We start from the raw sequence: 56226 nt of genomic DNA on the forward strand, positions 1-56226 counted from the left end.
GAGGATTTAGTCCGCTGCTTTATCTCATTATAATGTTTTAATTGTAACAATTGCTGCACTTCAGCCGGATCATCTTCATCGATGATCAGATCATACCCCACAGACCTAAGTGCATTTTGCAGATCATTGGTTGTAATAGTAGGTTCATATTCTACAAGTACTGAACTGCTGGCAAAATTTACACTTGCATTGGCAACACCTTCTGTTTGGTTAAGAATGGATTCCACACTGGAAGCACAAACGGCACAAGTCATACCTGTTACAGGAAAAGTATTTTTTACGGATTTGTCAGCCTTTTTTTTATTTGTCAGTACATCTGTAGAAATCATTGTGGATATTATTTTTTTAATCCTACAAAATTGGGCAATACTTCACTAATAAGTATTACAGTATTTTGACAAAGGGTTTCAAAGTTTTGTTCAGATCTTATCTAAAGATTTGTGTTGGGGATCCCTGTTTTTTTTGAAAGCGGTAGGTGTCATGCCTGTTTCTTTTTTGAACTGTGAGGATAGATAGGCCACACTACTATAATTCATTAGAAAGGAAATTTCAGATAAAGTCAGTTCATCATAAAACAAAAATCCCTTAACCCTTTCAATCTTTTGAAGGGTAATAAACCGTTCAATAGTGATGCCTTCCACAGAGGAGAACAATCGACTTAAGTGGCTATAATTATAGTGCAACCGTTCCGAAAGAAAAACAGAAAAATTAACAGCTAAAGGTTCTTTGCTATAATGTATCTGATCAATAATCAGTGTTTTAATTGTTGAAATAAGGATATCGGTAGCAGGCCCTAATAGCTCAAATCCTAAAGGTTCTATTTTTTCACTCAATGCCGTTCGTTGTTGGCTGTCAAGTGCCTGAGGTAAATATACTTTTCCTAGCTCCACTTTAATGAAAGGAATATCCAATCTGTTAAATACCTCTTTTATCGCCATGATACACCGGGGGCAGACCATATTTTTTATATGTACTTTGAATTGCTGCATGATTAATTTTTTTGATGGGTATTGTTGGTTTTAAAGGGTCTCATTATAATTCGGTTTCCTTTTTCAAAACTAAAATAACTTATAGCCCAGTTAATGCTCACCAATAATTTATTTCTGAAACCACTTATCGACATCAGATGTACAATGGACCATATCAGCCAGGCAAAATATCCTGCGAATTTGAATTTACCCAAATCCGCGACAGCCCTTCTTTTTCCAATGGTAGCAAGTGAGCCTTTATCTTTGTATTTAAACGGTTTCAATGCTTTTCCATGGATTAGGTTTATTAATGTTTCAGCAAGATGTGTGCCCTGCTGAATGGCTACTTGAGCAACTTGAGGATGCCCGTTAGCATTCCCTTGTGTAGCTACTGTTGAAACATCACCAATAACAAATACGTTTTCGTATCCTTCAATTTTGAGAAATTCATTTGTTTTTATTCGGTTTCCTTTCTCCACAAACATGTTATCTATCCCGGCTGGAAATTGCCCTTTTACTCCGGCGGTCCATATAAGGTTTTTTGCAATGATTTTTTTCTCATTTTTAGTTGTAACGGTCGTGCCGTCATAGTCAACTACTGTTTCGTTGAGTAATACTTCTACATTAAGATCCTTTAAATACTTCAGGGTCTTTGTCGAAGCATTTTCAGACATAGAAGACAATAATTTATCCGATGCTTCAATCAAATAAATATTCATAATAAAAGCAGGATATTCCGGATAATCCTTGGGTAAAATGTAGTGACAAAATTCAGCCAGGGCGCCTGCTGTTTCAATACCTGCAGGCCCCCCTCCCACTACGACAAAATTAGTCAGTGCATCTCTTTCTTCTTCATTACAAGTGATGGCAGCTTGTTCCAGGTTTTGCAACATTTTATGGCGAATGTTTAAGGAGTCCCGAATATCTTTGAGTCCTAAACTGTGATCTTCAACTTTTTTCATGCCGAAAAAGTTGGTTTCTGTCCCTGTTGCAATCACCAGGAAGTCATATGTCAAAAGCCCTTTATCAGTCAAAACAGAAGTGGTCGACGTTTGAATCTCAAGTACTTCTGCCAATCGAAAAATTACGTTTTTGTATCCTCTCAATTGTTTTCTAAAAGGAAAAACGATACTATCCGGTTCCAATGCACTGGTGGCTACCTGGTAAAAAAGAGGTTGAAATTGATGAAAATTGTTTCGATCTATTAATACAATTTGTAAATCCTGATTTTTTAGCTTTTCCACTAGAGCCAACCCAGCAAAACCTCCGCCAATAACCACTACCCTTGGAAATTCAGATTCTGGTAAACATATGGTTTCTTTCACCATACAAGAGGTCTCAATTTTTGATTTATTATACACTTATCGGTTATTTATAATGATTTTATTTTGTGGCAACCTATTCCTCAATTTGTGGACTTTATAAAAGCTCATGGTCGTACCTGTATAATTTTTAAATTGTTTACACAGATGTTGAACACTTCTATACCCCAGATGGTAGGCTATTTCTGAAAAATTCATTTCATCATATTCCACTAATTCTTTTACTTTTTCCATTCTTACTAATGCAAAGTATCGTTCAATTGTAACGGATTCCCGATGCGAAAATGTTTTGCTCAAATAGAAATAGCTTTTGTGGAATTTTCTACTCAAGAAATCAGATAGGTTACAGTCCATAATTAAAGGTAAATCATTAACCAACCCACGAATGGTTAATTTGATTTGGTCAACTAAAAAAACCTCTTTGTCTTTGATCAAATCAAAACCATCTTCCCTTAGCGCTTTTCTAAGGCTATCAAATTCAAATTGGTTTTGGTTTTGATAACATGAAATAACAGCTTTCCCAAGCGTAAGCTCAAGCACCAGATAACCAGAATCTTCCAAGGTTTGTCTGACAACCTTGATACATCTGGTACAGATCATATCTTTGATAAATAAAACCTTTTCTTGTTGTATACTCATAATGTTAAATTTGATATTAACTTTTGCTGATACTCTGAGATTAATTCTTTTTTAACACGAAATACATACTTTAAGGCATTGCCTTTGCGATAAATCACTTGTCCTTTTACAAATTGCTCCATATTGGGAAATTCCACTCTCTTTTTATGTTTTCTTCTCTTGGCAGCCTTGTAAGTATTTTCTTCCATATAACTCATGTAATAGCTTTTGAGTAGTCCAAATTAAAAGGCAGTTTTAATGTCTGATCACAACCTTTTTTGTTTTGAAGTGCTTTCCAATATTCAATGACAAATAATATAATCCCTCTGGCAGCCCCTCTGCAGGTATTGTAATTAGGTGGTGCCCTGAATCATACTTTTGGGGGTTAATAACATTGACCTCTTTTCCAAGCGCATTGAACAGGGTTCCAAAAATCATTAGAGGCTCCTCAATATTAAACTCCAGGTTTAATCGGCCAGAAACAGGATTAGGGTAGGTTTTATAATTTAAGTGCTCAGGAAAGTTATCTTCGATTGCCACAGGTGTATCTCCATTACCAATATAAAGATCATCGATATAAAGTTTATTCCCCCCATCTGTCACATTCACAATTTTGACTTCAACATAGGTTTCGGTTTTAAAATTGTTTAGAATGATGAATGCATCTTTCCATTGGGTAGAATCAGGAATAAAGGGAGTGGTTTGTGTCGGACCAGTAACCAAACCACTGCCTGATCTGTAAAAAACCTGGGAATAAGTATTCCCACAGTTCGAAGAAAGTAAAACAATTAATTCATCTGAATAACTTGGGTCAGACCTTGCGTATGCCCATTTAAAAGACATGAAAAGCAGGTTTCCTGTGTTTGAAGAAAAGTCTAATTTTGGCAACACCATTTCATCAACGGTTCCATAATTTGTATTTTCTAAATTATTGATACTCATTGAATAATTACTCGAAGTAAAAGCCAAAGAATCCAATTGCCAGGTAATTTCTCCATCAGGGTTATTTATGGAAATGCCGGCAGGAGGATAAAGACCGCTATCAAAATTTTCACTAAAAGGCAAATCAGCCCCCACTCCAGGAGCATTTACACTAATATAATTTTCCTTAATAAGGGTATCCGAAGTGTTGGCATTTGAAACAATAAGCATCACATCATAATTACCAATAGATTCGTAATTAACGACAGGGTTTTGTTCATTGGAAAAACCGGGGTTTCCGCCAGGGAATTCCCATTGCCAATTGGTCACATCATTTAATGAAATATCAGAAAATCTTACACTATTACCGATGCAAATATCTTTGGTAAGAGTTGCAAAGTCCGCTAGAACCGGGCATATAGCGGGTGAGATATAAATTGAATCATAACCTGTGTTAATTAGATTTTCATCGGTCCAAATTTCAGTTCGAATAGCATTTAAGGAGCTTTGCATTCTCATTTTTTGACCACTCGTAAACATGTTTTTACAACTCCCGGGTGTATAATCCATGTAATTTTCTTTCTGGTCATTTAAATCAGGGAGATCGTTGTCACAAGTATTTAGCGTAATGCAAGAGTAATTGGGTTCAAAGGTTGGAGGCGTATCACAAACATAATCACCATCAGTACATACATCCTGACCACATGAATTATTGAAGGTATGGTAAACACCAAGCCAATGACCTACTTCATGGGTAAGTGTCCTACCTGGAAAACCGTTTGCTGATCCTGTATTGCCAAAATAATTATGCTGCACAACAACGCCATCTTCATCTGGTGGCCCACCCGGAAAAGAAGCATAACCGGCTACGTTTCCATTTATACTTTTTACAATATAAACATTCAGATACCTCGTGTTATCCCAAAAACTCAGCTCCTTTAATAATGGGCGCTGATAGCTTTGGTGATTGGTTAATGAAGAATTAACCCTTACAATGCCGTTTGTACATTTTCCTTCCGGGTTTAAATTGGCCAGGAAAAACCGCACATTGGTATCCACTCCTTCTCCATCTCCATTGGTGCCTGCCATTTTGCCAAAGTCTTCGTTTAGAATTTGAATCTGGCTTTGAATTTGTAATTCTGAAATATTTTCGTTTCCACCATTATGAATGACGTGAACAACAACAGGGATGATTTTTATTGAATCTGTATTACGCTCGCCGGATTCAATTTGATTAATACCGTTTTGAATTTTATGTTTAATCTCTTCCAGGTTGTTCTGGTTAAAATATTGATCAAAGTAACAGGGTCTAATTTCCTGAGCAACCCCAAATTTTGCAGTCAAAAAAAGCAAAAGCAGCAATATTGTTTTTTTCATAATTCCGATTTGATTAAAGTTGCCTGGTTTTAATGAGTATGAGCTCCTGTTTCCAGAAAAGCTCCCTTAGCTCCTACACCTTCTATATGAATTAACTGGGCTCCGTAATGCCCGGCTTCGCTGACAAAATAGGCGGAAGAAATAAGCGCAATGGCCACAAAAATTTCAAGCCATAATTTTCGTTTCAAAAAAAAGTGACTAATAGACTTTAGAACAACCGCAAAAAAGGCACTCCAAAGCGTATAATCTGCAAACCATTCATGCTTGTCTAATACCCAGGCCGCAGTTTCAGATAATCCATTTGTATGTGGGTGTACATACCTTCCGGCTACATAAGCACCTAATAGTCCGGCAGTTGCCAAACCCAGGGTAACCCAACTAAGCTGTTCTTTAAAAACGAAAAAGCTGATTATTTGAAACAAAGCAGCAAACAACAATAACACAATGGGAAAATGTACAACCATAGGATGTAAAGTCGGAAAGCTTTCAAATGAAGCCTTTTCTTTAACTATTGCATCAGCATGATGAGTATCAGGTTCTCCATGAACGTGGCCAGCATCTTCTATGTGTACTTGTATAGAGGACGCTTCTCCCATAGAATCATTTTGAATTTGTTCCTGCGATTCATTGTCCTTTTTGTGTCCTTCCTCTCCGTGTGCATTTGCAGAAAAACTTAAAAGGAAAAGGCTTGCTGTGATTATCAGTACTTTTTGCATTTTTATGATTTTATTTGATAAAAGACCATAATCTGTTTCTAATTATTTGCTATTAAAAAAAGTGATTGATAAGACTCTGGTAAATGCCTCCAATAATTATTGAGCCTACCAGAAGAATTAAAAAGTAGTTGTACATTTTTTTCATCAATGAAGGAGGGTTATCTCCCGTTTGGCAACACTTTTTCATATTTAAATTTGATATTATCCAGGTTATCTTAATTTCAATTTCAACAACTGGGCATTAATGGCCACTATCACTGTACTTAAAGACATTAATACGGCTCCAATGGCAGGGGTTAAAACGAAAGCCGGGTATAAGACTCCTGCTGCCAGGGGAATTGCAATGACATTATATCCGGTAGCCCAAATCAGGTTTTGAACCATTTTCCAGTAAGTAGCTTTTCCAAATAATATCAGGTTGGAAATATCTTTTGGGTTGCTGTTGACCAATATAATATCAGCGGTTTCATTGGCTACATCCGTACCCGATCCTATTGCAATGCCTATATCTGCTTTGGCCAATGCAGGTGCATCATTTACACCATCTCCTGTCATGGCAACGATGTGTCCTTTGCTTTTTAAGTCGTCAATAATTTCTACCTTTTGATGGGGTAAAACTTCTGCAAAATAACCATCAAGTTTCAGTGACTCACTGACCGCTTTGGCCACTATCTTATTATCTCCGGTAGCCATGAAAACTTTAATATTATTCTTTTGTAAGGTTTTGACTGCTTGTTCAGATTCTGCTCTGATCTCATCGGCCAATCCAATAAATCCAGCCAGGACATCATCAATAATTATGAAGATGACGGTTTCGGCTGCATTCAAATAGGCATCGGACGGAAGGCTGATTTTGTTTTCTTCCAGAAATTTAGGACTAACCACTTTAACTTGCTTTCCTTTTATCGTGCCTTTAACCCCTCTTGCTGTAATAGATTCGAAATTGTCAACCTGAGGAATATCCAAAGCTTCATTTTTGGCGTATCTTACAATGCTTTGTGCAATGGGATGTTCTGAATTTTGTTCCAGGGCGGCGGCCATTTGAATTAGTTGAACTTTGTCGTGATCAGTTGATTTTGATTCGATTCTGGTTACACCAAACTCCCCTTTTGTCAATGTTCCGGTTTTGTCAAATACAATGGCTGATATTTTCCTGGAATCTTCGAAAGCCGTTCTGTTCCTGATCAGTAAACCATTTTTTGCCGAAATGGAAGTGGAGATGGCCACTACCAGCGGGATGGCTAATCCAAGGGCATGAGGACAGGCGATAATCAAAACCGTTACCATCCTTTCCAAGGCAAAAACAAATGGCTTGCCATCTAATAGCCAATAGGTAAGCGTTACCCCTCCGGCAATAATAGCAATATAGGTAAGCCACTTAGCAGCTTTATTAGCTAGGTTTTGGGTTTTGGATTTAGAAGCCTGTGCTTCTTTAACCATTTTAATCACGTTGCTCAAATAAGAATCTTCCCCTGTTTTTTCAACTCTTACGTTTAACGACGAACTTCCAATAATAGACCCTCCAATCAGGTAATCATTTTCCTTTTTCTCTATGGGTTTTGATTCCCCTGTGAGCATTGATTCATTGACATAAGTGGTACCCTTTACTACTTTCCCGTCGGCAGGGACTTTTTCATTGGCTTTTATGAGAATGATATCTCCTTTTTTTAAATTTTGAGTAGCCACATCTTCCATTTCACCATCCTCTCGAATAATATGTGCCACACTTGGCATTAGGTCTGCTAATTTTTCAAGTGCTTTGGAGGCCCCTAAAATAGATTTCATTTCTATCCAATGTCCCAATAACATGATCACGATTAGCGTCGCCAATTCCCAAAAAAATGTTTTACCCCCAAGTCCAAAAGTTACGGCTGCACTATAGGCATAGGCCGTAATGATAGCTAAGGAGATCAGGGTCATCATCCCTGGGGTTTTTCCTTTTACTTCATTAAAAAATCCTTTCAAAAAAGGAAAGCCTCCATAGAAAAAAACAATACTTGACAATAGAAAAACCACTAAATCCCGGCCTGTAAAATCAAATTGGTATCCTAACAATTCCTGGATCATGGGCGCCAGAATAACAATAGGAATGCACAAAATAAGTGATACCCAAAATCGTTTTTTAAAATCTTCAATCATCATTCTATGATGATCATGCCCTGAGGCACCCATGGATGGGTTACCATGACTTCCGTGATTATTCATCTTATGATGTTGGTGTTGTGAATGGTCCATTCTTATTTCAATTGTGGTTAATTAATATCCCAATGCTTAAAGCTGGAGAGGGGAGTTTCCTCCTCCTCTCCGCAATGGACGTAAGTTTATGCTTTGGCTCGATCATATTGGCAACAGCCAGGTAAATTGGTGTATACTTCCTCTTTCGCTTGAAATTTATCAGTATCGTGACCAACATCAGCTATTTTCTTTTTGATTTCGTCCAGGCTGATAACTTCATTATCGAATTGGACAGCCATCATTTTGGTATCTACATCCCAGTCAGCTGATTGAATCCCTTTTACATTTTTAAGTGCCCCTTCAATTCTGTTTTCACACATACCGCAATTTCCATAAACTTTGAAAGATGCTTTTTGTCCATTGAAACTAGATGTCATCGCTGCTCCTGTGATTTCATCAATTGAACTGGAAGCGTTATCTACCTTTGATGTTGATGACTCACAACTAGCTCCCTTTTTCGCCTTTGAACCACAACAACCTTGAGCGTTTACAGAAAAACCCATAAGTACGAGTGCCAATACACTCAGTGAAATTTTTAAATAATTCATTTTAAATTGTTTTTTAGTTAAATAATGTTTTTTAATAAATTGATTCCTAATGACTGTGACCATCATGATCATCTTTATCAATTAATTCTAAATCCATACCGCATTTCGAGCACTTGTCCCCTTCTTTCCCTTTAATATCAGGATGCATAGGACAAGCATGCGTCTCAGTCATATCGCCTTTCATTTCGGTGCCATCCTGGTGATCAGCATGTTCATGGTCGGCATCATTCATTTCCATTTTGTCGTGTGAATGGTCATCATGACCGTCGCTGGCATTACTTCCTCCACAAGAAGAAAGACTAATTGTAATTGCGATTAACGCAATAAAAAATGCACTGATTTTTAAAATCTTCATGATCTATTGTTTTTATATAATTAATGATTGTGAAATTTCATAGAATTTTGAGTGGTGGAAATAGTGGTTTCCATTTCCATCGGAAAAGTTCCTGTGACACTACCGCATTTCATCATTTTGTCTCCGAAATAAGGATTTTTTATCTGTTCCTCTTTACTTATCCAATCAGCCCCTTCGTTGTTCATTGCCATAGGACAATGTTGGATATATAGCTTATCTCCGTCATACCCAAAAGCTCCCAATGTTTGAATCATCAACTGAGATAGAAAGGCAAATTGGGTTCGTTGATCTTCAACTTCGTTATTCTTTTTGATTTGCTCAACATGGCCTGTCATCCCTTCCAATTGCTCCATCCAGTACATATGTGCCTCTCCTTTTAATAAGCTCATATCAACTTTTTCAAGCTGATTCAAAAAAGCTTGAGCTGCGGTTGCAGCAATCTTAGCATCTGTGGCCACAAATCCATCTTTTAATTCGAAATAGACTTGTACCAGGCTATTTAATTGTTCTTTGAAACCTAAAGGTGTTGTCGTTGTATAATCAGGAATAGAGGAAATTATTTGGGAGTCTCCTTTCGTCGTTACCACTTTATTCATCATACTCTGCTGGTTATTGAGCTGTGCCGCTGCATCAATTGCAAAGTTTCCATGAATTACTATTTCCTCCCCTGCGACCAGACCACTTTCAAGCATATAACTATCTCCTAGAGAAGTTCCAAGTTCTACCTCTTTATACTTAAAAGAAGGAATTTCCATATCTGGCAGTTTCACATAAACGACCGAACGCTTACCGGTCCATAAAATGGCCGATTTAGGAACCATCAATTTTTCATCAGATGAAAGACTTGCTTTTATTTCCCCCCTTACGAACATTTCTGGCTTTAGAATCCCTGAGTTATTATTAATTTCAGCCCGCAAGGCAGCAACCCTGGTTTTTGGGTTGATGATAGGATCAATGTATTCAATTCGTGTTTGAAATGTTTTATTCGGAAGTACAGGAGTAGTAAATTCTACCCTGTCCCCAATTCTGATATTGGCCAGATCTTCTTCATAACCATCAAATAAGACCCATAACTTATTCAGATTGATAATATCAAATAAAACTTGCCCTGTTTTAACATAATCTCCTACAGAAATTCTACGATTTGATACTACTCCATTCATTTCTGCATAAATGGTGAAAGTCTCCATGATTTCTCCATTTTTCTCAATAGTTTCAATGTCTTTTATCGGTATTTTCCAAAATTGAAGCTTCTTTCTTGCTGCCTCAACTAAGCTCGGATTAATACTTGTAAACTTTAAAGCTTCTAATAATTCTTGTTGAGCAGCCACCAATTCCGGAGAATATATTACAGCCAACTTTTGTCCTTTTGCCACTCGTTCACCCGTAAAAGTGATGAACAGCTGTTCGATTCGACCAGGAATATGTGCGGCCTGGCTTGACGAGCGCCTTTCATCTGCCTGTATCTTACCATTTAGCAAAATTGTTTTTTCAGGATTACTCGTCTCTCCAATAATCGTCGTTTGGATATTAGCCAATTTAATAGCTTCTGTTGTCATTTCAAGTACAAGAGGATCATTGGAAGAACTGCTATTATCTAATGGGATCAACTCCATCCCACAAATGGGGCAATCCCCTGGTTCAGGTTGTTGAATTTGAGGGTGCATAGAACAGGTCCAAATGGTTGCTTTTTCCTGCGCCTCTTTAGAATGGTCATGTTGATCATTAGTTGAACTATCCATATTGGCAGAATTGAAGGCTAGGTAACCAATGCCTATTCCCACTACCATAGCAAGTAAAATAAACAATATTGATTTTGAACTTTTCATAATATTATTTTGATTCCTACCTTTGAAAGTAGGGTAAGTTTTTAAGTTAATTATTGATTCTCGACTTGATTACAATATGTATCTTTCAACAGAAACCTTGGCGATATGACTTTTCATAACAGCTTTCAGAATTTTCAAATCGTAATTGACTAAATCATTTTCCAACTGAAGCAATTCGTCGAAACTACTTCCGGAATTACTGTAAGTTTCCTGCAAAATATTAATGGCCACTTTTGTCGTAGCAATTTGTTTTTGATAGAGTTCCAGTTTTAAAACAGCATCTTCATAGTCTGCATATGCTTTTTCAATACTGGATAAAAATCTCAACTGTACATCTTCTTTACGATTCTCAAGCGCTGCGATTTTTAATTTTTCTTCCTGAGCTTTGGCTGTGTATTTTTTACGATACAGAGGTATTTTGACTTTAACTTTAGGTATCAAAATATCCCTGCCATTATTTTCTGGAAAAGCATCACTGCGTTTCCCTACCATGATGTAATCCATACCTACTCCAAAAGATGGTTTTCCGTTCAAAACATTCAGTTCAATCTCATTTTGAGCACTTTCCTGTTGAATAGAAAACATCTTTACTATCGGATGATTTTGCCTGATATTATTAGCCAAACTGTCTTTATTGAATAACATTTCAGCTCTCGAAAATCCACCTACTATCCGAACATTTACATCTACTGGTCGGCCGAGTACCTGGTTAAGCTCTGCAAGTGCTTTTGTTTTTTGATTATCAATAATTTTCAATTGCTGATCCAACTCCTGGAGTTTTATTTGTACCCGAAGGACATCAGATAGATTACCCTTTCCGCTTTCAGTTTTTATAAGCGTAAGGGATTCCAAAGCTTTGAATATCTGAATATTGCTTCGAATTATCTCCTTGCTTTCTTCTAACTCATATAATTGGAAATACGCTAATTTGACCTGATAAAATAGATTTAGTTTTGCTGCTGCAATCCGCTGGTATTTCGCCTGAGCATTGCTAAGCGCAACAACCTCCCGGGCTTCTAGCGTCCCTTTCCACGGAAACATTTGTGAAACTCCCAAGGCAATCCTTTGTGGCCCTAAACGAGTTTCCGGTGGCAATAAAAATAGCCCTAAACTCGCCTCAGGATCAGGTAATTGACTGACTTGGGGTGCTTTTTCCAAAGCGGCTAAATATTCATCTTCAAGCGCTCTAAGCTCATAGTTGTTAAGCTCTGCCACCCCCAATAATTCCTGCAGGGATTGTGCACTCATTTTTAGAGGTATAAAAAGAGATATTAAGACAAACAGAAACATATAATATTTCATGAATTTTTACTTTTTCTTACAGTGGTAATAACATTATCCAGTTCTTTTTAAAATAACTATTACCTGTTTTAACCTTTCGAAAATATTTTCAATTTAATTTCCTCCATGGAGGAATACAATACCGGTACCACAAACATTGTAATCACGGCCAACACCATTCCTCCAAAAGAAGGAATCGCCATTGGAATCATAATATCTGATCCACGACCAGAGGAGGCCAAAACCGGTAATAAAGCTAAAATTGTTGTCGCTGAAGTCATCATAGCTGGACGCACGCGCCGTTTCCCTCCCTCAATTACAGCAGCTCTAATTCCTTCGACAGAATCAGGTTTGTTTCTTTTAAAACTATCGCGCAGAAAAGTAGCCACAAGCACTCCATCATCGGTAGCTATGCCAAAAAGAGCCAAAAAGCCTACCCAAACAGCAACGCTTAAGTTCAATGTATGAACCCCTAGTAAGTCTCTCATATTCGTCCCCAGAACTGAAAAATCAAGAAACCATGGCTGCCCGTAAAGCCAAATCATGATAAACCCTCCAGCAAAGGCTACAAATACGCCCGAAAATACCATGGAAGTGACCAGCACCGACTTAAATTCAAAATACAGAATCAAAAAGATAATGAGTAAGGCAATCGGCACCACAATACTAAGGCGCTTACTCGCCCTTTCCTGTTGCTCAAAGTTCCCGGCAAATTTGTAACTAATTCCTGGAGGCACTTCTAACGTACCTGATTGAATTATTGATGAGAAGTAATCCTGTACCTCATTAACAACTTCCACTTCTGAATATCCGGGTTCCTTATCGAAAAGTACATAACCTACCAAAAAGCCATCTTCACTTTTTATGGATTGTGGACCTTGAACGAAATGGGTCTTAACCAATTCTCCTAACTGTATTTGTCCACCTGATTTAGATGGTAACAAGACTTTATTTATTGCGTCAGGATCATCACGTAATTCCCGAGGATATCGAATTCGAACGGGATACCTTTCTCTACCCTCAACTGTTTCAGTCATCTTCATTCCCCCTACCGCTGCCTGGATATATTGCTGAACCTGGTTGACTGTTAAACCATGACGGCTGATAGCATTCCTATCTATTTCTAACTCTAAATATGGTTTCCCAACTATTCGGTCAGCAAAAACGGCAACATCTTTAACGCCATTTACATCCTTGAGATATTTCTCCAATTTGATACCAAAGTCTTCTATGGTTTTTAAATCTGAGCCATAGACCTTTATACCCATGGGGGCCCGCATGCCTGTCTGAAGCATCACCAGGCGGGTTTCGATGGGTTGCAATTTTGGAGCGGAAGTAACACCTGGTAGTCTTGTTACTTTTACTATCTCATTCCAAATATCATCAGGGTTTTTGATGTGATCCCTCCATTGCCTGAAATACTGTCCCCGGTCATCCTGGATTAATTCATTGTTTTCATCCCGAATGAACGCCCTGTTTTCGTCTACTTTGAATCGTATCCGGTGTCCATCTACATCGGTTTTGTATTCTGATTTGTACAGAATAACATTCTCATACATGGAGATGGGAGCTGGGTCGAGTGGACTTTCGACTCTTCCCAGTTTTCCAACAACTGATTCTACCTCGGGAATTGCAGTAACCGCCATATCCAAAAGCCGAACATTCTTTAGGTTTTCCTGCATACCTGAATGCGGCATGGCTGTTGGCATTAACAGAAAAGATCCCTCATCTAAAGACGGCATAAACTCTTGTCCCGTATTTTGCATAATTCTAACGCCCAAATAAACCAGGACAACGGGAATCAGTAAAAAGAGTAGTTTGATTCGCAGTAGAAAGCTTAAAATGCTTTCGTAGAAATATATGATTATGTAAAAAAATCCGATAAGTATTCCTGAAATCCCCGCAACAAAAATGAAGTTGGCGAAAACACTTTTATTTACGCCCAGTGGCATCCATTCATGAGCCAGTAAATAAGCTACCATACCTCCATAAAAGATGTTCTTAAGGATATTGAATGTTTCGACTGTTCTTTCGGATACTAATTTTTTTATTCCGATCGTGGCTAATTCCATTACGCCAATAAATATGGCCAATATTCCAAGATTCACATTGAAGGAAATAGATAACCATACACCGCCTCCAATCAATAAGAGGTTGGCAACATACCTTGTCCATTCCCTTTTGGATTTGATTGAAAAAACAGAGTGCGCCATCGCAGGCAGAATGGTTATGGCAACAATAATGGAAGCAGTTAAAGCAAATGTCTTTGTAAAGGCCAGTGGCCTAAACAATTTACCTTCGGCTGCCTCCATCGCAAATACGGGTATAAAACTCACAATCGTTGTAGCTACAGCCGTTAATACCGCTGAAGCTACCTCGATGGTTGCTTCATAAATTGAGGTCAATAAGCTTTCATCAGGGGGTGCTTCCTTCATTCGGATAAGCATACTCTCCGTAAGCACAATTCCCATGTCAACCATTGTTCCAATGGCAATGGCAATACCGGATAAGGCTACAATATTAGCATCAACACCAAAGTATCGCATAGCAATAAAAACCATTAAAACAGCAAGAGGTAACGTTCCTGAAACAAGTAAAGAAGATTTCAAATTTAGCAGCATCAAAATGACTACTATAATTGTAATAAGTATTTCAAGTGTGAGCGCTTCCTGAAGGGTGCCAAGCGTTTCATTGATTAATTGTGTCCTATCGTAAAAGGGAATAATTTTAACCTGAGACACCGTGCCATCAGCTAACGTTTTTTGTGGAAGCCCTGGTTCTATTTCTTTAATCTTTGCTTTTACATTATCGATAACCTGCATTGGGTTAGAACCATAACGGGCTACCACAACGCCTCCGGTGGCTTCCGCTCCTGATTTATCCAACGCCCCTCGTCTTGTTTCGGGCCCCAGGTGTACCCTGGCCACATCCTTAATTTTTATAGGAACATTATTATTTACGGCAACAACACTTTCTTCAATATCCTCCGTGTTTTTGATGTACCCCAAGCCTCTTACAAAATATTCCACCATATTGATCTCGAGGGTTTGTGCTCCAATGTCGAGATTACTATTTTTAACGGCAGCCATTATTTGTTCAAGATTGATATTATTAGCCTTCATGGCATCTGGATCCACATCAATCTGATACTCCCTAACATATCCTCCAATGGAGGCAACCTCTGCAACTCCATCGGCTGAAGAAAGTCCATATCTCACATAAAAATCCTGAATAGATCGCAGTTCCTGAAGATCCCAACCTCCCGTTGGGTTTCCTTCTGAATCTCTTCCTTCTAGGGTATACCAATATATCTGCCCTAAAGCAGTAGCATCAGGGCCTAATGTGGGTTGCACACCGGAAGGGAGCGTATTGGCGGGAAGGGAATTGAGTTTTTCTAAAATTCTACTTCGACTCCAATAAAAATCGACGTTGTCCTTAAAAATGACGTAAATACTGGAAAACCCGAACATGGAGTTACTTCGAATACTTTTTACTCCGGGAATTCCAAGTAACGCCGTTGTCATTGGGTAACTAATCTGATCCTCTACATCTTGTGGAGAACGTCCCATCCATTTGGTGAAAACAATTTGTTGATTTTCCCCAATATCAGGAATGGCATCTACGGCAACGGGATCACGGGGAAGCCAATTTACACCGAAATCAAAGGGTGCAGTAACTATACCCCAGCTGAGAAACATACCAAGCAGTAGCCAGGTTACAAGTTTATTCTCAAGAAAAAACCGGATAATTCTATTTAACATATAACAAATACTTTTCTAATCCATTTGACTATCCTATCAATTAAAGCTCTATCGATCAAAGTATGATCGTAAATATTTTATTATAGGTTGCCAGTTAAATTTTAATCACCACAGGTTTGTAAAGACGTGGTGACCATTTCTTGAATATCTTTCAGCAATGTTATCCTTGAAGAGGGATAATTTTAGTAAAAGATACCATAATGCGCACGGCATTAGACCCCCTCCTAAGATGTCAGGAAAGAACCACTAAAAAGTATATGTTATAAAAGGAAAGATTCGACAAGGATAGGAATATCCCTCGATATCAAAGGTGGTTTGTAGAAAGCCTGTGAAGGCGTTTCTTCTTCAAATGTGTAAGCATTATTTACAAAAAATATGCTTACATAAACAGCGACAAATTGCTGTAGCTGCGCATTCTGAATAAAATCTTGAGACTGAACCTGGTCATCAATGTCAGCTTCCACATGAAGGGTTTGGTTTTCGCAACAGTCCTTTTTTTCATTAGAACAGTCTTTCTTGTGTTCATGTTTGTGCTGATGAGTTGCATGATCCTTACTCGCATGCTCTGCTTCTTGTTGTACTTGGCAACTTTCAGCGATTCCAAACAAGGAAATGGATTGAAGTTCTCCATTACAGTAGTGCATATCAATAGAAAAACTCAATGTTGTTGCAAACATTAAGAGCGCCATGGATAAGGCTATTAAACGATATGTATTACTGATTTGATTCATTTATTTATAATACGTATTGCAAAGTTATAACTTTAGCTACAATGCAATTTACACAATTTTGTGAATAATTTATAAAATTTTGACATTACTAATTTCTAAACCCTTTGGGATTTATACTTTTTTACCTTATAATTCATGCCGATATTTACAATCTACCTTGTGAATATTCTTGTAAACTAAGGTGTCAAGTCTGGTATTCAAACAAGGGTAAGTGGAACTACTATAGTTCATTTGGAATACAATTTTAGATAGATTTAAATCGCCATAACTAAGTAACTCTTTTACCTTTTCCATCTTTTGGGAATTAATTCTTATCATAAAAAAAATTAAAACCAAGTTATGTTGAAATAAGTAGTTCTTTTACCTCTTTTAATGTTTTTGGTAATTTTTGTTTATCACTTACTTCTAATTCTACTTCGTATCGTGTGAATAAAAATAAAGGTATAGAAAATTTAAGCTTATGTTTGATTGATACATCTCCACTTCTCAGTCTTTTATTGATCTTATTAGTATCAATATGCTTACTAGAAATTTTTTCAAAATACTTTTTCAAATCTTTCAAAATATCTTCCATTTCTTCATAAGAAGTTCGATCATTTTCAACCTCATTGTCAATCTCAGGAATTATTTTTTCTATCAGATTGGTATCGATCCATTTATTTGGTTTTCTTGTAGATACCAAGGAGCTGATTTCCAACCTTATTAAATCTGTATTTGAGAGAACATCAGTTGTATTTGTTCTAATCTCTTGAATATTATTTTTTATTTCATTAATTTCCCTAATTGTGTATTGGTTTACAGTACCATAGTATTCTATTAATTTATTTAGCCACTGCTCAATTAAACCTAAATATTCAAATTCCTCTTTTGTATGATCAGATTTAAAAAGCATAGCATGTCCTAATTTCAATCTTTTCTCTGCAGCCTCAATCAAGCCTTCCTTGTCTTCGATTACAGTAATTTCTCGATTTTGTATTAAAATATTGATTTCTTTTAAATGCTTATCAGTAAGTTCTCGTAAAAAATCTAAAAGTTCTTTTCTACTTCTCATCCTCATATACGTCTCTCTCAAATATTTATTAAACTTCACTTCGCACGCAAAAATATTCATTGGAACTTTCCCTGTCAATTTCTCTTTATAAACTGTAAACATTCCAAAATCAGGCATTGCCTCAAGCCATTTTTGAAATGTTTGATACAAAAGCACCAAATCTCTCTCTTTAATATCATATTCAGGTTGATGGGGTTCAAGAAACTCTAACAATAGTAATTTATCATCATCAGTAATTTCTTTATTATCGAGCTTAATATTTTCAATTAAAAGTCTAAGAGCTGATTCAAATATGTAACCACCAACTTCTGGAGTACCAAAACTTTTATTCAAATAATCCAAATATTCTGTTACTTCTTCAAACCAATTATCTTCTCCAAAGTAATATTCTAAACAATGTGCAAAATATTGTAAATTATTAATGATTTGCCCAGGGATAAATGAATAATTTTTTTTTGAAAATTTTGGTAATGATTTAAATTTTTGATGAGTTGAACAACAATCAGGAAATTTATCATACCAGTTATTTGCCCATTCTTTGACTTGTAAAAGTAGTGGAGTGTCTGCTTTTAGCGATAAATCGGGATTAAATTCATTCAGAGGGTAACTTTTAAAAGGGTGTAAAAAAATATCCCCTCCTTCAATTTTCCATAGAGGGCCTATTTTACTTATTTTTGAAGGTTCCATTTACATTAAATTTAAAATTTACCTTGAAAGACAAATTAGCTTTGTTCTCTTTCTAATTTATTTTATCGCAGACAACAACATCCCAACTGCTGATGTTGGCTTTTGATTATCAAATAAAATTCTTGCAACTATTCCATTCCCTAAACATCTCTCCTCATTTTTATATTTTATTAAAATTGCTTGATTCTTGAATGTAAATATTCCGTGACTACTTCCACTATATTCTTTTATTCTTTGAGTTTGTTTTGTCGTTAACCAATTTGCTTCTGCTCCAAAAGCATTGAATATTCCAATTAATTTATCAAAGTCAATACAAAGGCTAATTCTTATTCTGTCAAAAATAATGTTGATCGTATCTTTTATTCCAAATGGTTTTGAAAAAATTGGTTGAACAGTCGGAATTGAAATTAATCGAATATAGTTTGTAACTGGATAATTTTTACCTGTGAATTGTTTTATTAATGCCTCCAATATATATTTACCTTTAAACTTATGCTCATGCGAATAAGCTCCAATTAATACGCAATCTTCAATAACATTGTAGGCATGGTGTTCCCTATTGCATTTCTCAATCAACTCAATCAATTCCATATGATAATCTTCGTAAGGAAATTCCGAATCGAGTAATTTCATTTCGACTCCTCTTAATGGGTCAATACCTTTATCATTCTTAATTAACTTTACAACTCTATTTCCTTTCTCTATCTGTCTAAACATTCGTTTTACTTGTTTCCCCATTTTTTTATCCTTAACCACACTATCTATCTCCTCGATAGATTTTTTATTTTTTTTGAGGTTATCTATTATTTTTTTTGCTTCAATATTTTTTTGTCCTTCTTTCATTTCTATAAGTTGTACAAAATCTTCTCCCTTATATAAGATATCTCCAATTTGAATGAAATTTGTAATATCGGCGATTAAAGCAAATTCTAATGGATTGTTTTCGTTAATTTCATCCACTTTCCTAATAACTGAACCTAGATTAGATGTCGATAAAGTTGGAGGGAGTTCTTCAAGATACAACCTTCTGATTAAATGAGTCGCTCCTCCCAAAATCGTACAACCAATTGCACTTCCTATGCTTCTTAAAACATTAGTTTTAAATTTTGAAAAATTAATTTTTTGCCGGACTTTCTTTTCAAAATCCTTTTTTCTTTCCCTACGGTATTCTTTTAATTTAATTTTGAGAGATTCTTGATCTTTTTCAATTTCAAGTATTTCAAATATTATTAACTGTTGAGCGATAGCCCACCCTTCATGACATTTTTTAAAAAAGATCTCTGTTTTTAATTTATTTACCCCTATTTCTTCAACTTTTATTTTTGAATTCTTCATTCCAAATAAAAAAGCAAAAAAAGAGATTTGTCTAATGGTTTTCTCGAATCCTTTTTTATCATCAACTGTTCCTCGAGAATTTGTATTTTTTTTCTTTGGCTTAGGCCAGTGCTTCCCATAGCTTCCATTATGTATTTTGCCCTTCCTTGTTTTTAAATCACCTTTCCCCATGTTTTTAATTTTTATGGTTCGTGACAACCTTTTCAAAGCCGATAAAAAAAAATTCAAACCATATATTTCAATTCTAAATATAAAATACTTCTTGCACTTTACAACAATACTCTTCCTGAAAACATTGAAAAAGCAAGCAATAAAATGCGACGATAATTCCTATTTAAATGAGATCCTTAAAGAAAGTAGTTTTCTCAAAGAAAATGGATGTAGATTCTGACCATTTATTGGAAGGTAAAATCGGCGACTTTGAACGGCCAATCAAAAAAATTATTATTTACTTCCTCTGTTATTGGCTAAGGAGCTCAATGAGGATTTGAACGAAAAGGTATTTGCACAACGTCAATGCGAATGCAACGAGGAAGATTATATAAATGTACTTCCAAAAAACGTTATTATATCCGTCAAAAAAATTTAAGATGATGTTAAAAAAAATCGACCAAGACGTCGACAAACAAAGAAAGGTTGGAGAAAAATGTAATTTGTTGTACCTATGTTGTACCCAAGATTCTTTAAACTAAAAAAGCCAAGTCTATCGACTTGGCTTAATTTTTTAAGTATCAAGAATTTATCTTGATTTTTTGTTTGTGGTGTGGGGCGGGTTTGAACCGCCGACACCAGGATTTTCAGTCCTGTGCTCTACCAACTGAGCTACCGCACCATCCGCAAAATAAACAAAGCAAAAACGTCCTTCGTCAATTCTTTTTCTGCCTTATTTATTTAGCGGTTGCAAATTTAGCCCTATTTTTTATTTTTCACAATAGTCAGGGAAAAAAATTTAATAAAAGTTTACTTTATTTTTAAAATCCCTCGCCAATCATAACAAAAGCCCCGAAAATAAAGTTCTCCAGTCACCCGCCTACCAAAATTTTAAACCGGGAAGCAGGAATTTTTTGTTGTATACTTTTCGGGAGTTTATCCCTTTTACCCGGGAAAACGTATTTTGCACCTTCATTTTATTAAAATTAAACCATCACTATATGTCATCGCCCTGGAGATTTGCCGCAGCACCTTTCATTATCGGAGCCATTTATTATTTGTACAAGACATTTGATGACCCTTCTTATGCCCTATATATAGTCCCCTTCATCATCATCCTCGTCATATTTTATGTATTGAGCCCGCAGATCAACTGGTTTTGGTTTAAGCGTAAACCGCCAAAACTGCCAAAACCCCTCGCACTCTTCCTACAAAAAAACCATAGATTCTATCAAAACTTATCCGTGGAAAATAAACAAAAATTCCGCGACCGGGTGTCCCTTTACATGAAAGCAGCAGATTTCATGCCCATGGTCTTCGAAAAAGTACCCACCGACGTACAAGGGGTGGCCGCCGCCTGTGCAGTGCAGATCTCTTTTGGAAAAGAAAATTTCCTTTTCCCCGATTATGAACACATCATCGTATATCCCAAAGCATTCCCCTCACCTCAGTACCCGCGTAATATCCATCCTTCTGAGATTTACGATCACGACGGAGTCATCATGTTTTCCGCGGAACATTTGATGTTTGGTTTCATCGACCCCCACAAATACTTCAATGTCGGACTCCACGAATACGCAAAAGTCTTTATCGAAAGCTATCCCACCGAACCCTGGCCCGAATTAGACGAAGACACCTGGGACCGATTACATGAAATTAGCGGGTTCAAAAAAGAAGCTATTTTCAAATACATGAACATCGACGATATCACCCCCCTGGCCGTCAGTATTGTCCTGTTTTTTGATTTCCCACAATCCTTCAAAACAGTGCTTCCCGACCTCTATGATCTTTACGTGACTATTTTCAATATCAACCCGGCAGAGTAAAAACTACCTGGTTTTCTTCCCGGTGCATCAGCCAATCGAATGGCTCCCAGATCATGCATCATGCCTGCGCTACGCTGGGCACCGGGCTATCCGCTATCACTCCTATCCCTTGCTGTCCTCGTCCCTGCGGCGCCCTGCGCTCAAATCGCTCCGGCCTTATTTCCATTTTAAATCTCCCTGAACGAATTGATCATATCCTCCATCACCTGCCTATGTTTTTCTTTTTCGGCTGCGGTACACCACGTCATCACCTGGTAGTAATGATCAGTGCCTTTCAGATAGGCGAATTTGTAATGGATATCCATTTCATCATAAACAGCATCCATTTGCAGCACCCTGGCACTCAGCCCGTTGATGGTCCTCTCCTCAAAGTCATTCCCTTCAAACTGCCCCAATTCCATGTTAATCCCCAGCATCAGCAGGTCGCTGTATCCCTGAAGATCAAAGGAGTAAAGACTATCCAGGCCATTTTCAACCAGGGCCATCCTAAATTCTTCAACACTTTCATCGATAACGATAATGTAGAGTTCCTGGGAAATGTTCTGATACTGAAGAGAAGCGTCTTCATTGAGATCGGTGGTCCTTTCCAGAAAGGCAGGAATATTCATGCTGTACCGATCTTCGATGACAACTTCCTGACTCCCCTTTTGGGTACCACACGAGGTCAATAGGAAAAATACAGGGACAAGTGGCAATAATTTTCGCATAGGTTATTTTTTTAAAATCGTTAATTGAGGAGGGCAAGATAAAAGATTTTGCCGAATAAGTAAACGACCACCACCAGAGGTGGTGGCTTAGATAAAACAATACCCCCAAAGGGGGATAACCTCTAAAAGAGGGTGAAATCTTTGCGATCGTTTTCTTGTGCTCGTTCTTTATCTTCTTGATATTTTACGTATCTGACTATTTTGTCTTCATCTATTCCTATTGTGCTAACGAAATAGCCTCTCGCCCAAAAATGATTGCCCCAATATGGCTTTTTCTTCAAACTGGGAAAACTTTTAAACATGGCTATTGCTGTTTTTCCTTTTAGGATTCCCATGAAATCAGATATACTTAGTTTTGGAGGGATAGAACAGACCAGGTGTATGTGATCAGGTTGTATATTTAATTCAATTACTTCTACATCCTTCCATTCACATATAGTCTTTATTTTATCCTCCATGTAATCCGCTAGAAGATCTCGGAGCATTCGAAAGCGATATTTTGGCGTCCATACGATATGATAATTACAATGGTATACCGTATGTGCCAATTTCCGGTATTTTATCTTTGCCATTCCACAAGATAATACTTTTTACCGGCAGAGCCTACATCCATGACCACCGTCTTAGACGGTGGTTTTTCGGTGGAATAAAAATAAAAAAGAGGCCCCGGACGAACCGGAACCTCTTCTTTATCTATCGAAAAAATAAATTAATTCGTTTTCACAAAACGTTTAGTGACATTTTGAGTGGCTGATCTCAAATTCAACAGATAAGCTCCCTCACTAAGGTTCAAGGCAGCAATATCCAGTTCAAGACGCGTAACCTGGTCTTCAAAACGATCCGTGAAGATCACTTTTCCATTCATATCCACAATGCTGATGAAAATTTCTTCCCCAAAGTTTTCAGGAACAGCTACTTCCAACCAGTTGGCTACAGGATTCGGGTGCAGGGTCACTTCCTGTACCATGGATTCATCAGCCAGTTCAGGCAAAGCTAAAGATGGCTGCCCATCCCTGTCAACATTGACTCCAATAGCCGTTTCCGGACCTTCATTGAGGGCTGTAGTTTGCATCATGGCTTCGTTACCGAAGCTCACATGACTGAAAACGGCCGTTGTGCTGGCATAATCCACATTACTGTACACAGCAGGACCAGCGAACAGGCATTCACTCATATAAACAAACGACTGGAATTCCAGTTTCCAAATAACCCCGTTAGAGGAGGTATATCCGGTGAAGAGGTTTCCAACACGTTTGATCTTGAGCCATTGCTTGCCTAACGCAAATTTGCTTGACACCTGAGGCGCAGTATTATTAGCCTTTCTAATGGCCCAGTGAACGGTATTGCCTCCTGTTTTATAAATCCAAACGTATTTGGATCCTGGAGCAGTAGACTCCCTCAACATCAATCCCGCCTGTCCCAGGCCGGTGATGCTTTCTAATTTAGCGCTAAGCTCAACATCGCCACATTTATCCTGGAAAGCGAACGTCAGATCATCCTGTGCTGCATCAGGGTTAAAACAATTGGAAATTAATGTCCACTCATCTGAGCTTTCATCATAAGAGAAGCTGCCGTCCTCACATCCGATATTGAATGGGTTCCAGCCAAAAGGCACATCGGGTGGCAAACAGGTTGAACCATGATATCCCAGACCGTACTCGGTATTGATATCAAAACCTTCCCATTCCGCACTCAGATCAAAGGCATTGGTGCCGTTATTATCCCCCGCCTGAATCCACGGCATTCTTCTGATGGTCCTGTTTAAGGTAGAAATGCCTGGACCTGTCCACTGGGTACCTGGATCAAAGCCAATCTGGCCAATAACATCAATGATCACTTCCTCAGATTCTATGGCCTCTGCAACCAGGGCCACAGCATCGTCACCATTAAACCAGGAAGTTCCCCCTGTGGCCTCATCTGCCAGATCCAAAAAGGCATCATCCGCAGCCGGACTACACACGACGTAAGTTCCGCCCGCAGGTAAAACAGCACCTTCGGCGAAATTTATGGTATTGCCTGCCGAGGTACTCCCGTTGAAATAAATTTCAATATGGTAATCATCCAGGTTGATATCGGTAGCTGTCGGGTTGTAAATTTCGAGACACTTGTTGTTTCCTGATCCTTCTATGTATTCAGAAAAGAACGGGTAAGCACAATCAGGCACACTGGAACAAGCTTCCGGAGCCGTGGCAGCATTGCTGTTGAGCAGGGCGCAGGAAGGCTCGTCACTGAAATAAGCAGAAACAGAAACCGCGCCTCCATCAGCAGGAATTTGTACAACAAACTGGGCCATATTGCCCATGATGCTGCCGACAGGAATAGAAGGATTGCCCAAAACATCTCCTGTCAACACCAAATTTCCTGTAGCCGGAGCATCGGTGATCATAACGACTACTTTTGCCGTTGCATAATCATCATAGATGTTTATGGTGCCGTTATCATCACAACCGGAAATAATTTCCATGAAAATATTATCAATATTGCATACCGCAGGGGCCGGACAGCCGTCGAAAGTATGGGTGCCTAAATCTCCGGAATAGTTATTCTGATATTCCGTCCATTCAGTATCCAAAGTCGGGAAACCCGTGGCACCGGGAAGGTTCGGGTTAATGGTAATGCCCTGATAGATATTTGAATTACGAACCAGGGTTTGATCCGCGGTTTCGTTGGTCGCAGTAACACCCCACTGTGAACCGGGGTCATTGCCGATGCTTCCGATAATATCAAGGGTACCCGAACTGTTGACCAGTTCTATGGCATCGTCACCGTTCCATAGGTTGGAGGTCGTCACCTGATCGGCGACGGCCAAAAATTGGGCAGCAGCACCATCGTCACAGAAGACAAAAACATCGCCAGCCGCCAAAGTGCCGGACAAATTAAACGTATTTGCAGAAGAGGAACCATTCGAATACAGTTTTATGGCGTATCCACCCGCTGCCAGGTCTACATCAGCTCCTGTTGGATTGTAGATCTCAAGGCACTTTGTGTTACCACTTCCTTCAATATATTCAGAGAAGAAAAGCGTTCCGCAGCCTTCTCCTCCTCCACCGCCACCGCAGCCGGTGACAGAGAACCCACAGTCAGATAAAGTAACTCTATTGACATTATCACCCGCCCAGGCAGTCTGGGTATAAATAGCCGCCAGAATTTGAGCTGCCGTTCCAGAGGTGGTGCTACAGTTGTAAGCACTGTTATCAATTTCTGCCAGAGCAAAGGCATTCGTGCCTTCAGTCAAACCCAGCGGCAGAGCCGAATCATTGGAAGTCGTCGCATCAGCCTGCCATTCGGTATTTTGAAAATTGATCGCGGTAATAAATGTAGGCGAAGCATTGTCTCCCTGGTAAACAAGAATTTGATCTCCATCTGCGGCCAGAGCTATACTGGTTCCGCTAACACTCCCCACGGAAACCAAGGTACTTAAGTTCTGAATATCAGAAGCTGTAAGTAATAAAGTAGTGCCACAAGCCACCTCCTGGTTAAGTTGGATGACCATAAATCCCTCCCCGGTGCGGAAAGTATTATCGGCTTTCCAGCCATTATCCGTGATCCTGATCTCGGTGGTGGGAGCCAGGTCAGTCAGCGCCACCAGGGCAACTTCATCTGGATTGTCAGAATTAAAACCAGTAATTCCCAGATCACCGGGACCTAAGGTCGTTTGCGCGTTGAGTCCAATTGTACTGAATACAATGGCCATGAAAACAAAATAGAGGTGTCTCATAAATATTTGAGTTTTTTAGAAATAATAAATATATCGCCCAAGTCAGGCCGAAGCCCGACGCAATGAAAATGCCGTTGGAAAATGTTGGATTGGTATGTGTTGTATTAGATTATCGCCCCTAATATTCCTTGCGAAAGGATAATGTGTAAAAATAATTTTTTTATTCCAAAAAACAGCCTGATCTAAAAAATTTAATCCAGACTTTTTATTATTTTAACATTGCCCCTCTATCTGATTTTTTAATTATTCCTACATTTACAAAAAAAAACATTGAACTCCATATTCAATATTTACCTCGAGCTCGGATTTAAGCACATCCTCGACCTGGCGGGTTATGACCATATCCTGTTTCTCGTAGCCCTGTGCGCCGTTTACCGCATCGCCGAATGGAAAAAAGTTATTTTACTGGCCACGGCTTTTACCCTGGGACATTCCCTAACTTTGGCCCTGGCGGCTTTGGACATCTTACACTTTTCTCCTGCGGCGGTGGAAATTCTCATTCCCGTCACTATCTTACTTACGGCATTCTTTAACATCTTGTTTCATTCCGGAGACAAAAAAATGATAAATAGTAAACGGATGTCAATTAATTATGGTTTTGCGGCCCTTTTCGGGCTGATCCACGGGATGGGATTTTCCAATTTCTTCCGGGCCACAGCCCTGCCCGGAGACGGGAAGGCTTTTATTTTACAATTATTTGCCTTTAACCTGGGAGTAGAAGCAGGACAGGTCATCATCATTGCAATAATTCTAGTGCTTGCCGGGTTATCCTTCCGGCTGTTCAAGGTAAGACAGAACTATTGGAATTGGGGCGTCTCCGGAATAGCCGCCCTGTTTTCAGCAAAAATGATCATAGAAAGATTAATGGATTTGTGATAAAATTAAAATATGAAACTTTTTAATCTGGCTCTTTTGTTGTTGTTTATTTTTCCCGGAAAAAACCACCCCACAGTGGCTCCGGATGTTTTCCACAAATACCATATCGGCAAATGTCTCATCGATTATAACCAACGTGAAAAGGCAATACAGGTAAGCCAGTTCATTTTCCTCGACGATCTGGAGGCCGCCCTGCGTGCCCAGGGAGCGGATAAGTTATTCCTGTGTACCGAAAAAGAAGCAGAAAAGGCGGAAACTTACCTGGCTCGCTACCTGGCCCAACATTTGCAATTTGAAGTGAACGGCAAAGCGAAGTCCTTCGTGTTTATTGGGAAAGAAAGTTCCGAAGACCTCTTGGGCGTTTGGTGTTACCTGGAAATCACGGAAGTGGCCCCATTGAAAGAAGTCCGCTTCAGGAACGATCTGCTCATGGAAATTTACGACGATCAAAAAAATGTGATCATCTTCAAAGGTCCGAACAACAAGGAAGCTTCTTTTTTGTTTGAAAAAGGAAAGGCAGAGGACAAACTTGCTTTTTGAATACCGGCCCTCATTTATTACCTTGTTTTCCCACAAGGCGCTTTGAAGGGAAACCATTAATTTAGCCATTGTACATATGAATGAGCTGTTAAAAAAACTTTTTATCCTTCCCATCAGATTTTACCAATTGGCCATCTCGCCCTTGCTGGGACCGAGATGCAGGTTTCAGCCTACCTGTTCTCATTACATGGTAGGAGCCATCCTGGAATGGGGGGTTATTAGAGGGATCTGGCTTGGGTTAAAACGCATCTTCAAATGCCATCCGTGGGGACCACACGGACATGATCCGGTGCCTTTAAACCCTAAACGGCATAAAAAAGAAGACCTTTGACGAAAATCTCCCCCTTTTCATAGAAATATGCGCACAACCCAATCAAATTTTTTATAAAATTGATTCATGCCAGCGCCAATGGCATATGGGCAGATCTATATCGCCGAATAAAGTCTGCGCTACTTTTTTTAACCAAATCCATTATACTAATGATGAAAAACAAGCTTTTTATTTTGCCTTTTGTGGCCATCTTAACTTTCCTCCTGGCCGCATGCTCCAATTCAGACAATAAGAACGAAGCCGAAGCACAAAGCGAAGATGACAAAGGAATAAACATCAGTGTAAACGACGATGAAGGAAAAACGAACATCAATATCAATGCGGATAATTTACAGGATGCCTTAAAACAATTGAATAACGGCAAAGAGGTTGCCGTGGTGGATCACCGTGAATTGAAGGATCTCTTTCCCAATTCCATCGGCGGGTTCAAACGCGTTTCTGCCGAAAGCCAGAAAACCGGCTTCGGAGGGCTGAAGACTTCAATTGCAACGGCCGAATATAAAGACGGAGATGCCAAACTGAAATTATCCATCGTTGATGCAGCAGGTATTGGGCTGGCAATCAACGCCATGGCCGGCTGGACGGGCCTTGATATTGACAAAGAAACAGATGACGGATATGAGAGGACCACGGAAATTGACGGCCACAAAGCCTTTGTAAGTTATGACAATAAGGACGAGGACGGGCAAATAGCCATGTTTATCCGCAACCGCGTATTGTACACGGCTGAAATTACCAATGGCTCGGAAAAACAACTCAAAAAAGGTCAGCAAGCTGTTGATCCGGATGACATCATCAAACTGATCAAAAAGACCGAGAAATAAACTATCCGGCATAAAAAGGTTACCTTTTAGAATATCGTGACTTTTAGATGCTGAAAGAGAAGTAAGGGGGGCTGCCTTCAGTACCTGGACAAAATTGGCGTTTTAAATTGTCCTGTTACTCAAGTCAGGCCCCCTTCCTCTAATAATCTAACTTTTTATCAATTCATTCTGTTTCACACGGGATTTACCAATCATGAGGAGGCGTTACCCATATTTTATCTTTTTCATCCTAATAAATTGTTGTTTTTCCTGCTCGCCTTTGCCACAGGAGCATTCCATCTCCCCAGCCTTTTATCACTGGAAACAAGAGCTTTCCCTGCTCAGAGAAGAATCGAATTACCTCCGTGAACTGGAATGCACGAAATTATATGTCCGGTATTTCGATGTGACCTGGGATAATGAAACTAAGACGGCTGTTCCCGCCTCCATCGTCGAAATGGATACTGTAGGGTTAAACGGCTTTGAAATTATCCCGGTTGTTTATGTCACCAATGAAGTCATGATTGCCCTGCCGGAGTCCGGGATAGCCTCCCTTGCAGATAATATTTTAAAAAAAATCCAGTCGCTCTCCGCGCCGCTGCCAGCACCAGGTATTTCAGAGATACAGATCGATTGTGACTGGACGGGAACCTCAAGGGAAAGCTATTTCAAGTTGTTGAAAGCTCTAAAAGTCGTTCTGGAAAGTCAAAACATCAGGCTCTCCACTACGCTGCGGCTTCACCAGTATCACGATCCCCAAACGACCGGGGTGCCCCCCGTTGACCGGGTCATGCTCATGTTTTATAATATGGGCGAGGTCAATGATTATCTCGAAACCAATTCGATTTTAAATTTGGATGCCGCGGCAAATTACCTGGACACGCCAAGAGCCTATCCTTTGCCTATGGATCTGGCGTTGCCCATATTTCAATGGGGGTGTATTTTCAGGGAGGGAAAACTGGTACACCTGTCGAACAACCTGGAATCGACATCGCTGAACGATCCCCAGCGATTCGTCAAAACAGGGGAGAAGCATTTCACGGTCCTGAAAAGTACTTACCTTCAGGGATATTTTCTGTACAAAGCCGATGAAATTCGCCTCGAAAGCGTATCTTACGATCGATTGATGGAGGCAGTCGGGTTATTGAAAAAAGTAAGAAACACCGAGTCACTGACGGTCTCTTTTTACCACCTGGATACTTTTAATTTAAACCGGTTTCCTGCTGAGCAACTTGAAAAAATTTTGCTTAAATTTAGTGATTAACCCGAATTTTCATGAAAAGCCATCGTCGTTTTGCTTTCCGGATGCTGCTTGCCGCATTGTCCTTTTTTATCGTACCTCAACAATTTTCAAAAGGCTGTGGGGTCAAGGGCATGGTATTTTATGGTTATGACTTTTTCAACCCGGAGGTCGTTCATCCTGAAAAAGGCTTAGCGCCTTTCCTTTTGGACATGAATGATGTTTATGAAAAATATGTCAACGCCGAAAACACCCAGGTCAAAGACAACCTTACGGAATGGAGGGAGCGGTTTTGTAATAAGGTGAGCCTGAATGACCTGTATTACATCATTTACAAGGTAAATATTTCCACCCTGCAAGATCTTCGCGACGCCATAAACAGCCCCTCCCTGACCCTGAGTTTTATGGGAGATAAAATCTCCGGCAATTCCTTTGCACGATACCTCTACCGCAATAAATGCGACGAGGCGGTCAAATACCTCATTTTTGCCAAAAGATGTGAACCTCATGTGACCAAAAAGAAAGCTTGGGAAGACAAAGAACTGGATGTGGAAGCCATGTTGGATTTGATTGAAAAAGGGAAGGAAGAATTCCTGTATACCAAGTCTTACTATTTCAAGTTGCGTTATGCTTATCAGCTCATCCGGCTGGCGCATTATGCCAAAAAATATACCCTAGTGCTGGAATTGTATGACTTCCTCATGCCCAAGTTAGACAACGATCCCAGTATCATTGAGGACTGGATCGAAGGCCATCGCGCCGGTGCCATGCAGGCGCTGGGCCAGCGGGTGGAAGCAGCGTATATTTTTTCAAAGATCTTTGACCGATGCCCTTCAAAACGGGAAGCGGCTTTCCTCAGTTTTGATATCCGGACGGATGAAGAATGGGAAACCTGCCTCCGTATGTGTCAAAGCGACCACGAGAAGGCCATGCTGCATGTACTCCGTGCCCAGGGTAAAAACAGCCGCCTGGTGGAAGAGATGAAGAGCATCTACGAACTCGATCCTCAAAATATGAACCTGGAATACCTGCTCGTCCGGGAAATCAAAAAACTTGAAAAGGATTTTTTGGGGTATGAATTCAATGACAAAAGAGCGCAGAACAAACAATATTTCAACATTCCCCGGCCCAATGCCGATAAAAGGGTAATCGAACTTCAGGGTTTTGTGAGAGACCTTTTGAAAGACAATCATCTGGCTCATCCTGATTTCTGGAAAATTGCCGAAGGTTACCTGGAATTACTTTCAGGCGATTATTATTTTGCTAAAAAAACCTTTGCCGATGCCCGTAAAATGGTTTCCAATGACACCTTAAAAAACCAGTTGGAAATACTGAATCTCGTGCTTGAAATTTCTTCCATGGAACAGCTGGATAAAAGCCAGGAAGAAAGGATATACGAAATCCGTACCGAGGAAAAACATTATAAGGATGATACAGATTTTAAGGATTTTCTGCGCGACAAGATGGCCTACCTTTACACCAAACAAGGCGATGATGCGAAAGCTTTCCTGTGTTATAGCGATATTTCCGAACTTAGGCCTTACCCCAAGCCGGAAATTGTCGATAACCTGCTAAGCATTTGTTATGATCCTGACAAAAGTTTGATGGAAAAACAGATGATTCTCAAAACGGACGGATCGACCATCCAAAACGATCTGCTGGATATGAAGGCCAATATATACATGAGCCTGTTTCAGCCGGAAAAAGCCCTTTTGGTTTATCAGGAAATGCCTGATGAGACCTATTGGGATGCCTACGGGCTTTTTGATCCTTTTATGGAACGCATGAACGACTGTCCGGACTGCGCCCTGTCAGACACCTCCATTTTATATAACAAAGGAGAACTCATCCGTCAACTCATTCAGCTGGAGCAGGACGCCATCATCGAAGCCGACCCGACCAAAACCGCCCAGCTTTACTATAAACTCGGACTCGCCTGGTACAACATGACCTGGTACAGTTACAGCTGGAAGACAATCGATTATACCCGCAATAAAAACAGCCTGGACTACCTTCAGAAAACCGGTTCTGACGTCATTCCTGAAGCGGGCACTCCTTACGGAAACAAGGAATTTTTCGACTGTTCCAGGGCATTGTATTATTTTGAAAAGGCCCTGCAACTTTCAAGAGACCCCGAACTGGATGCAAAAATTGCCTTTATGGCCTCCAAATGCGAGCGCAACGACTACTACATGCGCCAACACAGTGGAGGGGAGCAGACTTTCAAATATTACAATATGCTCATAGACAATTACGCCAATACGGCTTTTTATGCAAAATTAATAGAGAAAAATAAAGCGTTTAGTGCATATGTGATTGGGCGACAGGATTAATCATAAATCATAAAAAACAACCATGGTTAAGCATTTAACAATTATCACCTCCCTACTATTCATCCTTGCATTCCAATGCGAGCGCAATATCAGTTTTCCATTAAACGAAGCATTCCAAATAAAAATGGACGAAATACAATCCAATAAAATGCTTAAAGTGATGGTCAGTCCGGAAGAGGTGGCGGAAGATTCCCGTTGTCCCAAAAACACTACCTGTGTCTGGGCCGGGCAGGTAAAAATAAAGTTCTCTTTATGGGACGCTTCCAAAGAGGCCCAACACTTCGTGCTTTCCCTGCGCGATGACAAACCGGATGAGGCCATGCAGGTCGTTGATGGTTATACCTATCAACTTATGGCCGTTGATCCTTATCCTGTTGAAGGATCCGAAGTGGCTAATGAAGATTACATGATAACGCTTCTGGTGAGAAAGGCTGAAGCAGGAGATGGGAGGCTTGATGAGCAGTGAGCCTGGTTTGCTGGATACTCATTGCCGGAGAATTGAAGTGACCTCTTCGCCGGGCGTCCTGGCATGCTATAAACCCGGTGCGAAGAGGTCACCTTGAGTACAAAAGAGGGGTTGGCCCGTCACCGGCATTGAGTACCGAGCCACCAATAACTAACCGCCTACTCCCTCAAATCCTCCACATAATACCCCGGAAATTTATCTTTATTAAAAGAGAAGGCCGAAGCAACCAGGCCTGTATTGGTTTTTACTTTCCCAATATGTAAAGTGTATCGGGAAGCATCCTTACTATAAGCCTTCACCCGGATAATTTCAGAAGCATTTTTGTCGACGGTCAGGACGAGTTTCGCATAATCTGAATGGTCCCGATCGAGAGGCTTGAAGGTAATTTCCTGAAGCCGTTTGCCGTTTTCAACCAGCTCTCCAGTGAGGAAAAAGACAAAATTATCGGATTCATAAAAATTAAAAATGGCCTGGGGCGACAACACACTATTGTCTTCATCAGGATCAGGCATGTTGTTGATCTGGACCTCTTTATTGTTATGCAGAATAAAATAGATGGACTTGCCGTCGCAAAAAACTTCCTGGGTACCCAATTTGAAATGGTACTTATCTCCCTGTCTTTCGAGGGTACCTTGCTGGGATTCTTTGGGCTGGTCCGGAATTTCAATATCCAAAACAAAAGAGAATTCAACAGTTTTATAAGCATCGTATTTTGCTTGGATTTTCTTGAGCATTTCCTTTGCTTCAGGATCGGAGTCCTCAGCGCTTACGTACTGTTTGGGTTGTGCAACCACAATGGTTCCCAATAATAAAAAGAGTGCAAAACCAAGGATTTTTTTCATCTTAATTAATTGTTTGATATTCAAAATAGTAGCCCATTCAGGGTTTAAAAACGGTATATGCTTCAAACGCGCAAGTTCTGCAAATTATTGAAACAAGAATGTTTTGCAAAGGTTAAAGTTTGTTAAGCAAATCCCAAATCCTTTGTGTATCGTTTATAGGACGAGGCTTTCGGGTGAAAGTCAATGAAAGAAAGACGTTTCTTGAAAAAAATACAGGCCTAAAGTCGCCGAACTCAAAGCTTTATTGGAAATAATTCCACTTTTTTAGTAATTTTCAGAAAAATCAGGCGGGATAATGTGTTTTTTTGTAATTTTAGGTTTTATTACTTGCCAGATAGTCATGCAGTCCCCCGGTGCGACAAATTAACATCTCAATCCTTATTATTTTTTGAGTGATCAAAAACTATTTTAAACAAATTTATGTAATTAATAATCTATTACTCAATAGAAACCAGGTGATACTGTTTTTTCCTGCAAGGAGATAGAGGTAAAGCCTATAATTTGGTTATTCAATAGATTAAAAACATACAAATGAAAAATTTGATTTTTTTCCTATGTTTATTACTCCCGGTATTTGCATTCTCTCAGGAAAAAAAACCGGCTTATTGTGATGAACTTCCTGTCTCTTACGAAAAAGGAGCCTGGACCACTGTCAAAGGAGGCTCTCCTCCGCCTAAAAACAGTTTGCCTAAATTTAAAACCGTTCCGGTCAGGTGTTATAAAATTCAAGTGGCGCTGCTTAAATTCACCAGCCCCGAAAATTATCCTTTTCATGAAAGCCTTATCGCCCGCCACCGGCCTTGTGAAGATGTTTGGGTCGTTGAATCCAAAGAGTGTTTTGATACCCGTGCCGATGCCAATAAAATGAAGGATAAACTCATTGGTCTGGGGTATAAAGGCGCTTACGTGATAGAACTCATCGCCTGGGAGACTCAATAAAATAAAAATTGCGCAGGAATCACCCCCGCTTCAGTCGTTTCCAAAAGATTCCCCTGTCTTCCATAAATGTAGACTTTCCCTTTTTGGGCATAATCTATTGCATCCCCAACTATTAAATTTCCCGTTGCAGGATCCACCGCCAGAGCATAAAAATTGCTCCCGCTGGCCTGTATAAGCGGTGAGGCGGGTAAATTCGTATCGCTTAAGGCAAAAGCATAAATATCATTTTTCAGATAATACAGGGTATCCCCCGCTGAATTAAAAGACAACCGGGCTGCAAATCCAAGGTCGTAATCCTCAAACAACAAACTCCTTTCCACCTCAAAAGTTTGAGGGTTCACACAATAAAGCCCTGCTGGTTCAGCCAGGGATTCGGCTCCCCGGCAATAGATCCATAGTTTATTATTCCCATCCCTGGCAATAGCAACCGGATCATAACCCACCTGGATACTATCGGCAAGGAAATCATTTTCAGCATCTATCACATAAATTTGATCATGAGGATCCAACCGTATATCCCAGGGTGAGGTGACAAAAACATAGGCGTCCACCTTTTCCATTTGCTCGGTCCAGAAAGGCATCATGATACTACCCGTCACGGTGCCTTCCATCAGGTTTACCACCTGAATACTATTAGAATACAGATCACTCACATAAGCCTTCCCTTCGCTTACCGGCAAAAAATGCCTGGGCGATTCAAAGGGCTGAATCAATCCTTCCGATTCAAAAGTTTCCATATTAACCACTTCCACATAACCCGAATTATTCAATACCAGGTATCCTTTATCATCCACTACAAACATCTGTTGCAAAACATCCCCGGCCGTATGTCCGTTAGCGTTTTTAAACAGGTCATGGGTCACTTCCCCGGTTTCATAATGATAATAACTCACCGAAGCATTGCCGAAGTTGAAAGTTCCTTCATTGACGATAAAAAAACCTTCGGCCTGCCGAATGGATGCAACAGGGTTGTTTTCCTCTTCATGACAAGCCATGAAGGACAAAAGAAACCCCAAACTCACGAAAAACAAACGCGAGCTTTTAGGTTTCCTTAAGAATCTAATAATCAAGTCTTTAACAGTACTAACTGGCAATTGAATATTCGTCATCAAACTCAATGGATTCATCATTATTAAAAATCGAATTGTTTTCCGTTTTGCTTTAAAAAGCGCTCTTTATCCTTGTAATCGGGCATGACTTTTTTTACTTCCGCCCAAAAGCGTGGAGAATGGTTGGCTTCCACGAGGTGGGCCAGTTCATGGACAATCACGTAATCGATGACGGGCTGAGGGGCGAAAAGCAGGCGGGTGGAAAGGTTGATATTGCCTTTGCTGGAACAACTGCCCCAATTGGAATGATTGTATTTAAGGCTTACCTTGTTGAATGCTTTCTGAAAATAAAGATCATTCAGATCATCGACCCGCTTGACGATATTCGGCAAAAAATCCTGCGCCACCACCCTGCTCAGTAAATGTTTGATGGCTTTTTGCAATAGCATAGGGTCTGCCGATTCAACGAGGCTCAACTTAATAATGTCTCCCTTAAGTTTTGCCGCATGGGTTTTTCGGTCTTCGTAAACGATTTGGAGCGTATAACGGCGATCCCCCACCTCCAAGATATCTCCGTTTTCATAGGATTTCAACAGCAGGTGATCCAGTGCATCCGGTTTTTTTGCCGTCAGCTCTTCCAGCCAGTTCTGTACCCAGGTTGTGCCCTTTTCCAGCCCTGGAGCTAATATCCCGGAAGGCATCCTGAGAATAACCGCCCTTTTACCAACAGCCACACGCATACTTTGCCGGCGCTCGCGCACCACCTGGAAAGGTATCTTTTTCCCCTTGACCGATAAAAAAGAAGGATATATTTTTTTGGACGACATCCTGCAAAGTTAATATTTCAGAGCAAGTTTTAGCTAATATTCAAAAGGACAAATAGGAGAACCGGGATCAAAATAAACAGACCCATTCCTATCAAAAAAATAAAAATGGCAGACAGGATACTCGCAACAATTTCCTTCCTGGAAAAGAAAAACAAAAAATTCCAAATCAACAACACCAAATAAAAGACGGGATTGGCTAAAACGGTTAACTGCTTAAAAGGAAACAGGAATATGGTAAAAAAAGCAGCATGCCCCATAATAAAGGCCTGGATAGCCAAATGCTCCGCAAAATTGAATTTTTTATAAAAAAGTTTAGCAGGAATAGAAAAAAAGAAAATGATCAATGGTAAAAAAAACTTGAGATTGCCTTTCAAAATCTTTCCAAAATTTTGACCTAAATTATATTGTGGACTATCTTTAAAAGAACCAACCAATTCTGAATGACCTGTAAGTGAAGAAGGAAACCCTTGACCCAAATAGTGGTCCAGCAAGGTCAAAATGGTAACCCCAAGAATAGCATATTGAATGGGCGGAAAAACGCCTATTCTCTTCCCGGACAAGTAACCTGAGATTGTCGCCTGGGGTTTTCTGGTAAGGTTAATATAGTTGAACAACAATCCTCGGTCAACATTGGTCAACATTCTAAAGACATCCGAAAGAACACCAGCCAAAGTAATGGCTTTCACCGTAGCTTTTTGTCCGCACTGATTACAAAAATGGCCTTTGAATTCATTTTCACAGTTTAAACACTTCATGGTTTTTTCGAAAATTTTGACAAAGGTAAGATTTTAAAGGAAACTGTCAGGCAGACTTCAACTCCACCAGGGTGATCTCCGGTGCCATGCCCAACCTGCCCGGGAAGGCCAGTACGCCTAATCCGCGATTGACATGCAGGTGTTGTTCCCCTTCCGTGTAAAGTCCGGCCCAACGCTTATAACGCAGCTTTACGGGACTCCATTTAATCCCCAGCGAAGGAATCTCGATCCCCATCTGCATGCCGTGGGTATGCCCCGAAAAAGTCAGGTGAATATCTTCCTTTCCCAACACCTGGTGCTCCCAATGGGTAGGATCATGGGAAAGCAGTATCTTAAAATGATCAGGATTGACATTTTGCATAGCATTCGCCAGGTTTCCTACCTGGTGAAAGCCTGCGCCCCAGTTGTGTACCCCGATGAGGGAAATTTTCTCCCCGTCTCGTTGCAGCTCAACATGTTCGTCTTCCAGCAACCGGAATCCCATTTCTTTATGAATTTCTTTCAGCCGGTTGCGGCTTTTTATCTTTTCTGATTCAGTGTAATTACCATAATCAGCATAGTCGTGGTTGCCGAATATCGAGAATTTACCATATTTGGCTTTTATGCCGGAAAATACGTCGATCCAGGGCTCCGCCTCGTCAGACAATGAATTGACCATGTCACCGGTGAACACCACATAATCGGCTTCCAGGTCATTGATCATGCGCACCATTTTTTTTACCGGTTCGAAATTATTGATAAAACTTCCAAGGTGTGCATCACTGATCTGAACAATCTTTAATCCGTCAAAAGCTTTGGGCAAACGGGAAGAAACCACTTGATTTTTCATCACCCGAAAAGCAAACTTTCCTTTGGTCACCCCATAGAAAAATCCACCCATAAGTAAGGCTCCTACCCCGAGGCCGGCCTGCGTGATGAAAGTACGCCGGGAATAGTCCGTTCCAGGGTTTGCCAGTTTATTCACCCCCCACAATACTCCATTGGTGAGATCATTGGCAAAATGAAAAGCAGCAAAGACCAGCATGGGAAGGGTTACCACAAAAAATGCGGAAGTCCAGAAAATAAACGCCCTTGGATGATTTACCCTGAATTCATTGAAATGGGTAATGGTATAGGCAAAGGCTAGCAATAAAGCGACCCGGACGGTCCAGAACAGGAAAAACACCCCCGTCTGTCCGGATTTGGAAAGCGATTCCGTCAAAGTGGAAATTCCCTTATAAACGTAGAGGTCGAGAAAAAAAACAACCGCACAAGCAATTAAAACTCCCATTGATTCAGTCTGATTTTAAATGGGCATTGCCCACACAATAATTACCCTTAATCAATGCTAAAAGACCGATTTTGTTCAATGAACTATCCTACATTTTCGACCAGCAGCTCATTTATATCCAGCAAAGTATGAAAAATGACACCGGGCTAATTTGCCAATATCACTTTTTGGGTAAAAAATTGACCGTCCACATTTAAAGTGAAAAAGTATAATCCCTCAGGAAGATTCTCCCGGATTTCAAAAAGCATGTTATTCATGCCGGCATAAAAAGTAAAGGGCATTTCTGTCATGATTTGCCCTAAATTATTGAACAACAGCATTTTGCCTTCAGCATTTTGGCTAGCCAATGCCTCGACGTGCAGGGCAACACCGGGATTTAGCACATTAGGGTATAAATTCAGGGCGGACAATCCATCAATAGAGTTGACCTTCAACAGGTTTTCGGTTTCAAAACTTTCATACCCCGAATAGGCAGCACAAAAATGTTGCCTGTTGAAGCCCCTTATCCTCCAGTAATATTTTTTCTGATCCTGCAAATCTTCCAGTACAATGGAATTTTCGGTACTGACGTAAGTTTTGGTTACGGTTAATGGAAAACTGGACAAAAGAGATACCTCGACCAGGTAATGGGTTGCATTGGCGACCTCTTCCCACTCCAGTGGCACATAATTGTATTGCACCGGCTGGTCATTTGACGGACTAAGCAATACCGCCGTAGTTGCCACCGGATTTTCAGTGGTCTGATTGTAGAGATAATCGGATTTTTCATCATATAAGTTAGCCCGCATTGCGGCCATTTGTTCGGCAGAAAACCTATAAGCACAGGCATCATCCGAATAAGACATGATCAAGGTTCCATCCGACTTGAAGGTGGCTCCGGAAGGGTCTTTTTGCTGAGTAGCACTTTCCATATTGCCGTCGCAGAACCAGCGGTTGGCCAGATAATCGGGGGAAGTATCGCAAAAACCATCCGCAGCAATCCCACAATTGGAACCATCCACAAACTCCACATAAGCGGTATCAATGATCAGGGTGTCCAAAATTAAGGTATCCTGGAAAAAAGTATAATCGTAGGTGACTGTCAAAGGAGCCGGGGCGTTAAAATTGGGAGGAACAGAGTCGTCATAACTCACCCCGCCTTCCCAGCCCAAAAAAGGGTGTGGCAAAGAAAGGGCATGACCTACTTCATGCGACCAGGTGTGATCATTGGGATTCGCACAGCTTTTGGCAACGGCGAGGCCGGCATAAGGAAGCGCGTAACCACAATTCCCGGCCGGGTCAGCGACAAAATAGCAATTAAGCGTATGTTCCACATTATTGGCAAACATCATCTGTCCACCTTCCAGCAGCGTTTCATGTTCGAACCATGCAGTATTTTGAATGTAATGAACCTCTCCCTCCATGTAAAACTGGATGTTAGCCGATTCATAATCTTCATTCAACGTACAAAACGCCTCCATCAAATTCCGGTAATTAAAAAAACCAAGCCCTTCATCCGTACCCAATAAATGAATCGTCAAAGGCACATAAATGATCGTATCCAGGTTCTTCTGGTAAGCGGCCGGAGCCGCCTGGTATTTTTGAAGCCAGGCAGATTTTTCAGGAGCAGTCCCGCATGGACCCAGTGGGTTTTGGGCAAAACCAACCTTAAAAACAAACAGGAGGATTCCCAACAAAAAAAGGCGTTTAAACATGGCTAATGGGATTATTGTTTTTTAAAAAAATCGTCATTAAAATATCGTTTATAGAATCAAGGAAACAATGATCCAGGGAGGGTTATCGCTCAAAAAAGCCGACACTGCCCCCTACCCAGTCTTTATCTTTATTGTATTTCACCCCAACCATCTCTCCTTTGCTCAGGCGTACCAGGTTGTTGACCAACAGTGGGCGTTCCTCATGTTTTTCCCAAAGGAACATGACCCTGATTTCACATTTCGAACTGATATTGGGTGTTTTAATCACGGGGGCGTAAGTTACTTTTCGTTGTAAGATATAATTTTCAGGATTCGAAACGCTATCGAGGTCGGAGCGTTTGACGTTGATGATCACGCCTGAACCCGCGAAAGAGAAGAGTGGTTTGAGAACATAATTTTCCAGGTCAGGCGGAATGTTTTCCAACTCATTCAAAAAATGAGATTCAGGAACATATTGGCTCTTTAAAAAGGGCAAAGTATGTTTGCTGAGTCGGAAGAACCAATTGGGATGCCCGATCCATTCGACATTGGCTCCCATGTTAAATCTGAATTCACGACGAAGGTCGGTGCGTTGAACCAGTTCATCAAAAATGACCCGGTTGTAAATGCGTTTCACCTTTATCTTTCGGTTGTCCTTGTAATAATACACATCTTTCCCTTCTACTTTGAGATCTGTCACGCATACGGTATCTATCCCGAGGGCTTCACGGGTCGCATAAAAATCGATGGCGGTGGCCTGCTTATCCGGCTCCACTTCAAGTAATATGGTGGTTTCGGGGTCGGCATCTCCAATAATAATATTCCTCAATTTTTGCTTGTAGGATTCCGAATCCAGTCCGTTGAACAGATGAGTGTAATGATCCGGAATATCAAAATATTCGCGATACTTATTGGCCAGCAAATCCTGAAAAAAATACAAAGAGGGAAATCCCTGGGCCTCGATCAATTGGGGCGTAAGTTCTCCCTTTTCATCGATACACACCCCAAAATCCATTTGCAAAAAGTGCGTAAAATTTGACTCCTGGGGTACTTTCAATGCAGGCGGAATGGCATTGGTGGAATTCTTCATAAAATCCGGGGCAAGGATCACCTCCAAAATATCCTCGGCAGCTTCCATAATCTTGTCTTTCAGCTCACGTGGAATAAAAATAGGGGTTTCCGCAATCCTGAACACAGGAAGGTGATTATACTTTTTTTCAATAGAATATTTGAAAGCATCATAAGTTTGCTCATCAAAAACTTTATTGAATTTTTCTCGTAACTCGGGTATCATTGGGCGAAAGGTTAAAAGGTGAAAACCAAAAGATTAAAGTACAAACTAAAAATAATCCACTGAAATTCCGGTCACCGGAAAATCAGACATCAAAATAGTCCATTAAACAAAACATTAAAAATCGGGTAACATCTGGAAAGAAAGGGGCAATTTCAGGCACTTCATTCGATTACCTAATATTATTTAAAGGGTAGCTGGTAAAATTATTCCGACCAGGAATGATTCACCACATCAATAAGCCACCGTTCCTTTCCTCACGTTAGCCACAGCTTTTTTCATAAACCCGGGTAAAACGGTATCATGAGTCAATTGAATTTTGTTTTTGTCCCGAAGGTGATCAATAAAGCGTTGATATTTTTCAACTCCATGGTCTTCAATCAATTGGGTGCGCTTCTCCACATCCATAAAATGCCAAAGCATAGATTTGGGCTCTGCTTCCGGATGAAATTGGGTGCCAAAAATTTCATCGGAAAACCGAATGGCCATTATCGCTCTTTCCAAAGGAACATGAGGCCTGATTTTTTCAAGTGCTACCACTTTAGCGTCCATGGCATTCATGCGTCTCCAATCCGGCTGGACACACTGCCAATCCCTGAAATCTGCTATATAAAAAGGCTCCGGCAGCGATTCAAACAAAGGTTCAAATTCCTCTGTTTTGTGCGTCCGGAAGGTACCAAAAGACTTAGACTTCCTTTTGGTGACTTTTGCCAACTTGAAGTGATTGACCGCAATCTGAAACGAATGACAAATGAAAAAAACATGTTTTTTCGGCAAATCAGGTTGCTGGTTCCAGTTCCATATCGAATCCAGCCAGCGTCCGTAACGGATATCCCATACACCATCCCCTTCCAGCGGACTTCCCGGGCCCCCGGTGGAAATATAAATATCAAATTCCAACCCGGGCACCTGGTCCTTTCCCCTTACATCAAAAACGGTATACTCCACATCCTCATAAGCCTCGACTATGTCCTGTATGCAACGCATACCCTGGTTAGGCGTGTTATCGTATAAATCAAGAATAGCTAAACGTATCATGTTGCTGAATGCTGGTTGCTTTGTTACTCGCTACTGGTTGCTGGCCATTCAATGCTGCTGCCCCCCTGCTAAAAACCGGTACTGGTAACTGTAATCGTGACTATTTCCCTGCTGCGGCATTTTTAATAAAAGTCCCCCAGGTGAGGTTGTCTTTTCCCTTTTTATTTTCCTGTGCTCTCTCAATGGCGTAATTGGCCATGGTTTCCACGACCCATTCGAAGTTTTCTTCGCCAACGGAACTTTTATCCGCATCCGGGGCCGGGTTACAGAAATCAATAGCATAAGGCACTCCATCTCTGATCGCAAATTCAACCGTATTGAAATCGTAGCCCAGTGCTTCGTTGAGTTTGATGGTAAATTTTTCGATTTTTTTCAACAACGCGGCGGATACGTCGTGATGAGCATCGTAACGTGAATGATGAGGATTACGTGGTTCGTAATGCATGATTTTCACATGTTTTCCTCCAATACAATAACAACGGAAATAAGCATCAAAAGTGATCTCTTCCTGGAGCATCATCACGAGTTGACCGGTTTCGGCATGTTTGATAAAAAACTCATCCACATTCTCCAGTCGATATACATTTTTCCATCCGCCCCCGGCAAAAGGTTTCATATAGGCCGGAAATCCGATATATTCAAAAATACCCTCCCAATCCAATGGGAAAGCCAGGTTAGAAAAAGAATCTCCATCAGTATCATCAGGATGATCATGGGAAGGCAGTAAAACGGTTTTAGGCACCGGCACCCCCACTGAAATAGCGAGCGCGTTATTAAAAAACTTCTCATCGGCACTCCACCAGAATGGATTATTGATCACCGCGGTTCCTGTTATGGCCGCATTTTTTAGATAGGCACGATAAAAGGGTACATCCTGGGAAATCCGGTCGACGATCACCGCATATTCTGAAGTAGCGCCCTGAACGCATTTATCGATTTTTACCGGTTCGGCAATAATGCCTTTCGGCTTTTTATCATTGATTCGTTTGACGAATGCTGCAGGAAACGAACGTTCCTTTCCATGAAGAATACCAATTTTTTTCATCTGCCAATTTTTTTTTACTTGAACGTAAATTCACTAATCCTTCCTAATGCTTCTGATGACTAAGCTATAAAAAAGTTATCACTATTATTTCAAATGTTCTTCTGCAAGCCAGACCAAAGCTGCTGCTCTGCTTAAATTTTCCTGGGCCAATTCATTATGTGCCAACCGATGGAGTTCCTCAGAGAAATGTTTTTTCGTTAAAATCAAGGCTATTTCGGCTTCCATTTTAAGCTTTTCAATAATTTCTACTGACGGACCGGCGGCCATTCCTGCAAACCTGCCCAGGTCATTTGCAGTAAGAACATGACTCGCTTTGGCGCTTTGTGGCAACTGCCCAAATCCGATACCGGGAGGCGTAACAGGTTGCACGATGGTATGGATGGCTTCCCCACTGGCACGAACATAATAAGCCCGGCCCATACGCCCCATAAGATCTATTTTGTGTGGATTGATCCGGCCGTCATCCACCACGTCTTTTGATATATGCATCCTCAAAATCCGGCATATGATCAAATGACCGGCCCCGCCCTCTTCACCGAGCGGTATGATTTCCTGCACTTTACATTCCATATGTACCGGAGACTCTTTCACTCTCGGGGGCGCTACCAGATCTGAAGGAATAGGCGTTAAGCCTGCCTGTTCAAATTCACTCACTCCCGAAGGGAATTCAATGCTGGCCACAGCCATTTGCCGGACGATATTATAATTGACTACATTGATGACCACTTCTCCCGTTTTCCTCACGTTGTATAAGGTATCCTTAGTCGTGTTATCGCTCAACCGGCGATTGGACGAAAATACCAAAATCGGAGGATTGGAGCTAAAGGCATTAAAAAAACTGTAGGGCGCAAGGTTTGGCCTACCGTTTTCATCAATGGTGCTGGCAAAAGCTATCGGTCGTGGAGCGACAGAACCCAACACGAACTGGTGCATATCCTTTGCTTCAATCTTTGACGGATCGATGGTGATCATAAATGAATTTTCAATTTAATGAACAAAGATAATCGGCTTTGGTATAAAACCTTTAACATGAAGGTAGAAAAACATCTTTTGATCCTATACAAAACGGGTTCAGATTTCATTCTGAACCCGTTTTGTGGTTGTTTGCCGGTGGAAGTCGTATATTCCCCTCCGAAGCTATTATTTATTTACGATCAATTTCCTAAGAAAACTGCCCGCTTCACCATCCAGGCGGATAAAATAAGTGCCATTGGAACAACTGGAAAGATCCAGCGGCAATTGGGCTGTTCCTGCGCTTACTTCCAGCCCGTCCACTACTTTTTGTCCGAGCACATCCCAAACGGAAACCACAGCATTTTTCGTTAAAGTCGGTTCAATAGTCATCCAAACCAAACCATTGGAAGGATTCGGAGTTAAATTAAACCCTAAGTCGAGCTGAACAACCTGGGTTCCTGTCAAACTTTCAACGGTGATCACATCACTGGAATATGTACAACCATTGGCATCCGTGATCTCCACAGTATAATCTCCTGCGGAAAGTCCGTTGATATCGCCTGAATCGGAGAAGAATTCTCCTTGAAACGACCATTTATATGTATAAGGCCCCGTCCCTCCGGTTGGAGTAATATCAATTGAGCCGTTGGCTGATCCGTCGGTTTCATCTACGATCAAATCTACGTCTGCCCCCAGTGCATTGGGCTCAAGGATCTCAATACTCAGAACCTCTTCGCATGCATCGCTATCGGCTACGGATATAGTATAAACACCCGCCGTCAGCCCCTCTGCATCCGACCCGGAAAAGCCATCTTCCCAGGTATAGCTATAATCAGGAGTACCACTGCTGGCCGTTATGCTTATAGTACCATCCGCGCCTCCGTTGCAGGAGACATGTGTTTCGGCATATTCCACCTCCAGTGCCGGTTTTACGGTCACTTCAAAGCTGCAAAGCGCAGAATTATTGCCTCCGTCTGTGAAACTGTAGGAGACCACCGTTAGTCCTGTAGGAAAAGTAGCTCCCGGTGGCAAACCGGCCGACAAAACAGGGTCGATGACATCCGCACAATTATCAATTACTATCGGCATCGGATAATCCAATGTTGCTTCACAAGCCGGAACAGTAATGTTTGGCGGACAGGTCATTTCAGGGGCAATCAGGTCGGAGATCAGGACGGTTACCGTTTCCTGGGCGGAATTGCCCGATTGGTCGGTCACGGTCAATGTCACCAAATTCGTCCCTACATTTGTACAATCAAATTCACTCTGACTCAAGGTCATAGAGGCTATGCCACAATTATCAAAACTTCCATTATTTACCTGCCCCAAAGGCAAAGTTACCGTACCGTCATCCCCCAGGAATAAATTGACATCACTGGCAAACACTACCGGCGGTTCATTGTCTAGGCTGGAAATGATCACCTGCGCCGATTCGGTACAATTGTGCTGATCAGTGGCTGTAACCATATAATTGCCCGCCGTCAATCCAAAGATCGGGTTGACATTCGAGCCGTTAGACCACAGGAAGCTGTAATTTGGTGTTCCTCCCTGGGCACTTACGGCAATGGAGCCCTGTGTGGAGTTAGGACAGTTGACATTCGTCACGGTGACAAACAGTTCAAGAGGTTCTGGCTGTGTGATCATACCCCCAAGTGTTTCAAAACAACCATTACCATCCGTCAGGGTCACCTGGTAATTACCCGGAGACAACCCACTGATTGATGTTCCTGTTTGCCCGTTGGACCAGTTGGTGGTCAATGGCATAGTTCCGCCAGAAACAGCTACCCCAATGGATCCGTCCCCCACGCCAAAACAAGATACATTTTCAAGAGACTGCAGGGTGAGCGACAGCTCGGTTGGTTCGGTAATATCGACGGTGACGGATTCCGAACAATTGTGGGCATCAGTAACCGTCAGTGAATAAGTATCCGGGCCAAGACCCGCCAAAGATTCCGTAAGGGCACCGTTTGACCAGGCATAGTCGTAATCAAGAGTACCTCCGATTACCGATATTCCGACGGATCCATCCGCCGCCCCGAAACAGGAGACGTTGCTTTCTGAAATGACCGTAACCGACAAAGGAGCCGGCTCCGTGATGGTAATATTCACTTCAGCGGTACAGTTGCTTGCATCCGTCACGGTGACGGTGTAGGTGCCTGCGGCAAGTCCCTGAGCCACATTGCCCTGCATACCGTTGGACCAGTTGTAAACATAATTTCCTGTACCTCCGGAGGCTGAAACGCTTGCAGCTCCTGTAGATGCACCGGAACAATCAACATTTTGGGAATTATCTACTGAAAGTTCCAGTAAAGGCGCCTGGGTAATTTCGGCACTCAAAGTGGCTGTACATCCTCTTGCATCGGTAACCGTGACCGTATAATTACCGATCCCCAGGTTGTTAATGGTGCCGGTGGTCTGCCCGCTCGACCAAAGGTAATTGTAAGGCGTGGTACCTCCCACAGGTTGAACAGAAATAGAGCCGTCATCGGTGCCGAAGCAGCCCAGGTTTAAAAGATTTTGCAAATTGACTTCCAGTACATCCGGCTCATGGATCACCACAGTGTTCTGATTGGTGCATCCGTTTGCATCGGTGACGGTGACGGTGTAAACTCCTTCACAAAGATTGTTCAGGTTCGAAGCATGTGACCCCGTACTCCAATCGATAACAAAAGGAGCGGTCCCCCCGCCAAAAATAACGCCTGTGTGTCCGTCGCACTCCCCATGGCAGCTTATCTGGGTTGCGGAACTGGTCACATTCAGGCTACAACCGAAGGCATTAACCGTTACGGTCTGGATGGAAATGCATTCATTGGCATCGGTGACCGTAACCGTATAATCGCCTACCGGCAGATTAGAGATATTAGGGATCGTACTGTTATTCGGATCATCCCATTGATAAGTATAAGGAGTTGTACCTCCAAACGGCGTAGCAAAAGCACTCCCGTTATTTGCCCCGAGCGCCGTTTCATTACTGGCACTGGCGCTGGCAAAAAGGAAATCAGGTTCGGAAACGGTAGCCGTAAACTCGAGCGTGCAACCATCCGCATCGGTAACGGTTACTGCATAATCCCCGGGAGCCAGGTCGATAAGGATATCAAAATCCGAAGGCGCCCCGGTAGACCAGTTGTAAGTAAAAGGAGGGGTTCCTCCTGTCATATTGAGTATGAGAATGCCATTATCGTTACCTTTACAGGAAACATTATGAACCAGCAATTCTCCGGCAATTTCACATTCCACCTCATCGTCTTTTGATAAGGCGGAATTATTATTTGCGGCAAAAACTTGTGAATTAAAAAGGAAAAACAAGCACAAAGTGCTCATGAGGGTAAAAATCAGTCTCATAGGATAGTTGTTATCGGTTTATAAAAATAGGTTGACTTATTATCTTTGCGTCGTTATGTATATTTTAGGGCTTAAGCTACTCATTTATCCATCAAAAAGCAAACATTTTTTTTGAATTAATCACGATGAATACAAAACTAAATAAAGGATTGGTTGCCATTCTAATCGGAAGTGCCCTCGGTTATTTTTTATATCAGCTTTATCATTTAGATCAACAGCAGCCTTTGATCAACGGGGAACAAGCCATTGATTTTCGGGCGGAGAATAAGGATGGAACTCCCCTGCAATTATCCTCCCTTCATGGAAAATACGTATTACTCGATTTTTGGGCCAGTTGGTGCGCCCCTTGCCGGAAAAATAATCCAAAAATAGTTCAGCTCTATAAAACTTTCCATCCTGCTAAATTTAAGGATGCCACGGGATTTGAAATAGTTAGTATTGCCCTGGAAAAAACTTTGGATCCATGGTCAGGGGCCATTGAAACAGACCATTTGGACTGGCCCTATCACGTTGTCGATCTGCCTAAGGGAGAAGGCTTCGATAACGGTCGGATCGCTGAACGGTACAACATAAAAGAAATTCCGGCTACCTTTCTGATCAATCCTCAAGGGATGATCATTGGCGTGGATTTGTCGGTAAAAAAGATGGAAGGATTGTTGAATTCAAAATTGAAATAGGATTTGGTAAACAAATTGACATATTTTCAGACTTTAAAACGTTCTTAACATAATAAGTCCAACATAAGTTGGAAATTAGGGGTCTGTTATAAAAAGGCTAAAGACTAAAGGCTAAAGACTAAAGGGTTTAATTGTTTTTTCGGCTAAATTTGTCTGGATACTGAAATCTCATAAACCATTTGAACCATTTGAACCATTTGAACCAAAATACAAAAGCTATGCGTTACCACTACATATTACTATTGGCCCTGTTTATTTTCACTCCTGTGTGGTTGTCTTCCCAACCGGCCAATGATGAATGCATTGATGCCATTCTCATCCCTGATGTAAGTGCCTGGTGTTCGGCGGTGGCAGAATTCAATAACTACGATGCAACTATTTCTGCGGAAACCAGTCCCGGATGTTTTCCCAACAACCAGGATAACAATGATGTCTGGTTTGCCTTTACGGCCATTGCTACGACGGTGAATGTAAGTGTTATCGGAATGGTGGCGAATAACCCCGGCGGCAACCAGCAAAATCCTCAATTAGCCATTTACCAAGGGCCTTGCGATAATTTGAATATCCTGGGATGTGCCTCGGATGCTTTTAATGTGGACCAGGTGAGTGTTTTCGCCGGTCCCCTTAACATTGGAGAAACGTATTACATTCGCGTCAGCGCCCGTTTTGGATTTACGGGAACTTTCCAGTTGTGTATCAATAATTTTAACGAAGTGCCTTCCGCTTCGGGTGATTGTGATCCCGGAGTTATTTTGTGTGATAAATCTCCCTTTACCGTTGGTTTTTTGAACGGTGTTGGAAATGACCCTAACGAAATCAATGATGTAAGTTGCAATTCCGGTACCTGCCAGATTACAGAATCCGGCTCTACCTGGTATAAATGGACTTGTGACGCTACGGGAACGCTTGAATTTGATATCACCCCTTTGAACCCCACAGACGATATTGACTTTGTCGTTTATGAACTGCCTAATGGGATTGACGACTGTTCCGGCAAGTTTGACATAAGATGTATGGCTTCAGGGGAGAATGTGGGGACTCCCTTGTCAGAATGGATAGCCTGTACCGGGGCTACCGGACTTGTAGATGGTGACGCAGACATCAGTGAAACCTGTGGGTGCCAAACGGGTGACAACAACTACGCCGATGCCATCGAAATGATTTCCGGAAGAAGTTATGCCCTGGTGATTAACAATTTCAGCCAATCAGGTTCGGGTTTTTCCATTGAATTTGGCGGTACAGGTACTTTCCTCGGCCCGGATGTGAATTTTCTTTCCGCTCCGGATGAGGTTTGTATCGGAGAACCGGTTATTTATACAGATGATTCTTTTTTCGCGGGAGGGCTTGAAAGCTGGACCTGGAACTTTGGTCCGACGGCAACGCCACAAGCAGCTACAGGCCCCGGGCCTCACTCGGTCGTTTACAACAAGCCCGGCATTAAATCTGTGGTTTTGACCGTGAAGAGCAATCAGGGTTGTTTGAAAACCATCGTTCAAAACAGCGTCAATGTCATTTGTTGCGATGATCATTTCAATATTTCAGGAGTGGTCACTGATGAAGCTTGTCCCAACGACGGAACCGGGGCCATCGACCTGACGGTTTTTAGCGGTTATGGGCCTTTTGGTTATTCCTGGGACACCGGGGCGACCACAGAAGACGTCACCAACCTGGAACAGGGCACGTACTTTGTCACAGTAGTCGATGAAGCGACCTGCGAAGTAGTGACCAGTTTTGACGTGGGCGGGCCACCTGTATGGGCTGTGGATACCCTCATCACTATGCCTACCTGCAACGGGGGAACGGACGGTGCCATCACATTGAACGTTAACGGAGCTACGCCTCCTTATCAATACAATTGGGAAAACACAGGTTTTACTTCAGCCAATTCCTATAACAATCTCATCAACGGAATGTATGACGTTGTCATCCGGGATGCCAATAATTGTGAAATAGCCCTGACTATCGATGTTCATGAACTCGTGCTGGAGCTTGACCCCGGCGTTCAATCCATTACCGATCCTTCGTGTACGGGATATGCTGACGGGGTTGCCGTTGCGGCTATTTATAATGGTTTGCCGCCCTATCAGTACAACTGGAACGATGGGAATGGTTTTATCAATTCCAATATTATGACCGGGTTAGCCCAGGGTACCTATGTTGTGGATGTCATTGATGCAAATCTTTGCGTTGGAAACTTTGAACTTGTTTTACAGGATCCGCCCCCGCTTACGCTGGATTTTGATATTACAGATGTGAGTTGTTTTGGAGAAAGCGATGGTAGTGTCAATTCAATCGTTACCGGCGGCACGGGTGATTATTCCTATTTATGGCAGGGAGGTGCTACAACCCCTGATATTTCAACTCTTCCTGCGGGGAATTACCCGTTGACCGTAACCGACGAGAATGATTGTGAGATAACAGATATTGCTGTCGTAATCCAGCCTCCTTTACTTGCCATCGATACGACACAAGTGATTCATAACATTTGTTTTGGCTATACGGACGGACAAATTAGCGTCACCGGAATCGGAGGATTGCCCCCTTTTGAATACAGCCTGGATGGAACGACTTTCCAGATAGATTCGGTTTTTACCGATTTGGCCGCAGGTGATTATACGGCAACCGTTTTGGATGCCAACGGTTGTACCGCCACCGTAGAGATTACGGTCAACGAACCCCCTCAATTGCTTGTGGAAGCAGGTCCCGATCAGTTTATTGAATTAGGTTTCAGCACCACAGCCCAGGCCTTGCCCAATTTTTTTCCGGTAGTTTATTCCTGGGCACCATTGGATTTTCTGACTTGCCTCAATGCTGAATGTTCAAATATATTTCTCAGTCCTGTCAATACCACCACCTATATCGTCACCATAACGGATGAAGCCGGCTGCGTCGCTTTTGATGACCTGACGATACATGTGATCAAGAACAGGCCCATCTATATTCCTAATGTTTTTTCTCCCAACGGTGACGGTGTCAATGATGGCTTTACAGTGTACAGCGGTCCCGCTGTGAATGAAGTTCTACGCCTGAGCATTTTCGACCGATGGGGAGAACTTGTTTTTGACGGCAAGAATTTTGCCCCCAACAATGAAGCCCTCGGATGGGATGGAATATTCCTGGGGGAGCCTGTCAATTCAGGCGTGTTTACCTATATGGCAGAAGTGCTTTTTATCGACGGGGAAATCATCCGGTTTAAGGGGGATGTTTCTGTGGTTCGATAAAAAACCGTAACTGCCGAATTCATTCGGCATGTATGGCACCCCGAATGAATTAGGCGATTTACCCTGATGCCCGAAGCTTGTCCCACCAAGCAATGGGGATTTCACTTCCTTCAATCTGAAACCACTTTTGAACGAAATAAAACCACTTGAACCCATTTTTGTCTTCATACTCTGATTGCCATCATCTCAGAGCCAATCCCTTTTTCCAAAAAAACAAATGCTGAATCCCACCTCTTGCCACCATAAAAAGCAACAAGGCGAACCAAATGGAATGATTGTTGCCCCAAATTTCTTTGAACGCAAAATGAACGGCCAGGTAAAAGATGAAAGCAAGTATCATTGTATTACGCATAGCCCTTGAGGCGGTCAAGCCAATGTACACCCCATCCCATATATAACATGGCGTACTCAATAATGGAAAAATAGCCATCCAAAAAAGGAAAGGAGTTGCGGCTACAATGACGTCTTCCTGGTTGGTAAACAATCGTAAAATGGTGCCGCCGCCAAACCAATAAGCGAGACTAAACAGTGCCGCCATAGCCATTCCCCAGCCAAAAGAAAGGCGTATGGCTCTTTTTATGTTTTGCGGATGGCCAATACCTTTATATTTTCCAACGAGACTTTCCGAAGCAAAGGCAAAACCATCAACACCATAGGACATCCAGTTGAGGAAATTCAATAAAATAACATTTACCGCCAGGATCATATTTCCACCGCTGGCTGATTGGCTGTAAAAAAAGCCGAAGACAAAAGTGAGAAAAAAGGTGCGGATAAATATATCACTGTTGATGCTCAAAAATTGTTTAAAAGCTTCTTTTTTTAGGAATACCGCCCTTTGCATGTGTGCAAACAGGTGGCTATATTTATAATAGAAAAGTCCCAATGCAAGCAAAACGCCGGTATATTGAGCGATCACGGTGCCCCAGGCCACCCCTGCAGCTTCCATTCCCAGGTGCATCACAAAGAAATAACTCAAAACGATATTCACGACATTGACCGCAACCGTCATGATGAGCGGATAAACAGCATTTTGCATGCCAAAGAACCAGCCCATAAAGGCATAGGAAGCTATACTTGCCGGAGCGGCCCAAATTCGAATATAAAAATATTCCTCCACAATAGGCCTTTGTTCCGCCGAAACATTCATCAGGTAGATCGCCGATTCTACCAGCGGATACTGTAGGATAAGTAAAACGGTGGCCACTACTATGGCCACTACGTTCGCCCGACCAAAAGTTTCAATCAAATCCTTCTGGTCGTCCCTCCCAAACGCCTGGGCGGTGATGCCTGTGGTGCCCATGCGTAAAAACCCGAAGTTCCAATAAATGAAGTTGAAGATCATGGCTCCTAGGCCGACGGCACCGATATGTAATTCAGTCAATCGTCCCATCAGGGCCGTATCGAAAGAACTGAGCAAGGGTACGGATAAATTGCTTAAGATATTGGGAATGGCAAGTCGCAGAATTTCTTTATTCATAATATTGAATATCAGCGGTTTCGTCGAATCTAAACCGTTCCTCGATTTCTATATTTCCAAACGGAGATCAGCATTCTGATGGCAAAAAGAATGGCACTGACAATCGCCGCCGTTCCAACCAGTAGGATTTCATGCCGAATGTATTTTTCCAGCTTCAGTTGTTCTTTATACGGCAATTTTTCAAGGTCATTGAATAATATGCCTTCATTGATATACCCCTGGAGAAAATTCAGTTTCTGGATGAGTAAAAAAACGACTGGAATCATTATAAAAAACAACGCAACTTTAAGGTATTGTCGTTTGGCAATAAAAGTAAATCGCAGGAAAAAGATATGGCGGGTAAAAAAAATAAAACAAAAAACGAGCAGAACATTCAGCCCAATATGAGGAAAATCAGGGAGTTGTAAATAGATGGGGAGTACCAGGACTGCGGCCATTAAGGCAGCGATAAACCACCAGAAAAACTCCAGTTTGAGCAATAAAGCACGTTGATTGTCCATCATCGGATTTTTTAATGCTTTGAAAAGATGTGCAGGGTATAAATAACAAGAGCCTTGCAGAATAATTTATGCAAGGCTCTTGAGAAGAAAAAAAGTTGGCAGCGACCTACTCTCCCACCTAAAGGCAGTACCATCGGCGCAAAGAGGCTTAACTTCTCTGTTCGGAATGGGAAGAGGTGTGCCCTCTTGCTATAGCCACCAACAAATCTTTATCACCGGCGAAAAGGCCGGGACATTATATTTTTTGAATGATCAAAGATCATGACAATTGACAGGTGAGATTAATAAAGCTACTAAAGAGCTTTTAGTGAAAAATTTACGAAGAAAGTCTTTGGGTAATTAGTACTACTCGGCTCCATACATCACTGCACTTCCACCTGTAGCCTATCAACGTGGTAATCTTCCACGACCCTACATCCCGAAGGAATGGAATACTCATCTTGGAGTTGGCTTCGCGCTTAGATGCTTTCAGCGCTTATCCATTCCGCACATAGCTACCCTGCAATGCAACTGGCGTCACAACAGGTACACTAGAGGTGCGTCCAACCCGGTCCTCTCGTACTAGAGTCAGATCTCCTCAATATTCCAACGCCCACAACAGATAGGGACCGAACTGTCTTGCGACGTTCTGAACCCAGCTCGCGTGCCACTTTAATGGGCGAACAGCCCAACCCTTGGGACCTTCTCCAGCCCCAGGATGTGACGAGCCGACATCGAGGTGCCAAACCTCCCCGTCGATATGAGCTCTTGGGGGAGATCAGCCTGTTATCCCCGGCGTACCTTTTATCCTTTGAGCGATGGCCCTTCCATGCGGAACCACCGGATCACTTTAGCCTACTTTCGTACCTGGTCGAGGCGTCCCTCTCTCAGTCAAGCACCCTTGTACTAATACGCTCTGCGCATGATTACCAACCATGCTGAGGGTACCTTTGCGAGCCTCCGTTACTTTTTTGGAGGCGACCACCCCAGTCAAACTACCCACCACACAATGTCTCCCGAGGGTATCGGGATTAGAACCTAAGTATAAGAAGGGTGGTATTTCAAGGTCGGCTCCACCACCGCTGGCGCGGCAGCTTCAAAGCCTCCCACCTATCCTACACATCTTATACTCAAGCACAATGTGAAGCTGTAGTAAAGGTGCACGGGGTCTTTCCGTCCCGTTGCGGGTAACCGGCATCTTCACCGATACTTCAATTTCACCGAGCTCGTGGCTGAGACAGTGCCCAGATCGTTACACCATTCGTGCAGGTCGGAACTTACCCGACAAGGAATTTCGCTACCTTAGGACCGTTATAGTTACGGCCGCCGTTTACCGGGGCTTCAGTCAATTGCTTCGCTCCGAAGAACTAACAACCTTCCTTAACCTTCCGGCACCGGGCAGGTGTCAGACCCTATACTTCATCTTACGATTTCGCAGAGTCCTGTGTTTTTGCTAAACAGTCGCCTGGGCCTCTTCACTGCGGCTCTGATTGCTCAGAGCGTCTCTTCTCCCGAAGTTACGAGACCATTTTGCCTAGTTCCTTAGCCACGATTCACTCGAGCGCCTGAGGATGCTCTCCTCGACTACCTGTGTCGGTTTACGGTACGGGTTGTATTATTCTGAAGCTTAGAGGGTTTTCTTGGAAGCATACTTGGGACCACTATCACGTCAAGCTTGCGCTATCAGTGTACTATCGCAGTTCAGCTCAGAAAGCGGATTTGCCTACTTTCTTCAACGCCTACGTGCTTCAACGTACTATTCCGTCAGTACGCGGGTCTTACGTGTCTTCGTCACCCCATCGCAAATAATACAAGTACTGGAATATTAACCAGTTTTCCATCGGCTTCGCCTCTCGGCTACACCTTAGGGCCCGACTAACCCTGATCTGATTAGCATAGATCAAGGAAACCTTAGTCTTACGGCGAACAGGTTTCTCACCTGTTTTATCGTTACTCATGCCTACATTTTCTTTTCCAGCTCCTCCACCAGACCTCACGGCCTGACTTCTGCGGCACTGGAATGCTCCCCTACCACTGATCCGAAGATCAATCCATAGTTTCGGTAATATACTTAATGCCCGATTATTTTCCGCGCAGGAACGCTCGACTAGTGAGCTGTTACGCACTCTTTAAATGAATGGCTGCTTCCAAGCCAACATCCTAGCTGTCTTAGCATCCCCACCTCGTTCATTCAACTTAGTATATATTTTGGGACCTTAACTGATGGTCTGGGTTCTTTCCCTCTTGGCAATGGACCTTATCACCCACTGCCTCACTGCTAGTGCAATGTCATGGCATTCGGAGTTCGTCAGGGTTTGGTAGGCGGTGAAGCCCCCTAGCCCTATCGGTAGCTCTACCTCCATGACACTCTAAACTAACGCTGCACCTAAATGCATTTCGGGGAGTACGAGCTATCTCCCGGTTTGATTGGCCTTTCACCCCTACCCACAGGTCATCCAAACACTTTTCAACGTGTACTGGTTCGGTCCTCCATTCCGAGACTATCGGAACTTCAACCTGCCCATGGGTAGATCACCGGGTTTCGCGTCTACCCCAACTAGCTAGGCGCCCTATTCAGACTCGCTTTCGCTGCGCTTGCGTACCTTAAGTACTTAAACTTGC

The 56226-nt window shown here is 41.6% G+C and carries 43 protein-coding genes, 1 tRNA gene and 2 rRNA genes (2 of these 46 running past the window's edge); 11 read left to right on the forward strand and 35 right to left on the reverse strand.

The features are described 5' to 3' along the window. The 17 genes from H6571_22140 to H6571_22220 form a co-directional block, all read right to left on the reverse strand. A protein-coding gene (locus tag H6571_22140; GenBank protein MCB9326455.1) for a copper-translocating P-type ATPase crosses the window boundary here: on the reverse strand, positions 1–329 show its 5' portion. Its footprint begins 1924 nt before the window's first position; 329 of the gene's 2253 nt are visible here — the first part of the coding sequence; the start codon lies at positions 327–329; its stop codon lies off the left edge, out of view. Between the two features lie 90 nt (positions 330–419). Further along, positions 420–989 carry a helix-turn-helix domain-containing protein gene (locus tag H6571_22145; protein MCB9326456.1) on the reverse strand — a complete coding sequence of 190 codons (570 nt, stop codon included), beginning with the start codon at positions 987–989 and terminating at the stop codon, positions 420–422. 2 nt (positions 990–991) lie between these two features. Beyond that, the gene (locus H6571_22150) at positions 992–2296 is read right to left on the reverse strand and encodes an NAD(P)/FAD-dependent oxidoreductase (GenBank protein MCB9326457.1); all 1305 of its coding nucleotides are present in this window, start codon (positions 2294–2296) and stop codon (positions 992–994) included. A gap of 33 nt (positions 2297–2329) precedes the next feature. Then, a complete protein-coding gene (locus H6571_22155; protein MCB9326458.1) occupies positions 2330–2929 on the reverse strand; it encodes a helix-turn-helix domain-containing protein in 600 nt (199 codons plus the stop codon). Further along, entirely contained in the window at positions 2926–3126 is a 201-nt protein-coding gene (locus H6571_22160; protein ID MCB9326459.1) for a hypothetical protein, read from the reverse strand. The genes H6571_22155 and H6571_22160 overlap by 4 nt, the downstream gene beginning before the upstream one ends. Before the next feature lie 37 nt (positions 3127–3163). After that, positions 3164–5206 carry a T9SS type A sorting domain-containing protein gene (locus tag H6571_22165; protein ID MCB9326460.1) on the reverse strand — a complete coding sequence of 681 codons (2043 nt, stop codon included), beginning with the start codon at positions 5204–5206 and terminating at the stop codon, positions 3164–3166. Positions 5207–5235: 29 nt separating this feature from the next. Continuing rightward, positions 5236–5922, reverse strand: a complete 687-nt coding sequence (locus H6571_22170; GenBank protein MCB9326461.1) for a hypothetical protein — start codon at positions 5920–5922, stop codon at positions 5236–5238. Between the two features lie 210 nt (positions 5923–6132). Beyond that, entirely contained in the window at positions 6133–8157 is a 2025-nt protein-coding gene (locus tag H6571_22175) for a copper-translocating P-type ATPase (GenBank protein MCB9326462.1), read from the reverse strand. A gap of 86 nt (positions 8158–8243) precedes the next feature. After that, positions 8244–8771 (reverse strand): heavy-metal-associated domain-containing protein, encoded by a 528-nt coding sequence (locus H6571_22180; GenBank protein MCB9326463.1) that lies wholly within the window; start codon positions 8769–8771, stop codon positions 8244–8246. After that, positions 8752–9060 (reverse strand): hypothetical protein, encoded by a 309-nt coding sequence (locus tag H6571_22185; protein ID MCB9326464.1) that lies wholly within the window; start codon positions 9058–9060, stop codon positions 8752–8754. Before H6571_22185 ends, H6571_22180 begins: the two co-directional genes overlap by 20 nt. Before the next feature lie 20 nt (positions 9061–9080). Next, positions 9081–10889, reverse strand: coding sequence for an efflux RND transporter periplasmic adaptor subunit (locus H6571_22190; protein ID MCB9326465.1), 1809 nt, complete (start codon positions 10887–10889; stop codon positions 9081–9083). 69 nt (positions 10890–10958) lie between these two features. Continuing rightward, positions 10959–12191, reverse strand: coding sequence for a TolC family protein (locus tag H6571_22195; GenBank protein ID MCB9326466.1), 1233 nt, complete (start codon positions 12189–12191; stop codon positions 10959–10961). A 68-nt stretch (positions 12192–12259) separates the two neighbouring features. Next, a complete protein-coding gene (locus tag H6571_22200; GenBank protein MCB9326467.1) occupies positions 12260–15931 on the reverse strand; it encodes an efflux RND transporter permease subunit in 3672 nt (1223 codons plus the stop codon). A 260-nt stretch (positions 15932–16191) separates the two neighbouring features. Beyond that, positions 16192–16662 carry a hypothetical protein gene (locus tag H6571_22205; GenBank protein MCB9326468.1) on the reverse strand — a complete coding sequence of 157 codons (471 nt, stop codon included), beginning with the start codon at positions 16660–16662 and terminating at the stop codon, positions 16192–16194. A 337-nt stretch (positions 16663–16999) separates the two neighbouring features. Next, positions 17000–18400 carry a hypothetical protein gene (locus H6571_22210; GenBank protein ID MCB9326469.1) on the reverse strand — a complete coding sequence of 467 codons (1401 nt, stop codon included), beginning with the start codon at positions 18398–18400 and terminating at the stop codon, positions 17000–17002. Between the two features lie 57 nt (positions 18401–18457). Next, positions 18458–19906, reverse strand: coding sequence for a 30S ribosomal protein THX (locus H6571_22215; GenBank protein ID MCB9326470.1), 1449 nt, complete (start codon positions 19904–19906; stop codon positions 18458–18460). 588 nt (positions 19907–20494) lie between these two features. Next, a tRNA-Phe gene (locus H6571_22220) sits at positions 20495–20567 on the reverse strand. 319 nt (positions 20568–20886) lie between these two features. Here H6571_22220 and H6571_22225 point away from each other — a divergent pair. Further along, positions 20887–21711, forward strand: a complete 825-nt coding sequence (locus tag H6571_22225; protein ID MCB9326471.1) for a zinc-dependent peptidase — start codon at positions 20887–20889, stop codon at positions 21709–21711. A gap of 167 nt (positions 21712–21878) precedes the next feature. On the opposite strand, the gene H6571_22230 is transcribed toward H6571_22225, so the two are convergent. From H6571_22230 to H6571_22240, 3 genes are all read right to left on the reverse strand, one after another. Further along, positions 21879–22418 carry a hypothetical protein gene (locus H6571_22230; protein MCB9326472.1) on the reverse strand — a complete coding sequence of 180 codons (540 nt, stop codon included), beginning with the start codon at positions 22416–22418 and terminating at the stop codon, positions 21879–21881. 122 nt (positions 22419–22540) lie between these two features. Beyond that, positions 22541–22990: an IS200/IS605 family transposase gene (gene tnpA, locus H6571_22235; protein MCB9326473.1), complete on the reverse strand. Its 450-nt coding sequence runs from the start codon at positions 22988–22990 to the stop codon at positions 22541–22543. Positions 22991–23127: 137 nt separating this feature from the next. Further along, positions 23128–26136, reverse strand: coding sequence for a lamin tail domain-containing protein (locus tag H6571_22240; GenBank protein ID MCB9326474.1), 3009 nt, complete (start codon positions 26134–26136; stop codon positions 23128–23130). Positions 26137–26406: 270 nt separating this feature from the next. On the opposite strand from H6571_22240, the gene H6571_22245 reads away from it, so the two are divergent. The 7 genes from H6571_22245 (at position 26407) to H6571_22275 (ending at position 32725) form a co-directional block, all read left to right on the forward strand. Next, complete coding sequence (locus H6571_22245) at positions 26407–27012, forward strand: HupE/UreJ family protein (protein ID MCB9326475.1); 606 nt, start codon at positions 26407–26409, stop codon at positions 27010–27012. A gap of 12 nt (positions 27013–27024) precedes the next feature. After that, complete coding sequence (locus H6571_22250; GenBank protein ID MCB9326476.1) at positions 27025–27552, forward strand: hypothetical protein; 528 nt, start codon at positions 27025–27027, stop codon at positions 27550–27552. Between the two features lie 76 nt (positions 27553–27628). Continuing rightward, positions 27629–27883 (forward strand): membrane protein insertion efficiency factor YidD, encoded by a 255-nt coding sequence (yidD, locus tag H6571_22255; GenBank protein ID MCB9326477.1) that lies wholly within the window; start codon positions 27629–27631, stop codon positions 27881–27883. A 149-nt stretch (positions 27884–28032) separates the two neighbouring features. Then, on the forward strand, positions 28033–28707 hold the full coding sequence (locus H6571_22260; GenBank protein ID MCB9326478.1) for a hypothetical protein: 675 nt from the start codon (positions 28033–28035) through the stop codon (positions 28705–28707). Positions 28708–28900: 193 nt separating this feature from the next. Beyond that, the gene (locus tag H6571_22265; GenBank protein MCB9326479.1) at positions 28901–29950 is read left to right on the forward strand and encodes a hypothetical protein; all 1050 of its coding nucleotides are present in this window, start codon (positions 28901–28903) and stop codon (positions 29948–29950) included. 11 nt (positions 29951–29961) lie between these two features. Then, positions 29962–32259: a hypothetical protein gene (locus H6571_22270; protein MCB9326480.1), complete on the forward strand. Its 2298-nt coding sequence runs from the start codon at positions 29962–29964 to the stop codon at positions 32257–32259. A 124-nt stretch (positions 32260–32383) separates the two neighbouring features. Next, positions 32384–32725 (forward strand): hypothetical protein, encoded by a 342-nt coding sequence (locus H6571_22275; protein ID MCB9326481.1) that lies wholly within the window; start codon positions 32384–32386, stop codon positions 32723–32725. Between the two features lie 158 nt (positions 32726–32883). On the opposite strand, the gene H6571_22280 is transcribed toward H6571_22275, so the two are convergent. Next, the gene (locus H6571_22280; GenBank protein ID MCB9326482.1) at positions 32884–33567 is read right to left on the reverse strand and encodes an outer membrane lipoprotein carrier protein LolA; all 684 of its coding nucleotides are present in this window, start codon (positions 33565–33567) and stop codon (positions 32884–32886) included. A gap of 531 nt (positions 33568–34098) precedes the next feature. Here H6571_22280 and H6571_22285 point away from each other — a divergent pair. Then, a complete protein-coding gene (locus H6571_22285; protein ID MCB9326483.1) occupies positions 34099–34506 on the forward strand; it encodes a hypothetical protein in 408 nt (135 codons plus the stop codon). On the opposite strand, the gene H6571_22290 is transcribed toward H6571_22285, so the two are convergent. The 10 genes from H6571_22290 to H6571_22335 all read right to left on the reverse strand — a co-directional run bounded on the left by H6571_22290 (position 34500) and on the right by H6571_22335 (position 47750). Then, complete coding sequence (locus H6571_22290; protein MCB9326484.1) at positions 34500–35537, reverse strand: hypothetical protein; 1038 nt, start codon at positions 35535–35537, stop codon at positions 34500–34502. The genes H6571_22285 and H6571_22290 overlap by 7 nt on opposite strands. Before the next feature lie 101 nt (positions 35538–35638). After that, a complete protein-coding gene (locus tag H6571_22295) occupies positions 35639–36382 on the reverse strand; it encodes a M48 family metallopeptidase (GenBank protein MCB9326485.1) in 744 nt (247 codons plus the stop codon). Positions 36383–36411: 29 nt separating this feature from the next. Continuing rightward, on the reverse strand, positions 36412–37137 hold the full coding sequence (locus tag H6571_22300) for a DUF3667 domain-containing protein (protein MCB9326486.1): 726 nt from the start codon (positions 37135–37137) through the stop codon (positions 36412–36414). 46 nt (positions 37138–37183) lie between these two features. Beyond that, positions 37184–38407, reverse strand: coding sequence for a metallophosphoesterase (locus H6571_22305; GenBank protein MCB9326487.1), 1224 nt, complete (start codon positions 38405–38407; stop codon positions 37184–37186). Between the two features lie 146 nt (positions 38408–38553). Further along, positions 38554–40101, reverse strand: coding sequence for a hypothetical protein (locus H6571_22310; GenBank protein MCB9326488.1), 1548 nt, complete (start codon positions 40099–40101; stop codon positions 38554–38556). A gap of 82 nt (positions 40102–40183) precedes the next feature. After that, the gene (locus H6571_22315; GenBank protein ID MCB9326489.1) at positions 40184–41374 is read right to left on the reverse strand and encodes a hypothetical protein; all 1191 of its coding nucleotides are present in this window, start codon (positions 41372–41374) and stop codon (positions 40184–40186) included. 231 nt (positions 41375–41605) lie between these two features. After that, the gene (locus H6571_22320; protein MCB9326490.1) at positions 41606–42409 is read right to left on the reverse strand and encodes a homoserine O-succinyltransferase; all 804 of its coding nucleotides are present in this window, start codon (positions 42407–42409) and stop codon (positions 41606–41608) included. A gap of 100 nt (positions 42410–42509) precedes the next feature. Next, complete coding sequence (locus H6571_22325) at positions 42510–43454, reverse strand: hypothetical protein (GenBank protein MCB9326491.1); 945 nt, start codon at positions 43452–43454, stop codon at positions 42510–42512. A gap of 84 nt (positions 43455–43538) precedes the next feature. Then, positions 43539–44426: a flavin reductase family protein gene (locus H6571_22330; protein MCB9326492.1), complete on the reverse strand. Its 888-nt coding sequence runs from the start codon at positions 44424–44426 to the stop codon at positions 43539–43541. A 168-nt stretch (positions 44427–44594) separates the two neighbouring features. Next, positions 44595–47750, reverse strand: coding sequence for a T9SS type A sorting domain-containing protein (locus H6571_22335; GenBank protein MCB9326493.1), 3156 nt, complete (start codon positions 47748–47750; stop codon positions 44595–44597). Positions 47751–47875: 125 nt separating this feature from the next. Between H6571_22335 and H6571_22340 the strand changes: the two genes are divergently transcribed. Continuing rightward, positions 47876–48427 carry a TlpA family protein disulfide reductase gene (locus H6571_22340; GenBank protein ID MCB9326494.1) on the forward strand — a complete coding sequence of 184 codons (552 nt, stop codon included), beginning with the start codon at positions 47876–47878 and terminating at the stop codon, positions 48425–48427. A gap of 218 nt (positions 48428–48645) precedes the next feature. Beyond that, entirely contained in the window at positions 48646–51648 is a 3003-nt protein-coding gene (locus tag H6571_22345) for a gliding motility-associated C-terminal domain-containing protein (protein ID MCB9326495.1), read from the forward strand. Positions 51649–51829: 181 nt separating this feature from the next. Here the strand turns inward: H6571_22345 and H6571_22350 are convergent, their stop codons facing one another. The 4 genes from H6571_22350 to H6571_22365 form a co-directional block, all read right to left on the reverse strand. Beyond that, positions 51830–53125 carry an MATE family efflux transporter gene (locus tag H6571_22350; GenBank protein ID MCB9326496.1) on the reverse strand — a complete coding sequence of 432 codons (1296 nt, stop codon included), beginning with the start codon at positions 53123–53125 and terminating at the stop codon, positions 51830–51832. Between the two features lie 29 nt (positions 53126–53154). Further along, complete coding sequence (locus tag H6571_22355) at positions 53155–53628, reverse strand: hypothetical protein (GenBank protein ID MCB9326497.1); 474 nt, start codon at positions 53626–53628, stop codon at positions 53155–53157. Positions 53629–53718: 90 nt separating this feature from the next. After that, positions 53719–53828 (reverse strand): 5S ribosomal RNA (gene rrf, locus H6571_22360). 117 nt (positions 53829–53945) lie between these two features. Beyond that, positions 53946–56226: ribosomal RNA gene (locus H6571_22365) — 23S ribosomal RNA — on the reverse strand (it continues 624 nt past the right edge of the window).

Source organism: Lewinellaceae bacterium (assembly GCA_020636105.1).
Classification (GTDB): domain Bacteria; phylum Bacteroidota; class Bacteroidia; order Chitinophagales; family Saprospiraceae; genus BCD1.

Coding starts and splice junctions, on each gene's coding strand:
- H6571_22145 (MCB9326456.1), bottom strand. CDS start 989: ATGCAGCAATTCAAAGTACATATAAAAAATATGGTCTGCCCCCGGTGT.
- H6571_22150 (MCB9326457.1), bottom strand. CDS start 2,296: ATGGTGAAAGAAACCATATGTTTACCAGAATCTGAATTTCCAAGGGTA.
- H6571_22155 (MCB9326458.1), bottom strand. CDS start 2,929: ATGAGTATACAACAAGAAAAGGTTTTATTTATCAAAGATATGATCTGT.
- H6571_22160 (MCB9326459.1), bottom strand. CDS start 3,126: ATGAGTTATATGGAAGAAAATACTTACAAGGCTGCCAAGAGAAGAAAA.
- H6571_22165 (MCB9326460.1), bottom strand. CDS start 5,206: ATGAAAAAAACAATATTGCTGCTTTTGCTTTTTTTGACTGCAAAATTT.
- H6571_22170 (MCB9326461.1), bottom strand. CDS start 5,922: ATGCAAAAAGTACTGATAATCACAGCAAGCCTTTTCCTTTTAAGTTTT.
- H6571_22175 (MCB9326462.1), bottom strand. CDS start 8,157: ATGGACCATTCACAACACCAACATCATAAGATGAATAATCACGGAAGT.
- H6571_22180 (MCB9326463.1), bottom strand. CDS start 8,771: ATGATGGTCACAGTCATTAGGAATCAATTTATTAAAAAACATTATTTA.
- H6571_22185 (MCB9326464.1), bottom strand. CDS start 9,060: ATGAAGATTTTAAAAATCAGTGCATTTTTTATTGCGTTAATCGCAATT.
- H6571_22190 (MCB9326465.1), bottom strand. CDS start 10,889: ATGAAAAGTTCAAAATCAATATTGTTTATTTTACTTGCTATGGTAGTG.
- H6571_22195 (MCB9326466.1), bottom strand. CDS start 12,191: ATGAAATATTATATGTTTCTGTTTGTCTTAATATCTCTTTTTATACCT.
- H6571_22200 (MCB9326467.1), bottom strand. CDS start 15,931: ATGTTAAATAGAATTATCCGGTTTTTTCTTGAGAATAAACTTGTAACC.
- H6571_22205 (MCB9326468.1), bottom strand. CDS start 16,662: ATGAATCAAATCAGTAATACATATCGTTTAATAGCCTTATCCATGGCG.
- H6571_22210 (MCB9326469.1), bottom strand. CDS start 18,400: ATGGAACCTTCAAAAATAAGTAAAATAGGCCCTCTATGGAAAATTGAA.
- H6571_22215 (MCB9326470.1), bottom strand. CDS start 19,906: ATGGGGAAAGGTGATTTAAAAACAAGGAAGGGCAAAATACATAATGGA.
- H6571_22225 (MCB9326471.1), top strand. CDS start 20,887: ATGTCATCGCCCTGGAGATTTGCCGCAGCACCTTTCATTATCGGAGCC.
- H6571_22230 (MCB9326472.1), bottom strand. CDS start 22,418: ATGCGAAAATTATTGCCACTTGTCCCTGTATTTTTCCTATTGACCTCG.
- tnpA (MCB9326473.1), bottom strand. CDS start 22,990: ATGGCAAAGATAAAATACCGGAAATTGGCACATACGGTATACCATTGT.
- H6571_22240 (MCB9326474.1), bottom strand. CDS start 26,136: ATGAGACACCTCTATTTTGTTTTCATGGCCATTGTATTCAGTACAATT.
- H6571_22250 (MCB9326476.1), top strand. CDS start 27,025: ATGAAACTTTTTAATCTGGCTCTTTTGTTGTTGTTTATTTTTCCCGGA.
- yidD (MCB9326477.1), top strand. CDS start 27,629: ATGAATGAGCTGTTAAAAAAACTTTTTATCCTTCCCATCAGATTTTAC.
- H6571_22260 (MCB9326478.1), top strand. CDS start 28,033: ATGATGAAAAACAAGCTTTTTATTTTGCCTTTTGTGGCCATCTTAACT.
- H6571_22265 (MCB9326479.1), top strand. CDS start 28,901: ATGAGGAGGCGTTACCCATATTTTATCTTTTTCATCCTAATAAATTGT.
- H6571_22270 (MCB9326480.1), top strand. CDS start 29,962: ATGAAAAGCCATCGTCGTTTTGCTTTCCGGATGCTGCTTGCCGCATTG.
- H6571_22275 (MCB9326481.1), top strand. CDS start 32,384: ATGGACGAAATACAATCCAATAAAATGCTTAAAGTGATGGTCAGTCCG.
- H6571_22280 (MCB9326482.1), bottom strand. CDS start 33,567: ATGAAAAAAATCCTTGGTTTTGCACTCTTTTTATTATTGGGAACCATT.
- H6571_22285 (MCB9326483.1), top strand. CDS start 34,099: ATGAAAAATTTGATTTTTTTCCTATGTTTATTACTCCCGGTATTTGCA.
- H6571_22295 (MCB9326485.1), bottom strand. CDS start 36,382: ATGTCGTCCAAAAAAATATATCCTTCTTTTTTATCGGTCAAGGGGAAA.
- H6571_22300 (MCB9326486.1), bottom strand. CDS start 37,137: ATGAAGTGTTTAAACTGTGAAAATGAATTCAAAGGCCATTTTTGTAAT.
- H6571_22305 (MCB9326487.1), bottom strand. CDS start 38,407: ATGGGAGTTTTAATTGCTTGTGCGGTTGTTTTTTTTCTCGACCTCTAC.
- H6571_22310 (MCB9326488.1), bottom strand. CDS start 40,101: ATGTTTAAACGCCTTTTTTTGTTGGGAATCCTCCTGTTTGTTTTTAAG.
- H6571_22315 (MCB9326489.1), bottom strand. CDS start 41,374: ATGATACCCGAGTTACGAGAAAAATTCAATAAAGTTTTTGATGAGCAA.
- H6571_22320 (MCB9326490.1), bottom strand. CDS start 42,409: ATGATACGTTTAGCTATTCTTGATTTATACGATAACACGCCTAACCAG.
- H6571_22325 (MCB9326491.1), bottom strand. CDS start 43,454: ATGAAAAAAATTGGTATTCTTCATGGAAAGGAACGTTCGTTTCCTGCA.
- H6571_22330 (MCB9326492.1), bottom strand. CDS start 44,426: ATGATCACCATCGATCCGTCAAAGATTGAAGCAAAGGATATGCACCAG.
- H6571_22335 (MCB9326493.1), bottom strand. CDS start 47,750: ATGAGACTGATTTTTACCCTCATGAGCACTTTGTGCTTGTTTTTCCTT.
- H6571_22340 (MCB9326494.1), top strand. CDS start 47,876: ATGAATACAAAACTAAATAAAGGATTGGTTGCCATTCTAATCGGAAGT.
- H6571_22345 (MCB9326495.1), top strand. CDS start 48,646: ATGCGTTACCACTACATATTACTATTGGCCCTGTTTATTTTCACTCCT.
- H6571_22350 (MCB9326496.1), bottom strand. CDS start 53,125: ATGAATAAAGAAATTCTGCGACTTGCCATTCCCAATATCTTAAGCAAT.
- H6571_22355 (MCB9326497.1), bottom strand. CDS start 53,628: ATGATGGACAATCAACGTGCTTTATTGCTCAAACTGGAGTTTTTCTGG.